58 protein-coding genes, 1 tRNA gene, 4 pseudogenes and 1 riboswitch (1 of these 64 cut by a window edge) are annotated in these 55,177 nt (G+C 69.9%); of the genes and pseudogenes, 36 read left to right on the forward strand and 27 right to left on the reverse strand.

Features of this window, described 5'->3' with window-relative positions; genetic code table 11:
* The first annotated feature begins 204 nt into the window (after positions 1–204).
* The gene (locus ABGB01_RS25995; RefSeq protein ID WP_347776355.1) at positions 205–462 is read left to right on the forward strand and encodes an integrase core domain-containing protein; all 258 of its coding nucleotides are present in this window, start codon (positions 205–207) and stop codon (positions 460–462) included.
* A gap of 52 nt (positions 463–514) precedes the next feature.
* Positions 515–802: a helix-turn-helix domain-containing protein gene (locus ABGB01_RS26000; protein WP_347776156.1), complete on the forward strand. Its 288-nt coding sequence runs from the start codon at positions 515–517 to the stop codon at positions 800–802.
* Positions 803–1,419: 617 nt separating this feature from the next.
* On the opposite strand, the gene ABGB01_RS26005 is transcribed toward ABGB01_RS26000, so the two are convergent.
* Positions 1,420–1,836, reverse strand: a complete 417-nt coding sequence (locus ABGB01_RS26005; protein WP_347776157.1) for a tautomerase family protein — start codon at positions 1,834–1,836, stop codon at positions 1,420–1,422.
* A gap of 118 nt (positions 1,837–1,954) precedes the next feature.
* Here ABGB01_RS26005 and ABGB01_RS26010 point away from each other — a divergent pair, with 118 nt between their 5' ends.
* Positions 1,955–2,638: a winged helix-turn-helix transcriptional regulator gene (locus tag ABGB01_RS26010; protein ID WP_347776158.1), complete on the forward strand. Its 684-nt coding sequence runs from the start codon at positions 1,955–1,957 to the stop codon at positions 2,636–2,638.
* A 439-nt stretch (positions 2,639–3,077) separates the two neighbouring features.
* Complete coding sequence (locus ABGB01_RS26015; RefSeq protein ID WP_347776159.1) at positions 3,078–3,320, forward strand: hypothetical protein; 243 nt, start codon at positions 3,078–3,080, stop codon at positions 3,318–3,320.
* 61 nt (positions 3,321–3,381) lie between these two features.
* Here ABGB01_RS26015 and ABGB01_RS26020 read toward each other — a convergent pair whose 3' ends face one another.
* Positions 3,382–4,125 (reverse strand): TetR/AcrR family transcriptional regulator, encoded by a 744-nt coding sequence (locus tag ABGB01_RS26020; protein WP_347776160.1) that lies wholly within the window; start codon positions 4,123–4,125, stop codon positions 3,382–3,384.
* A 125-nt stretch (positions 4,126–4,250) separates the two neighbouring features.
* On the opposite strand from ABGB01_RS26020, the gene ABGB01_RS26025 reads away from it, so the two are divergent.
* A complete protein-coding gene (locus ABGB01_RS26025; protein ID WP_347776162.1) occupies positions 4,251–5,645 on the forward strand; it encodes a serine hydrolase domain-containing protein in 1,395 nt (464 codons plus the stop codon).
* A 94-nt stretch (positions 5,646–5,739) separates the two neighbouring features.
* Here ABGB01_RS26025 and ABGB01_RS26030 read toward each other — a convergent pair whose 3' ends face one another.
* Positions 5,740–8,106 (reverse strand): arylsulfatase, encoded by a 2,367-nt coding sequence (locus ABGB01_RS26030; protein ID WP_347776163.1) that lies wholly within the window; start codon positions 8,104–8,106, stop codon positions 5,740–5,742.
* A 461-nt stretch (positions 8,107–8,567) separates the two neighbouring features.
* Between ABGB01_RS26030 and ABGB01_RS26035 the strand changes: the two genes are divergently transcribed.
* Both ABGB01_RS26035 and ABGB01_RS26040 read left to right on the forward strand, forming a co-directional pair.
* Positions 8,568–9,131 (forward strand): MFS transporter, encoded by a 564-nt coding sequence (locus tag ABGB01_RS26035; protein ID WP_347776164.1) that lies wholly within the window; start codon positions 8,568–8,570, stop codon positions 9,129–9,131.
* Between the two features lie 62 nt (positions 9,132–9,193).
* Positions 9,194–10,162 carry a carboxymuconolactone decarboxylase family protein gene (locus tag ABGB01_RS26040; protein WP_347776165.1) on the forward strand — a complete coding sequence of 323 codons (969 nt, stop codon included), beginning with the start codon at positions 9,194–9,196 and terminating at the stop codon, positions 10,160–10,162.
* Positions 10,163–11,201: 1,039 nt separating this feature from the next.
* Here the strand turns inward: ABGB01_RS26040 and ABGB01_RS26045 are convergent.
* The 7 genes and pseudogenes from ABGB01_RS26045 to ABGB01_RS26075 form a co-directional block, all read right to left on the reverse strand.
* Positions 11,202–12,197, reverse strand: a complete 996-nt coding sequence (locus tag ABGB01_RS26045; RefSeq protein ID WP_347776166.1) for an MFS transporter — start codon at positions 12,195–12,197, stop codon at positions 11,202–11,204.
* A gap of 376 nt (positions 12,198–12,573) precedes the next feature.
* A complete protein-coding gene (locus tag ABGB01_RS26050; protein ID WP_347776167.1) occupies positions 12,574–13,017 on the reverse strand; it encodes a cytochrome P450 in 444 nt (147 codons plus the stop codon).
* Positions 13,018–13,109: 92 nt separating this feature from the next.
* Positions 13,110–13,400 (reverse strand): annotated as a pseudogene (locus ABGB01_RS26055) (ester cyclase); the annotation flags it as partial.
* 225 nt (positions 13,401–13,625) lie between these two features.
* On the reverse strand, positions 13,626–14,267 hold the full coding sequence (locus tag ABGB01_RS26060; RefSeq protein ID WP_347776168.1) for a hemerythrin domain-containing protein: 642 nt from the start codon (positions 14,265–14,267) through the stop codon (positions 13,626–13,628).
* Between the two features lie 79 nt (positions 14,268–14,346).
* Positions 14,347–14,718: a DoxX family protein gene (locus tag ABGB01_RS26065; protein ID WP_347776169.1), complete on the reverse strand. Its 372-nt coding sequence runs from the start codon at positions 14,716–14,718 to the stop codon at positions 14,347–14,349.
* A gap of 143 nt (positions 14,719–14,861) precedes the next feature.
* A complete protein-coding gene (locus tag ABGB01_RS26070) occupies positions 14,862–16,019 on the reverse strand; it encodes a sigma-70 family RNA polymerase sigma factor (RefSeq protein WP_347776170.1) in 1,158 nt (385 codons plus the stop codon).
* 2 nt (positions 16,020–16,021) lie between these two features.
* Positions 16,022–16,360 (reverse strand): YciI family protein, encoded by a 339-nt coding sequence (locus ABGB01_RS26075; RefSeq protein ID WP_347776171.1) that lies wholly within the window; start codon positions 16,358–16,360, stop codon positions 16,022–16,024.
* 189 nt (positions 16,361–16,549) lie between these two features.
* Here ABGB01_RS26075 and ABGB01_RS26080 point away from each other — a divergent pair, with 189 nt between their 5' ends.
* A complete protein-coding gene (locus ABGB01_RS26080; protein ID WP_347776172.1) occupies positions 16,550–17,803 on the forward strand; it encodes an FAD-dependent monooxygenase in 1,254 nt (417 codons plus the stop codon).
* A gap of 291 nt (positions 17,804–18,094) precedes the next feature.
* Here the strand turns inward: ABGB01_RS26080 and ABGB01_RS26085 are convergent, their stop codons facing one another.
* The 3 genes from ABGB01_RS26085 to ABGB01_RS26095 form a co-directional block, all read right to left on the reverse strand.
* The gene (locus ABGB01_RS26085) at positions 18,095–18,460 is read right to left on the reverse strand and encodes a hypothetical protein (RefSeq protein ID WP_347776173.1); all 366 of its coding nucleotides are present in this window, start codon (positions 18,458–18,460) and stop codon (positions 18,095–18,097) included.
* Between the two features lie 147 nt (positions 18,461–18,607).
* Positions 18,608–19,009, reverse strand: coding sequence for a hypothetical protein (locus ABGB01_RS26090; protein ID WP_347776174.1), 402 nt, complete (start codon positions 19,007–19,009; stop codon positions 18,608–18,610).
* Positions 19,006–20,514 carry an NAD(P)/FAD-dependent oxidoreductase gene (locus tag ABGB01_RS26095; RefSeq protein ID WP_347776175.1) on the reverse strand — a complete coding sequence of 503 codons (1,509 nt, stop codon included), beginning with the start codon at positions 20,512–20,514 and terminating at the stop codon, positions 19,006–19,008. The genes ABGB01_RS26090 and ABGB01_RS26095 overlap by 4 nt, the downstream gene beginning before the upstream one ends.
* A gap of 139 nt (positions 20,515–20,653) precedes the next feature.
* Here ABGB01_RS26095 and ABGB01_RS26100 point away from each other — a divergent pair, with 139 nt between their 5' ends.
* On the forward strand, positions 20,654–21,316 hold the full coding sequence (locus ABGB01_RS26100; RefSeq protein WP_347776176.1) for a TetR/AcrR family transcriptional regulator: 663 nt from the start codon (positions 20,654–20,656) through the stop codon (positions 21,314–21,316).
* A gap of 77 nt (positions 21,317–21,393) precedes the next feature.
* A pseudogene (locus ABGB01_RS26105) lies at positions 21,394–21,615 on the forward strand (substrate-binding domain-containing protein); the annotation flags it as partial.
* A gap of 115 nt (positions 21,616–21,730) precedes the next feature.
* Here the strand turns inward: ABGB01_RS26105 and ABGB01_RS26110 are convergent.
* Positions 21,731–22,576, reverse strand: coding sequence for a hypothetical protein (locus ABGB01_RS26110; RefSeq protein WP_347776177.1), 846 nt, complete (start codon positions 22,574–22,576; stop codon positions 21,731–21,733).
* Between the two features lie 218 nt (positions 22,577–22,794).
* On the opposite strand from ABGB01_RS26110, the gene ABGB01_RS26115 reads away from it, so the two are divergent.
* Together ABGB01_RS26115 and ABGB01_RS26120 are read left to right on the forward strand one after the other, a co-directional pair.
* Positions 22,795–23,625, forward strand: a complete 831-nt coding sequence (locus ABGB01_RS26115) for a hypothetical protein (RefSeq protein WP_347776178.1) — start codon at positions 22,795–22,797, stop codon at positions 23,623–23,625.
* Entirely contained in the window at positions 23,585–24,262 is a 678-nt protein-coding gene (locus tag ABGB01_RS26120; protein WP_347776179.1) for a site-specific integrase, read from the forward strand. The genes ABGB01_RS26115 and ABGB01_RS26120 overlap by 41 nt, the downstream gene beginning before the upstream one ends.
* A gap of 427 nt (positions 24,263–24,689) precedes the next feature.
* Here ABGB01_RS26120 and ABGB01_RS26125 read toward each other — a convergent pair.
* A tRNA-Ile gene (locus ABGB01_RS26125) sits at positions 24,690–24,763 on the reverse strand.
* 260 nt (positions 24,764–25,023) lie between these two features.
* Between ABGB01_RS26125 and ABGB01_RS26130 the strand changes: the two genes are divergently transcribed.
* Positions 25,024–25,548, forward strand: coding sequence for a histidine phosphatase family protein (locus ABGB01_RS26130; protein ID WP_347776180.1), 525 nt, complete (start codon positions 25,024–25,026; stop codon positions 25,546–25,548).
* Positions 25,549–25,680: 132 nt separating this feature from the next.
* On the opposite strand, the gene ABGB01_RS26135 is transcribed toward ABGB01_RS26130, so the two are convergent.
* On the reverse strand, positions 25,681–27,120 hold the full coding sequence (locus ABGB01_RS26135; protein ID WP_347776181.1) for a S1 family peptidase: 1,440 nt from the start codon (positions 27,118–27,120) through the stop codon (positions 25,681–25,683).
* An 84-nt stretch (positions 27,121–27,204) separates the two neighbouring features.
* Positions 27,205–28,137, reverse strand: coding sequence for a LysR family transcriptional regulator (locus tag ABGB01_RS26140; RefSeq protein WP_347776182.1), 933 nt, complete (start codon positions 28,135–28,137; stop codon positions 27,205–27,207).
* 96 nt (positions 28,138–28,233) lie between these two features.
* Between ABGB01_RS26140 and ABGB01_RS26145 the strand changes: the two genes are divergently transcribed.
* From ABGB01_RS26145 to ABGB01_RS26155, 3 genes and pseudogenes are all read left to right on the forward strand, one after another.
* Positions 28,234–28,461, forward strand: a complete 228-nt coding sequence (locus ABGB01_RS26145; RefSeq protein ID WP_347776183.1) for a DUF6158 family protein — start codon at positions 28,234–28,236, stop codon at positions 28,459–28,461.
* A 32-nt stretch (positions 28,462–28,493) separates the two neighbouring features.
* Positions 28,494–28,694 carry a hypothetical protein gene (locus tag ABGB01_RS26150; protein WP_347776184.1) on the forward strand — a complete coding sequence of 67 codons (201 nt, stop codon included), beginning with the start codon at positions 28,494–28,496 and terminating at the stop codon, positions 28,692–28,694.
* Positions 28,695–28,876: 182 nt separating this feature from the next.
* Positions 28,877–29,658, forward strand: a pseudogene (locus ABGB01_RS26155) (putative hydro-lyase).
* Here the strand turns inward: ABGB01_RS26155 and ABGB01_RS26160 are convergent.
* Genes ABGB01_RS26160 through ABGB01_RS26170 form a run of 3 tightly spaced genes read right to left on the reverse strand, consistent with a single transcriptional unit; the run spans position 29,640 to position 31,629 of the window.
* The gene (locus ABGB01_RS26160) at positions 29,640–30,269 is read right to left on the reverse strand and encodes an AAA family ATPase (RefSeq protein WP_347776185.1); all 630 of its coding nucleotides are present in this window, start codon (positions 30,267–30,269) and stop codon (positions 29,640–29,642) included. The pseudogene ABGB01_RS26155 and the gene ABGB01_RS26160 sit on opposite strands and share 19 nt — an antisense overlap.
* Before the next feature lie 9 nt (positions 30,270–30,278).
* Positions 30,279–30,674 carry a PPOX class F420-dependent oxidoreductase gene (locus tag ABGB01_RS26165; protein WP_347776186.1) on the reverse strand — a complete coding sequence of 132 codons (396 nt, stop codon included), beginning with the start codon at positions 30,672–30,674 and terminating at the stop codon, positions 30,279–30,281.
* 34 nt (positions 30,675–30,708) lie between these two features.
* Positions 30,709–31,629: an aryldialkylphosphatase gene (locus ABGB01_RS26170; protein ID WP_347776187.1), complete on the reverse strand. Its 921-nt coding sequence runs from the start codon at positions 31,627–31,629 to the stop codon at positions 30,709–30,711.
* A gap of 147 nt (positions 31,630–31,776) precedes the next feature.
* Here ABGB01_RS26170 and ABGB01_RS26175 point away from each other — a divergent pair, with 147 nt between their 5' ends.
* A complete protein-coding gene (locus ABGB01_RS26175) occupies positions 31,777–32,238 on the forward strand; it encodes a TIGR02611 family protein (RefSeq protein WP_347776188.1) in 462 nt (153 codons plus the stop codon).
* 47 nt (positions 32,239–32,285) lie between these two features.
* On the forward strand, positions 32,286–33,260 hold the full coding sequence (locus ABGB01_RS26180) for a hypothetical protein (RefSeq protein WP_347776189.1): 975 nt from the start codon (positions 32,286–32,288) through the stop codon (positions 33,258–33,260).
* On the opposite strand, the gene ABGB01_RS26185 is transcribed toward ABGB01_RS26180, so the two are convergent.
* Positions 33,255–33,575, reverse strand: a complete 321-nt coding sequence (locus tag ABGB01_RS26185) for a co-chaperone GroES (protein ID WP_181958388.1) — start codon at positions 33,573–33,575, stop codon at positions 33,255–33,257. The genes ABGB01_RS26180 and ABGB01_RS26185 overlap by 6 nt on opposite strands.
* Before the next feature lie 101 nt (positions 33,576–33,676).
* Here ABGB01_RS26185 and ABGB01_RS26190 point away from each other — a divergent pair, with 101 nt between their 5' ends.
* Both ABGB01_RS26190 and ABGB01_RS26195 read left to right on the forward strand, forming a co-directional pair.
* Positions 33,677–34,240 (forward strand): DUF1349 domain-containing protein, encoded by a 564-nt coding sequence (locus ABGB01_RS26190; protein ID WP_347776190.1) that lies wholly within the window; start codon positions 33,677–33,679, stop codon positions 34,238–34,240.
* Between the two features lie 60 nt (positions 34,241–34,300).
* The gene (locus tag ABGB01_RS26195) at positions 34,301–35,554 is read left to right on the forward strand and encodes an ArgE/DapE family deacylase (protein ID WP_347776191.1); all 1,254 of its coding nucleotides are present in this window, start codon (positions 34,301–34,303) and stop codon (positions 35,552–35,554) included.
* 12 nt (positions 35,555–35,566) lie between these two features.
* Here the strand turns inward: ABGB01_RS26195 and ABGB01_RS26200 are convergent, their stop codons facing one another.
* Positions 35,567–36,574: an ABC transporter substrate-binding protein gene (locus tag ABGB01_RS26200; protein WP_347776192.1), complete on the reverse strand. Its 1,008-nt coding sequence runs from the start codon at positions 36,572–36,574 to the stop codon at positions 35,567–35,569.
* An 87-nt stretch (positions 36,575–36,661) separates the two neighbouring features.
* Between ABGB01_RS26200 and ABGB01_RS26205 the strand changes: the two genes are divergently transcribed.
* From ABGB01_RS26205 to ABGB01_RS26215, 3 genes are read left to right on the forward strand one after another with little or no spacing between them, the layout of a single operon-like run.
* Positions 36,662–37,735 carry an iron chelate uptake ABC transporter family permease subunit gene (locus ABGB01_RS26205; RefSeq protein WP_347776193.1) on the forward strand — a complete coding sequence of 358 codons (1,074 nt, stop codon included), beginning with the start codon at positions 36,662–36,664 and terminating at the stop codon, positions 37,733–37,735.
* Positions 37,732–38,739, forward strand: a complete 1,008-nt coding sequence (locus ABGB01_RS26210; protein WP_347776194.1) for an iron chelate uptake ABC transporter family permease subunit — start codon at positions 37,732–37,734, stop codon at positions 38,737–38,739. The genes ABGB01_RS26205 and ABGB01_RS26210 overlap by 4 nt, the downstream gene beginning before the upstream one ends.
* A 32-nt stretch (positions 38,740–38,771) precedes the next feature.
* Positions 38,772–39,572: an ABC transporter ATP-binding protein gene (locus ABGB01_RS26215; protein WP_347776195.1), complete on the forward strand. Its 801-nt coding sequence runs from the start codon at positions 38,772–38,774 to the stop codon at positions 39,570–39,572.
* Positions 39,573–39,581: 9 nt separating this feature from the next.
* Here ABGB01_RS26215 and ABGB01_RS26220 read toward each other — a convergent pair whose 3' ends face one another.
* Both ABGB01_RS26220 and ABGB01_RS26225 read right to left on the reverse strand, forming a co-directional pair.
* Positions 39,582–42,011 (reverse strand): helicase-associated domain-containing protein, encoded by a 2,430-nt coding sequence (locus ABGB01_RS26220; RefSeq protein ID WP_347776196.1) that lies wholly within the window; start codon positions 42,009–42,011, stop codon positions 39,582–39,584.
* Positions 42,012–42,091: 80 nt separating this feature from the next.
* Entirely contained in the window at positions 42,092–42,595 is a 504-nt protein-coding gene (locus ABGB01_RS26225) for an ATP-binding protein (protein ID WP_132605034.1), read from the reverse strand.
* A 222-nt stretch (positions 42,596–42,817) separates the two neighbouring features.
* On the opposite strand from ABGB01_RS26225, the gene ABGB01_RS26230 reads away from it, so the two are divergent.
* The 3 genes from ABGB01_RS26230 (at position 42,818) to ABGB01_RS26240 (ending at position 44,282) form a co-directional block, all read left to right on the forward strand.
* Positions 42,818–43,639: a helix-turn-helix transcriptional regulator gene (locus ABGB01_RS26230; RefSeq protein WP_347776356.1), complete on the forward strand. Its 822-nt coding sequence runs from the start codon at positions 42,818–42,820 to the stop codon at positions 43,637–43,639.
* A complete protein-coding gene (locus ABGB01_RS26235; protein ID WP_347776197.1) occupies positions 43,640–43,876 on the forward strand; it encodes a DUF397 domain-containing protein in 237 nt (78 codons plus the stop codon).
* 88 nt (positions 43,877–43,964) lie between these two features.
* A complete protein-coding gene (locus ABGB01_RS26240) occupies positions 43,965–44,282 on the forward strand; it encodes a hypothetical protein (protein ID WP_347776198.1) in 318 nt (105 codons plus the stop codon).
* On the opposite strand, the gene ABGB01_RS26245 is transcribed toward ABGB01_RS26240, so the two are convergent.
* Positions 44,239–44,838, reverse strand: coding sequence for a histidine phosphatase family protein (locus ABGB01_RS26245; protein ID WP_347776199.1), 600 nt, complete (start codon positions 44,836–44,838; stop codon positions 44,239–44,241). The genes ABGB01_RS26240 and ABGB01_RS26245 overlap by 44 nt on opposite strands.
* Positions 44,839–45,022: 184 nt before the next feature.
* Between ABGB01_RS26245 and ABGB01_RS26250 the strand changes: the two genes are divergently transcribed.
* From ABGB01_RS26250 to ABGB01_RS26280, 7 genes are all read left to right on the forward strand, one after another.
* Positions 45,023–45,880, forward strand: a complete 858-nt coding sequence (locus ABGB01_RS26250) for a Gfo/Idh/MocA family oxidoreductase (protein WP_347776200.1) — start codon at positions 45,023–45,025, stop codon at positions 45,878–45,880.
* 10 nt (positions 45,881–45,890) lie between these two features.
* A riboswitch (cobalamin riboswitch) is annotated at positions 45,891–46,008 on the forward strand.
* Between the two features lie 71 nt (positions 46,009–46,079).
* Positions 46,080–47,051: an ABC transporter substrate-binding protein gene (locus ABGB01_RS26255; protein ID WP_347776201.1), complete on the forward strand. Its 972-nt coding sequence runs from the start codon at positions 46,080–46,082 to the stop codon at positions 47,049–47,051.
* On the forward strand, positions 47,048–48,082 hold the full coding sequence (locus tag ABGB01_RS26260) for an iron ABC transporter permease (protein ID WP_347776202.1): 1,035 nt from the start codon (positions 47,048–47,050) through the stop codon (positions 48,080–48,082). The genes ABGB01_RS26255 and ABGB01_RS26260 overlap by 4 nt, the downstream gene beginning before the upstream one ends.
* On the forward strand, positions 48,079–48,852 hold the full coding sequence (locus ABGB01_RS26265; RefSeq protein WP_347776203.1) for an ABC transporter ATP-binding protein: 774 nt from the start codon (positions 48,079–48,081) through the stop codon (positions 48,850–48,852). Before ABGB01_RS26260 ends, ABGB01_RS26265 begins: the two co-directional genes overlap by 4 nt.
* Positions 48,849–49,523, forward strand: a complete 675-nt coding sequence (locus ABGB01_RS26270; RefSeq protein WP_347776204.1) for an adenosylcobinamide amidohydrolase — start codon at positions 48,849–48,851, stop codon at positions 49,521–49,523. The genes ABGB01_RS26265 and ABGB01_RS26270 overlap by 4 nt, the downstream gene beginning before the upstream one ends.
* Before the next feature lie 63 nt (positions 49,524–49,586).
* Entirely contained in the window at positions 49,587–50,198 is a 612-nt protein-coding gene (locus tag ABGB01_RS26275; RefSeq protein WP_347776357.1) for a Uma2 family endonuclease, read from the forward strand.
* Positions 50,199–50,384: 186 nt separating this feature from the next.
* Complete coding sequence (locus ABGB01_RS26280) at positions 50,385–50,990, forward strand: Uma2 family endonuclease (RefSeq protein ID WP_347776358.1); 606 nt, start codon at positions 50,385–50,387, stop codon at positions 50,988–50,990.
* Here the strand turns inward: ABGB01_RS26280 and ABGB01_RS26285 are convergent.
* A complete protein-coding gene (locus ABGB01_RS26285) occupies positions 50,984–51,325 on the reverse strand; it encodes a hydantoinase/oxoprolinase family protein (protein WP_347776361.1) in 342 nt (113 codons plus the stop codon). The two genes, ABGB01_RS26280 and ABGB01_RS26285, sit on opposite strands and share 7 nt — an antisense overlap.
* 161 nt (positions 51,326–51,486) lie before the next feature.
* A pseudogene (locus ABGB01_RS26290) lies at positions 51,487–51,714 on the reverse strand (hydantoinase/oxoprolinase N-terminal domain-containing protein); the annotation flags it as partial.
* A gap of 106 nt (positions 51,715–51,820) precedes the next feature.
* On the opposite strand from ABGB01_RS26290, the gene ABGB01_RS26295 reads away from it, so the two are divergent.
* The 3 genes from ABGB01_RS26295 to ABGB01_RS26305 form a co-directional block, all read left to right on the forward strand.
* The gene (locus tag ABGB01_RS26295) at positions 51,821–53,281 is read left to right on the forward strand and encodes a zinc ribbon domain-containing protein (RefSeq protein ID WP_347776205.1); all 1,461 of its coding nucleotides are present in this window, start codon (positions 51,821–51,823) and stop codon (positions 53,279–53,281) included.
* Positions 53,281–54,999: a protein kinase gene (locus ABGB01_RS26300; RefSeq protein ID WP_347776206.1), complete on the forward strand. Its 1,719-nt coding sequence runs from the start codon at positions 53,281–53,283 to the stop codon at positions 54,997–54,999. Before ABGB01_RS26295 ends, ABGB01_RS26300 begins: the two co-directional genes overlap by 1 nt.
* A 97-nt stretch (positions 55,000–55,096) precedes the next feature.
* Positions 55,097–55,177 carry the 5' portion of a DUF6421 family protein gene (locus ABGB01_RS26305; RefSeq protein WP_347776207.1) on the forward strand. It continues 2,088 nt past the right edge of the window, so 81 of the gene's 2,169 nt are visible here — the first part of the coding sequence; the start codon lies at positions 55,097–55,099; its stop codon lies beyond the right edge, outside the window.

Genomic DNA, 55,177 nt, shown 5'->3' on the forward strand with positions numbered 1-55,177 from the left:
TCAAACTCGAAGCCCGCTGCGCATACGGCTTCCGCAACCCGGCCAACCAACGCCTCCGGTCACGCTGCGCAACCACACGAGAGAGCCGAAACCGTGCCATTCCCGCTTAACTTCCGAGAGCCCCCATTCGCCGGGACGTGGAGCGAGCAATACACGTCTATTCGCTACGCCGAGCGTCTAGATCAGATCGGCGCGGACCGTTCGGTGGGCAGCAAAGGCGACCCCTACGATAATGCCGCCGCGGAATCGCTCAACAGTCTCTACAAGAAGGAACTCATCGATTTCCATGGCGGCTGGAAGAATGTCATGGATGTGACGATCGCCACCATGGAATGGGTGGCGTGGTACAACATGGAAAGGGTACATTTTTTCTGCGGGAACGTTCCCCCGCGCGAGTACGAGGAAGCGTTCTACCGGTCACACGGCAACGCGCCCGTATCGACCGAAAACCAAGCGAAGTAGCCTCCAACTTCGCCGGGGCGGTCCACCTTCGTTTTTCTGCCGAGGCGCCCCGGTGACCCTGGCCAACGTCGAACTCGACCCGATCCTTGTCTATCCCATAGATCCGCCGCAGCACTGGATGCAACCGAATGACCACAACAGCGGCACCGACCGGCACCTGACCGCGCTCATCGGTGGACCGCGAACCGCTCTGCTAAGGGCTTTCACCGTCCCGACCGGCGCCACCCAACTGGCCGCCCGCACCGGAATGTCCCTCTCCTCGACCAGCGAGCACACGGCAATCCTGCGCAACTGCGGCCTGGTGACCTCGACCCGGAACGGCAGATACGTGGCTCCATAGTCTGACTCCGCTCGGCCGGGACGTGCTCGCAGGCGGCCACGCGTGGATGTCAGAGATCCAGCCTTCGACGCCCGAGTCGACCACGTGTGCAGCCCTGCTGTGTGAGCCGGTTCAGCGACCTCCACATGGCACGACTCTCAGCCAAGCAAACCCCCCTTAGCGGAACTTGAGGCGTCGATGGGGTACCAGGGTCCGCACCTCCGCGTAGGAGCCCATTCGCGAGTTGTCTCTCACTCGCGTTCCGCGGCTCATCGGGGTTTCTGGGGCACGATGGAGGGTGAGAGTGCAGGTCGGCAGCATGAGGCCTAGCGAAATCGCAAGAACGCCTAGTAACACGACCTCATCCCCGTCGCTCGCCGCCCGGGATCGTGTTGCCGTCCTCGTCCGTGACGCCCTTGAAGCGCCGGCCGATGATCAGGTAACGCACCGTGCCGTCCGCGCGTCGTTGAATGGTGCAGCGCCGCGCTCCAGGTCCAGCCCGCGCGGCATCTCGGTCGCGGCGGCATGCACGAACGCCTGCTCACGAGGGAGTGTGACGGGCCCCCGCCCTTTGCATGGAGGAGCGCTCGCCGTCGGACGGGACGGCGGGACCAGTCGATCGGTCCCGCCGTCCGTTCTTAACGGTTCAACCGCTCCATCAGCCCGACGATCTGGGGGTCGTCGGCCTGGAGGCGGCCGTGGAATCCCACGTTCTCCAGCGGGTAGTGGTTGATCATGACGAGAAGCTCGTCCGTGTTGGCGATGCCCTGATAGGCCGCAGCCACTGCGTCCTGGATCCTCTTGACCAGCACTCTCCTCGCATCGAGATCACGGAGTTCCGGCACCTCCAGGAAACAGACCGGCCGGATGTCCTCGGCCTCCGAGAGACCATCCTGGGCGACGTTCGCGCCAGGGTGCTCACGCACGAAGATTCGCACGTCAGGAACGTGGTACGTGTCGGAGAGCGCCTCGGTGACTTCTCGCATCAGCTCACGCTTGGCGTCGGGCAGGATCCCTTGTGGGCCTTCGATAAAGATCAGGGGCACGGTGGCCACCTTTCCCGGTTGAGTACCTCCCGCGGTCGGAAGGTCCGTGGTTGAACAATAGAACTAGATGATTGGAAAAAACAACCTAGCGCGTGGACTGTTGAATCGGCGCGGTAGGATCGACGGCATGGTAGGGAGGCGCAAATACGATGACGGGTGCGCGGTGGCGCACGGGCTCGACCTGGTCGGCGAGCGCTGGAGCCTGCTGATCGTGCGCGAGTTGCTGCTCGGCCCCAAGCGATTCACCCACCTGCGAGCCGGGCTGCCCGGCGCCAGCCCGGACATGCTGTCCCAGCGGCTCCGCCAGCTCCAGGAAAGCGGTGTCGTCCGGCACCGCCAGCTGCCCCCGCCGGCGGGCGTTCCCGTCTACGAACTGACCGAGTGGGGGATGGGGCTCGAGCCGGTGGTGACCGGGCTCGGGCGTTGGGCAGGAGGTTCTTCCTCGCTGCCGCTCGACGCCCCGATCGGCGTCGACTCGCTCATTCTGTCGTTGAAAGCGTTGTTCGATCCCGGGCAGTCCGGCGATGTCGAGATCAGGGCAGCGGTACGGCTTGGCGGGGACGAGTTTCGCGTCGTGGTCACCGGCGGCGAGATCGCCATCGCCCGTGGCACGCTTGAGCACCCCGACGTCACCCTCGATACCGACACGGCCACCCTCGCCTCGCTGCTCAGAGGCGTGCGTTCTCCCGAAGAAGCGGTGGTCGGTGGTGACCTCCGTGTCGACGGCGGCATGGACACGGCGGGGAGGTTTCTTGCCCTCTTCCGCCGGATCGTCCCGCGCACTGGCTCCGAGGCGACGAGGGCGGAGTAGTTGATCCGTTCGCAGAAGATTGCGCCGCCGCACTGGCGGGAGGTCCCTCCCCGCGGGGAGCGGGATCCCCTGTAGGGGGGAGGCTCGCGGGCCGGGCGCAGCGGCAGGTTGGCAGTCAAGGTGTGTCGCCTGCCAGCTACCGGGTGGGCGGCATCGGCATGCTGGGCACCGGCCTGTTCACTGACCGGGGAGGAGCGATCTCCGGCGGCTACTGCGCCGTGTGGGCGATACTTCTGTTCCTGGCCACACGAGACCTGGACCGCTCAGTACACCGGACAGGAGTCCGAGCGTCGGCTTGACGTCTCGAGAACAGGCAGGGCCGTCTCGTAGCGGGGAGGGAGGGCCGACCTGACCGACGATGGCCACGCCGACCTGGTGCGCGACACCCTGGTCACGCTGCTGACGGTCATGCGGCCAAACTGGGGGAGACCAGCCTGACGTGCCCGGCTCAGCACCGGCACCGCCGCAGGCCGCCGGCGAGCCCGGCCCGCGCGACGCTGCCGACCAGATCGCCCGCCGACCGCGCGATCCGGCTCGGCAGGCTTCCCGGCTGATCCACCGGTTTCGATCATTGCTCCAGCTGCAGCAGCGGGGCCAGGATCGGATGCGCGCCATCACGATCTTGCACCGTGGTGACATGCTCGGGCTGTTGTGCGCGATCGTCGCTGCCGCGTCGGCGTGAGCGACGAGACCAGGCTGGCATGATGGCGATGGAGGCGCCGGTCAAGGTGTTGCCTCCCTCGTTAGGGGGCCGCGTGATGGGCGAGGCGAGCGACCACGCCGTTCAGGACGCATTCGAGCCCGATGTCGAAGTCGTCGTCGCGGGCGTCACTCAGGCTCTGGGCGCGTTGCACGGCGTACAGGCTTCGCAGTCGTGGATATGCCTCTACGGCCTGCAGCGCGGTGGGCCATAGCCGGTCGGCCCATTCCTGTTCGCTTCGGCCGCTGCGGGCGAGGGTGGTCAGCCAGGCGGCTTCGCTGGTCGAGATCCCGATGATGTAGGCCATGAGGGTGTTCGTGGCCTGGTTGGCCGCTTGCAGGGTGAAGCTGCCTTCTTCGAACACGGCGAGCATGGCCTCCTGCAGTCGCGACATGTTCGGCCCCAGATAGGCCAGGCCGGCTTCGCCGAGCACGGAGACGATCCACGGGTGGCGCAGGAGTGTCGCGCGCATGCTGTGGGCGCAGCCGGTGATGGCCGCTCGCCACCCCTCCGGATCGTTGGTGGCCGGTGCTTCGATCTCGCCGTAGACCTCGTCGACGACCAGTTCGATCAGTTCGTCCTTGTTGGCCACGTGCGTGTACATCGAGGTGGCTCCGGCGTTCAAGCGGGTGCCGAGTTTGCGCATGCTGAGCGCGTCGATGCCCTCGGCGTCCAGCAGTTCGAGTGCCGCGGCCACGATCTGCTCCCGGTTCAGCGCCGGCTGCTCGCGCCGCTGCGGATGCGGACGGGTCCAGACCGAGGGGAATGACTGCTCATCAGGTGGCATGCCGCCTCCTTGTCGCCTCATGACGATGACCAAGGCACAGTGTACGGCTTGCGAACACTGTGCGTGGGCCGTACGGTGTGCGGAGACCGCACGATGTACGGCCACTGGCCCTGAGAGGAATCTTCATGTCATCACCTGCATTCGACGCTGCCCGCTGGCAGGCCCGGCTCGACGAGTTGCGCGCCGTGCACCGCGTGCCGGGGGCGTCGCTGGCTGTCCTGGCCGGCGGCACTGTGCACGAGTTGGCCAGCGGCGCGCTGCACCGGGGCACCGGTGTGGAGGTGACCACCGACTCGGTGTTCCTGGCTGGCTCGCTGGCCAAGATCTACACCGCTACGCTCGTGATGCAGCTGATCGATTCCGGCGACCTAGATCTGGACGCGACGGTGGTGAGCGTGCTGCCGGAGTTCGCCACACCCGACCCGGAGGCCACCAAGACGATCACGGTCCGGCAGTTGTTGTCTCACACCGGTGGGATGACCACTGATTTCTACTACGACTCAGGCCGCGGGGATGACTGCCTGGCGAAGTACGTTGAAGCCGCCAGGAGCGTGGCACTGGACGTCCCGCCCGGAACGGGGTTCACCTACGGCGGCGTCGGCTACGTCGTCCTCGGCCGCATCATCGAAGTACTGACCGGGCAGACCTGGGACCAGGCACTCAAAGATCGGCTGTTCACCCCGCTCGGACTCGAGCACTCAATGACGCTGCCGGAGGAGGCACTGCGGTTCCGCGCGGCGATGGGCCACATGGGCGCGCCCGGCCAGGACCCCGAACCGGCACCGGCCTGGGACCTGATGCCACGCGGCGTCGCGCCGGGAGCCAGGGTCATTGTCTCGGCGGGCGACGTCGCGCGCTTTGCCAAGATGCACCTCGACGGTGGCATCGCCGCTGATGGCACCCGCGTCCTGTCCGCCGACGCGGTCGCGGCCATGCAGTGCCGCCAGGTCGACAGCCCGGACAAGTGGACCGTCTCCGCCGACGGCTGGGGCCTGGGTTGGACCCTGCACGATTGGAACGGCGTCTTCGGTTTCGGCCACGACGGCAGCGCCGTCACCCAGCACTCCTACCTGCGCGTCATCCCGGACGCGGGCTTCGCCGTCGTCCTGCTGGCCAACGGCGGCAGCTTCACCAGACTCTACGACGACCTGGTCCGCGAACTGGCAGCCGAAGTGGCCGAGGCCCGCATGCCGGACGCCTTCGCCCCGCCCGCGACCCTGCCCACGGTGGACATGACACACCTGGTGGGCACGTACAAGCGCGAGGGCGTCATCACCACCGTCTTCCAGACCGACGACGGTGGTCCGCGCATCCGTTACGAGTTCGTCGACGACATGAAGGACCTCTCCCCGCCCATAGAGTCGAGCCTGGTGCCGGTGTCCCAAACCATCGACCGTACGGTGTTCGCCGCCTCCGGCGGCCCTCACGGAGAGGATCACATCCCCATCGTCTTCACCACCCTGTCCAACGGCACTCCCTGCGTGTACATCAGCATGCGCGCCACCCCCAAGACCGCCTGATGCACGTCTTGATCCGGACGCCCTGCCGCTCCACCTGCAGTTCACTCACCTCTTGACCAAAGGATCGCACATCACCGATCGTGCTGATGGCCGGTCAGTCCATCCGGGTGGCCAGTTCCAGCCGTTCGTGCCCGGTCGGTGGGGTGACGTTCGGGAAGTCGAAGGTGACCTCGTGGATCTTGCCGGTGAAGGGGAACAGGCCCTTGTCGGCGTAGTCGTCGCAGACGGGTGAGACGCAGTCCATGCCGACATCCATGCATTCGGCGCCGCACCTCTGCGGGATCTGCTCGGGCAGATGCTTCACTCCTGCGGGGGTGCCGTCGATGGACATCGTGACGTCCGCGGGGCCGCCCGGCCGTGCGGTCTGCGGTGTGATCGTCACCTCGATGGTGTGGCCGCCGGGTGTGAGTGCGTCGGGAGAGAGCAGGTCGTAGCGGCGCAGGCCGAAGAAGTTGTAGTGGAAGCGGGCGTGGCCCTGCCAGCCGAACAGGGACCACCCGCCGGCGTCGCCGCCGACGGCGAAGATCACGCCCTCGGCGCCGGGATCCGGGATGTCGACCTTGGCCGTGACGGTGAGCGGGACGCTGACGAGCTTGGGTCCGCTGCCTTCCGGTAGGCGGACCATGCCCTCGTGAAAGGTGACGCGGTTGCGGCCGGCGAAGTGGCTGGGCCGCAGGGTCACGTCGAGCCGTTCGGCGAAGCGGTCGTCGAGGGGGAAGACGTTGTAGCGGGCGGCTTCGGCCATGAACATGTCCTGCAGCGCCCGCAGGCGCTCCGGCTCCTGCCGGGCCAGGTCGACGGCCTGGCTGAAGTCGTCAGCGAGGTTGTACAGCTCCCACACGTCCTCTTCCCAGCCGTGGGAGGAGGGTGCAGTCTCCCAGGGCAGGCGGCCGTGGCGGCAGGAGGCGATCCAGCCGTCGGCGTACATCGCCCGGTTGCCCAGCATCTCGAAGTACTGCCGCGTGTGGCGGCTCGGTGCGTCGGCATGGGCGGTGTCGAAGGTGTAGGCGAAGCTGGTTCCCTCGATCGGCTTCTGGACGTAGCCGTTCACTTCCTTGGGGTGGGTCATGCCGACGATTTCGAGCAGCGTCGGGGTGACGTCGATGACGTGGTGGAACTGGGAGCGCACCTTGCCGGTGTCGGGGATGCGCGCCGGCCACGACACGATCATGCTGTTGCGGGTACCGCCGAAGTGCGAGGCCACTTGTTTGGTCCATTGGAAGGGAGTGTCGCCGGCATGGGCCCAGCCGACGGCGTAGTGCGGCGAGGTGCCGGGCAGCCCCCAGGAGTCCATGAAACCGATGGCCTCGTCGATCGTGGGCTGGCGGCCGTTGAGGCTCATAATCTCGTTAGGGGTGCCGACGAGTGATCCTTCGGCGCTGGAGCCGTTGTCGCCGATGATGTAGATCACGAGAGTGTTGGCCAGCTCGCCGAGCTCTTCGATCGCGTCGACGACGCGGCCTACCTCGTGGTCGGTGTGTTCGAGGAAATCGGCGAAGTTCTCCGCCTGACGGGCGAACAGCCGGCGATGCTCGGCGTGCTGGCTGTCCCAGGACGGGATCTGCTCAGGCCGCTCGGTGAGCCGGGTGCCCGGCGGAATGATGCCGCGCTCCAGCTGGCTCCGGTGCACGATCCGGCGGTAGTCGTCCCAACCCATGTCGAAGCGGCCCTGGTTGCGTCCGCGCCAGTCCAGCGGCGGCTGGTGCGGAGCATGCGCCGCGCCTGGGGAGAAGTAGGCCAGAAAGGGGCGGCCGGGAGCGATCGTCTTCTGCTTGCCGATCCAGCCGATGCACTCGTCCGCCAGATCGTGCGTGAGCTGGTAACCGTCTTGCGGCCGTGCCGGCGGCTCCACCGGCTGGGTGTTCCGGTACAGCGACGGGAAGAACTGGTCGGTCTCACCGCCGATGAACCCGTAGAAGTAGTCGAAGCCCTGATGCGTCGGCCAGTTGTCGAACGGGCCCGCCGGACTGGTCTGGTTGTCGGGCACGTTGTGGTTCTTGCCGAACCAGGCCGAGGTGTAGCCGGCGTGCTTGAGCAGCTCGGCGAGGGTCGCGGTGCCTTTCGGGATGATACCGCTGTAGCCCGGGTATCCGGTGGCCATCTCCTGGATGACTCCGGTGGCCACGGTGTGGTGATTGCGCCCTGTCAGCAGCGCCGCGCGTGAAGGGGAGCACAGCGCTGTGGTGTGGAACTGGTTGTAGAACAGTCCGTCGCCTGCCAGCCGTTCGGCCGTCGGCATCTGGACCAAGCCGCCGTTCACGCTCGGCCAGCCGAAACCCACGTCGTCGAGCAGGATCAGCAGGATGTTCGGCGCTCCTTCCGGAGCCTTGGGCGGCATCGGGAAATCGGGGGTCGACTCGGTCGCGTACATGCCGATCTTCGCGCCGGGGTAGTCCCACTCCGGCTCGGGCAGATGATTCCTGTCCAGGTGGACGGGGAAATGCGGTGAACTGTCACGCATCGACCAAGCTCCGATCGGATAGGCCACGCCGGTGGCACATCGCCCCGTTTCAGGTCTTTCCGTCGGCGCAGCCTCTGCAACACCGGCAGCTGTGCATTTGACCAGTTCAGAAGGCTGGCTTGGTGTCAACACGGGTGCTCAGCGCGTCGCCGCACTGCCGCACGAGCTCGGTCGTCTGCCGCCTCCCATGCGGGAGGCCCTCGAGGTCGCGCACCGCTCACCTTCGCCCAGCTCAGCCGCTTGCGCCAGGAACGCGGCGTATTGGCCGCCGGCGCGCCGACTTGCGTCCCGTTCGGATGAATGTGGAGGGGGGTCGATGTCTGACGCAACGTCCGCCAGCGGGAGAAGCGCTGAACCTTCAGCAGGTCCGCCGCGTACCTGGGACCATACGGGCCGGAGAGAAGGAAGCTCGATGGAGGGTGAACTTCTCACCGGGACGTCCGGCTGGAAGGATGAGTGCCGTGTTCGCCGTGGAACGGGTCTCGCGCCTTGCACGCGCCGCCGTCTTCGCCGCGGTGTGCGTCGTCATGTCCGCGGGCGGCCATGTCCTGGCCGGAGGCGCTCCGGTCGCGGTGCCGACGTTGCTCTTCGGCGTGCTGGGGACCTTCGTCCTCGCCTTCGTGCTCAGCGGACGCGAGCGTGGCCCCGAGGCCGTCGTCGCAGCGACGGCGGTGGCCCAGATCCTGTTGCACGAGCTGTTCACCAGGAGCGCCACCGGCACCGTGGCGTATGCCGAGCACGTGCACGCGGGCACACCCGGCGCCGGCATGACCGTGGCTCACCTTGTGATCGCGGTGCTGAGCGGATGGTGGCTGTATCGCGGGGAGAGCGCGTTCTGGCTGATGGTCCGGCTGTGGGGGATGGCTCCGCTGCCGAAGCTGCGGCGGCTGCTCGTCGGCGCGGTCGAGCCGTTCGCGAAACCGGTCCGGGTCCTGCTCATGGCCGAGGCGAGGATACCTCGCGGGCCCGAGCTCGTGCGGGCGGTCCGTCGGCGCGGGCCGCCCGTGGCGTCGCCCGCTCACTGACGCGCCTCGACGCGTCCTGTGGTGCCATGTCACGTGCCCATCTGCCCGCCCGGCTGCGAACGGTGGTGCGACGCTGGATCGATGCCCTGGGCGGGGAGGCCAGAAGCCTGATGGAGACGGTCGCCGTGCTGGGCGGGCCGCTGCCGATCGAGCAGGCCGCGTCGTTGCTCGGCACCACACCGGCCGCGTTGCTCTCTGCCATCGAGGAAGCCACGGCGGCGGGCATTCTCGACGTCACCGGGCGTGGGCTCGCCTTCCGCTACGGGCTGGTCGGGGCCGTCACCGCCACGTGGATACCTCCGCCAGTACGGGATGCCTTGCTGAGCCAGTCCGCCGCTCTCACACACCTAGAACCGGCGGACGCCCGCTTCACCGCTTCGGCCGCTGCCGTCCACGTGGCGGTTACCGGTGGGCGGCTGGAGGAGGCCGAGAGCATTCGGCCAGCCTCTTTCAGGGACAAGTGGCTAATAGGTGTGGATCTCGGGCGCTGGTGTCCCCTCGGGGTGGGCTCGTTCGTCACTGGGGTGACAGCGAACACGGCAGAGGGGATCATCATGGAAGCGCGACTCAACACCTCCGAGAACCCCGTCATGAGCAAGCTGGCGAAGTACGTCGTCTCCGCGAGCAAGGTCGTGCACGACTCCGCTTTGCCTGCGGTGACGCAGGAGTTGGTGGCGTTGCGTGTGAGCCAGATCAACGGGTGTGCCGCCTGCATCGAGTGGCACACCAAGGACGCGGCGCACGCGGGGGAAACGTCGGTGCGGCTCAACCTGGTCGCGGGGTGGCGGGAGGCGACGGTCTTCACCGAGGCCGAGCGGGCCGCGCTGGAGCTGGCTGAGCAGGGCACTCGCATCGCGGACGCGGCCGGGGGTGTCCCCGACGAGGTCTGGGTGAACGCCGCCAAGTACTACGACGAGGCGCAGCTCGGCGCCCTGGTGTCCCACATCGCCCTCATGAACACCTGGAACCGTCTGAACGTCATCACCCAGCAGCCCGCCACTGGTGACTACCAGCCGGGACAGTGGGGATAGCGGAGTGACGAACTAACGAACTGGCGGCCTTGCTATCGGAATAGCGGGATGGCGGCGGCGTTTCGCGCTCAAGTCGGGCAGGGGACGCGCGCTCTGCAGGCGGTCTCATCCTGCTTTCCGCGACCGCTCCCTTGCTTCCGGTGGCCGGTAGCTTCGGTCGCCTTGGCAGGGGCCGGGTGGGTGGCCGGGGCTTCCTACATACACCTCCGACGAGGGAAGATCATGGACGCAACGGACAGCACCGGCCGCCGGGCTCTGGTGGTCCGATTGGGCGTCAGTGGGATCGCTACGGCGTTGCGCGGCTGCGGCAGATCGGGTGGACGCCGGTCATCGTCGAGCGAAGTGCCGCGCGGCGGTCCGGTGGATAGTTCATCGCGTTGTTCGGCGCCGAGCGCCTGGGCATCCTGGACAGGCTGACAGACCGGGATCCGGACGGCGACAGCTACGACATCGACCGGACCGGGAGGCGGCGGCCCGGGCTGAGCACCCGCCACGCCCATGTGTCGGTTCCCGGAGCCAGGACCGTGGTGGCCGATGTGCTGGACCGCGACGGTTTGCTGCGGGCAGTGGACGGCCTGAGCGCCGATACCGCACCCACGACGAGCAGAACGCGGCGATCGGTGCCTAAGTCCGCTGGCACAACGCCCGCGCGCAACCCAAGACCAGCTTCGCCGCCAGTTCACCCATCCGAAGCTGGACCAGTAACCCGTGGATGGGGCGGAGCCGAGGCCACGGCCTTGGCCCCGAGTCCCGACGCCCGCGCGATCGCACGGTCTGACGTGTGCGGATACGAGATCATGATCCGGGCGGCGGCACGCCAGAATAGAAACGATTGCCGGTTCGGAACGCGAGCAAACGCTGGAAACGTGACGGCTCGCGTCAGAGTCAGAACCCGTTGGGTTCCATGTGACGGCAGACCACCCACCCCTTTACTTGCTTCTGACGCCTGTGGCCTGTGAATCAGCGATGCCTCAACGAGGCTGCTGTCTGACGGCCCCGAGCGGCGCGAGCATCGTGATCACGTGGACGGGGGGACGCTCTAGCTAGCGGCCCTGTTCCAGGCCAGCAGTACCGGCACTCCCGCGGCCAGCCCGGCGGCGCCGGCGATCGCCAGGCCGTACTCCGGCCCGGCCACTTCGACGAGGAGGCCACCGGCCAGGATGCCCAGCCCCTGGGCGGCGACCATGCCAGAGGAGGCCAGGCCGACCGTCTGTCCCCTGCTCTCCGGCGGCGCGATCCTCACGTACTCCGCGTTGGCCGCCACGTGGTGGCCGGTGAGCACCCCGCACATCGTCCACAGGAGCAGCAAGGGCACGTAGCCAGGATCGGCCGCGGTCACCACTAGCGGCACGCTGGCCGCCACCGCCATCGGGGCCATCAGCGCCATCAGCCGCGATTCGGGCAGGAATCTGGACAGCACGAACACGCCGATGACGTTCCCCACGGGCAAGGCGGCCATGAGGAGCCCGGCCTCCGCGGTGCCCAGGCCTAACGAGGCGGCGTACGGCACCGCGATCGCCTCGGGGATGACGTGGAACCCCGACAACATGGCCAGGCCGAGCAGGCTGCGCAACGCGCGATGCCCGGCCACCAGCCGCAGCCCGCCGAGGAGGGAGACCGGCTCCCTTCCCGCGGACGCCGGGCGCCGGCGCACCGTGGCCAGGGTGAGAGGCGCGGCGGCGGCGAACGTGACCGCGTCGATGAGCATGGCCGTCTCCGCGCCGGCCAGCGCCACCACGATGCCGCCACCGGCGAAGCCGAGCAGCGTCACGACCTGGTCGCTGAGCTGGTGGACCGCCACTCCGGTCCGGTACAGCTCGCGGGGCAGCACGTCGGGCGTCAGCGAGATGCGCGCCGCCCTGCTCGGCGAGTCGAGCAGCTGCGAGGCGAAGACCAAGGCGCACAACGCGGGCAGCGGGAGACCGGGTAGCGCGACGCATCCGATGAGCACGGTCCTGGTCACATCGCAGGCGATCGTGACCTCGCGCCGCGGGTAGCGGTCGGCCAGCCAGCGCGACGCGCGCGAGCTGGTCACCCCGCTCGCGACAGCAGCCCGCCCAGCCAAAAACCGCGAAACTCGCCGATCGCGAGCACCCTGGCGTACATCGATTGCGTTCCGTCCGACTCGACTGTCCTCGCCACCCTCGACGAACCCCCACTGCGGCAGGTACTGCCACGCTCCGGGAACCCGCGCGGGCGGGCGCTGGTTCCCCGCGGTGGGTGGTGACCCGCCTGCCGTGTCGCAGACACCACCACTCCACCGCGGGATCACCTCATCAGCTCCAGATGGGGTCGCGTCGCATCAGCCACACCTCCCTTCCGGACAGAACGCCGTCCGCCGGTTGCGGAGGGCACGAATCCCGGCTCGTACGTCCGGGCGCCTTGGCCTGGCCGCACCATGACCCGTGAGCTCACCAGGTCACCCGTAGCGAGTTCAGGCCGAACACGACGCTGAAGACCCGGAAGTCCACCTGCTCGTACGGGTCTGCCAGGGCGAGGCCGGGGAACCGCGCGGGCTCGATGCGCGCCGGGTCCTCGCGGATCATCGCGAGCTGGTCCGGGTGCCGCAGCAGGGCCAGGGTGCCCAGGCCGAGCATGTTCGAGGTGGTCTCGTGTCCGGCCAGCAGCAACTGCCCGGCGACACCGATGAGCTCGTCGGTGCTGAGATCGTCGCCGTGCTCACGCACCAGCATGCCCAGCATGTCCTCGCCCGGGTCGGCCTGCGCGCGGGCGACCAGGCCGGCCAGGTAGGCGCGCTCCTTTCGCCGCACCGCGGTAAGCTCCTCCGCCGACAAGGAGGTGTCCAGCAGTCGCGCGGAACGATCCTGGAACTCGGCGCGGTCGGGATGCGGCACGCCCAGCAGCTCGCAGTTGGCTCACTCACCTCGGCCCGATCGACGGACTCGCCGATCGAGCCGGAGCATGGAGCATCGGTGTGAACGTTTCGCTAGGCGTTCGGTCCCGCGAACACGCCGAGCTGCCGCATCTGCGACATGACATCGACGACCGCCCAGGTCTCGGCGACCCGTCCGTCGGCGAAACGGGCGATGAGGATCTCCTTGTACGTGGTGGACTTGCCGGTCGGTGGCACGCCCATGTACTCACCCCGGTGCGTCCCGGTGACCGTGTTCCTGGTGACGACCTTGTCCCCTTCCGCGATCACGTCCTCGATCTCGACGTGGAGGTCGGAGAAGGCCCGGCGCAGCACCGCGAGCACCTCCTTCATTCGCCGACGTCCCCGTCGTCTCGATCGGCAGCGACGTGCGAATCTGCACGTCCGGTTGGACGACCTCGTCGATCGTCCTGGAGATGATCTCTTCGTCGCCGGTGCTGACGGCGTCGTGGAAGCGGCGGAGCGTCTCCTTGTTGCGTTCCGCCGTGGTGATGATCGACATGTGGTCTCTCCTCGGGCTCATAGGGTGTTCGGGTGGGTGTCCGCCTGGGGCGGGCAAGAGGCCGTCTGTCAGCCGCTCGTTCCGGCGGCCCAGAGGTCCAGGGCAGCGTAGGCGGGCTGCCATTCGTTCAGGTAGGCCCTGCGCGCCGGTTCTGGTAGTGGGGCCAGCATCGTGGCGATGGCCTGCTCGCTCGCGCCGTCCAGCATCCAGGGCAGGATCCGTGAGGCGTCCGGGCCGACCAGGCGGGCGTTGACCTGGCCGAAGTGCAGCCACTGCGGCTCGGTGACGATCGCCTGGACCAGCGGCAGCACCTCATCCTCCTCGTGCCTGAGGTGCGTGGTCAGGCCGGCGACGAGCGCGTCGGTGAGGTCACCCAGGTGCTGCGGCCCGAAATCCCGGTCGGCAAGCGCGGCGTCGATCGCGTCGATGAGCGGGTCGATCGCCTCGTGCTCGGCCTCCATGGCTGCCAGCAGGGCCAGGTCGTCGGGGCGTCCGGCCGCGGCCTCGCGCATCGCCGGCCAGAGCGCGTCGTCCTCGGCGGTGTGGTGCACGTGCAGGACCTTCTTGAACAGCTCCCAGCCGACGGCGGTGCCCAGGATGCGCCGGGGGTCGTCGTCGGCCTTTGCCGCGGTCCGGGCGAGGAGCTCCAGCTCCCGCCGCAGCGCGTCGTGCGCGACGTACATCGCGGTCATGTCGAGCTTGCCGCTCATGGTCTCTCTTTCCCTTCGTGATGGTGTCGTGCCGGGCGAGGTGCTCCAAGCACCGGACGCCCACGCCGGCCGAGGGCGGTCACCCGGCGTAGGGGCCGAACCGGCCCCAGGCGACGAGCGCGGCGAGCGCGAAGAGGATGACGGTGACCAGCAGCCCGGATGGCTCCTTGCGGCGGACATGCACGGCAGCCGCCACGATCATCATCACCGCCAGCCCGGCCGCGGCAATCGGCGTCAGGACGGGCGCGATCCCGGTGGCAGCGGGCACGATCAGCCCGGCCGCCCCGAGCAGTTCCATCACGCCGATGAGCCGCACCGCCCCCTGGGAGAACGTCTCCATCCACGGATACGTGCCGACCAGCTTGTCCTTCGGCCGGGTGAGCTTCGCCAGGCCGGACATAGCAAACGAGGCGGCCAGAAGCGCCTGCACGATCCACAGGAACACGTTCATCGAGGTGTCTCACCCTCGGCTGTCGATCTGGAGGCCGGCGTCGACGCGGCTGTGCCGCCCGCGCGGAAGGCCGGAAAAGTTGTCGCTCATATCCAGGCGACGAACGGGCGGCCTCCCGGGGGACACCCCTGGACCCGGGGAATTCAGAGCTGTTCGAGCCGGTGGGTCAGGAACCGCCGCTCGGGCGTCGAGGTGGCCAGGTCGAGGGCGCGGCGGTAGGCCGCCCTGGCCTCGGCGTCGCGGCCGAGGCGGCGCAGCAGCTCGCCGCGGGTGGAGTGGAAGTAGAGGTAACCGTCCAGGTCGAGGCGGTCCACGGCGCGCAGCGCCGCGCCGGGGTCGCCGGCCTGGGCGACCGCCACCGCGCGGTTGAGCTCGACCACCGGCGAGCCGGTGAGGCCGGCCAGCCGCTGGTACAGCTCGGCGACCTGCGGCCAGTCGATCCGCTCGCGGGCCTGCAACGACGCGATCGCGGCCTGGACGACATACGCGCCGCGCCCGCCCAACGCCATCGCCCGATCCAGCACCGCCCGGCCGGCCGCGATCTGGCTCACGTCCCACAGTGAACGGTCCTGGTCGTCGAGCAGCACGAGGTCCTCGCCGGAGAACCGGGCCCGCCGCCGGGCGTGGTGGATCATCATCAGCGCCAGCACCCCGTGCACCTCCGCCTCCTCCGGCATCAGCGCGGCCAGCACCCTCCCCAGGCGGATGGCTTCGGCTTCCAGGTCGACCCGGCCGCGGTAGCCCTCGTTGTAGATCAGGTAAATGACGGCGAGCACCGCGTCGATGCGTTCGGGCAGCAGGCGCGCTTCCGGGACCGCGAACGGGATTCCGGTCGCCTTGATCTTCGCCTTGGCGCGGGTCAGGCGCCGCTTCATGGTCTCCTCGGGGACCAGGAACGCGCGGGCGATCTCGCCGGTCGCCAGTCCTCCGAGAGTCCGCAGCGTGAGCGCCACCTGCCCCTCCAGCGGCAGCGCCGGGTGGCAGCAGGTGAAGATCAGCTCGAGCCGTTCGTCCTTGATCAGTGTGTCGTCGAACTCATCCACGATGGCCTCCGGCACCGGCAGCAGATGGAGCTTGTCGGCCAGGGCGCGCTCCCTGCGGAACCGGTCGATCGCCCGGTTGCGAGCCGTCGTCACCAGCCACGCGACCGGCTTGTCCGGCACGCCGGTCGTCGGCCAGCGCTGCGCCGCGATGGCGAACGCCTCCTGCGTGGCCTCCTCGGCCCGATCGAAGTCACCGAGGAACCCGACCAGCGAGGCCAGTACCCGGCCCCACTCGTCGCGGAACACCTCCTCCAGCACGCTCAGAGCCGCATCACCGGCCTGACCTCCACCGTTCCGCCGAGCCTGGCGGCCGGGATGCGCGCCGCCATCTCGAGCGCCTCGTCCAGGTTGTCCGCCTCAACCAGACAGAATCCGCCCAGCACCTCTTTGGTGTCGGCGAACGGACCGTCGGTCATCAGCATCCGGCCACCGCTCACCCGCACACACGTGGCTGTCTCCGCGGGCTGCAACTGCATGGCGCCGACATAGCGCGCCTCATCGGCCAGCGCGAAATACTCCGCGTACGTCGTCTCTCGCTCGGCCTCGGGCAGGGCCTCCAGGTAACCGGGCTCGGCGTAGATCATCAGGGCGTACTGCATCGCAACCTCCAGCCAGTGGCTCTCACCTTCCCGACGAACGAGCAACCCCGCAAGGGACATTCTCCGCCATTTTCCAGTCCCGCCTGCGCGGCGCGGAGGCGGGGGAGACTCAGATCACACTCGCCGCCGTCCCGGCGTGCCGGGCCGCTTCGTCGTGGGAGTGACAGCGAACCGGCAAGGGAGTTCACCATGGACGCAACGGACAGCAGCCGCCGGGCTCTGGTGGTCGGGCTGGGCATCAGCGGGATCGCGACCGCCCTGCGATTGCGGCAGATCGGCTGGACACCGGTCATCGTCGAGCGGGCCACCGCCCGGCGCTCCGGCGGATACTTCATCGCACTGTTCGGCGCAGGACGGGCCGCCGCCGGACGCCTGGGCATCCTGGACAGGCTGACAGACCGCGATCCGGACGGCGACAGCTACGACATCGACCGAGCGGGCAGGCGCAGGCCCGGGCTGAGCTTCAAAGACTTCCCCGGCCAGCCGTGGATGATGACCCGCGGGGACGTGGAGGAGGCAGCCTTCGCGGCACTGCCGTCCGACGTCGAGATCCGTTACGCCACCATGCCGACCCGGATCGAGCAGGACACCGACGGTGTGAACGTCACGCTGGCCACCACCGCCGGGACCGAGGTCACCGAGCGCTTCGACCTGGTCGTCGGCGCGGACGGCCTGCGCTCGACGGTGCGACGGCTGGTGTTCGGGCCCGACGAGCACCACCTGCGCCCGATGAACTGCATGGCGGTGGCCTACCAGCTGCCAGGCGCACTGCCCGGCCACCATCAGGGCGACTGCGTCATCCTGATGGAGCACCGGCGGTCGATGTGGATCTTCCCGTTCAAGGACCGTCCGCCGACCGTGCTGCTGAGCTACTACACCGACGACGTGGCCGCCGAGTTCACCAGGCCAATGGCCGAGCGAGTGCGCGAGGTGTTCGGCCCCGAACCGACCGGCCGGTCCCTGGGCGCGGCGCTGGACGCGCTGGAGTCGGCCGAGCATGTGCTGTTCGACTCCGTCGAGCAGGTGCACATGCCCCGCTGGCATCGCGGCCGGGTGGTGCTCGTCGGCGACGCGGCCTGGTGCGTGACGCTGTATGCGGGAATGGGCGCCTCGACCGGGCTGGCCGGAGCCGACCTGCTGGGCACCATGCTGGCCCGCCACCCCCACAGCGTGACCAAGGCCCTGGCGCGATGGGAGCGGCACCTGCGCTCCCCCATCGACGACCTCCAAGGCAACGGGCTACAGATGCGCAGCCTGTTCGTCCCCGTCACCCTCGCGGAACTGACGCGGCGCAAAGTGATGGTGCGCGCGGGCAGGCTGCCGGTGATCTCCCGGCTCTTCATCCGGTGGCAGGAGAAGGCGGGCCGGATGAAGGAGACGGACTTCGCCCACCCCGACTTCGCCGGGTTCGGCCCCGCTCGCCCCGCACACGCGCACGCGTGAGATGGGGCCTCCACTTCGGCGTCCTCGCGCGAAGACTCAACCAACGGTGTAGGTGAACGTCTGCGCAGCTGCCGTGGTGACGGTGGTAGACGTCTCTAGACCTAGGGCTTGGCCTGGGCGCCGAGCTGGGCAGTAGCGATTCGGGCGGCGTAGTCGATGGCCGCGTACAACGACATTGCCTGATGATGGCGTTGCGCCTGCCGAAAATTGCATCCGCCGTCATGCCCTTGTGAGGGCTTCGCGTGGCGTGCGCGAGCTCCGACCATCAGGACAGGGATGCGGGGGCCTGCTTCAGAAGTCGGGTGAGGAGTCTCGGGTTAGGGCTGCGTGTGCTCGAGATGCCTGAGCGGTCCAGATGGTGACATCCCTAGCGATACGGCTCGGGTCGGTCGCGGTGTCAAGGCGGTGATACCGGCGAAGGGGGTCGCGGTATTCGACCTCGTAGGTGCCATCGTCGAGGCGGGCGACTGAGGCGAACCAGGTGGGGTCGTCTTCGTCTGGTTCGACGATGACGAAGGTGTTGTCGGGCAGCGTGAGCTTAATGATCACGTCGTAGAGGGCGTCCTCGGACGGCTCCACGATGAGTTCGCCGCCCTCGTTTTCCGCCTTCAGCCGGATGTACTTGGCTACTGCAATTTTGGTGACCGGTCCCACCACCTGGCGTGATTCGCCGTTCCGTCTCACCTAGTTGGCGTGACTGCCCGATCACGCGTACTCCCTGTCTCATCTGGTGGCGTGCGTGGAGCGGATGTCTCACCCAGTTGGCGTGGATTGGCGGAAGTCTGTCGGTCTACCTTGACGGCGTTATCGGTGACGCGTGTCGAGCGGGCCGGGTGCGCCGTCGGGCAGCACGACGAACATCAGACGTGCCGGGTGCTCGACGATGCGGGTGATGTGGCCTCCCTTGATGTCCGCGGCGAAGGCGACGTCTCCTGGCCCGAGCCGCCGGGTTTCCCCGGTGGTGTCCTCGGCCTCGATGCTCCCGCGGAGCACGACAACGAATTGGCGGGCCGGCGCCGGGTGCGCGGGGATGGTGATGCCGGCGAAAAGGTCGATGAACTGTATCGACACCACCTCGGATGGGGTCGTGGACAACATGGGAGCCACGCCGGGTCCCAGGTCGGTTTCTTGTTGTTCGAGCGCTACGGTGGTCAGCCTGCTGCCACCGTCGCCGTCGTTCACGACCGCGGGAATCTGCAAGGTCATTTCTTGTTCTCCTGTTCTGTCGCGGCGTCACGGTGTGCTTGCGCAGGGCTCTCCGGAGTGGCGAGCGCCGACCGGGCGAATCGCATGGTCCCGTCTTCCAAGCGGCCGTGGCGCATCAGCAGGGCGTCTCGCAGGTAGTTCTGATGCAGCCGCCATGGTGCCGACGCCCCCTGTTGGGGAAACGCCTCGATACTGCGCATGACATATCCGGACTTGAGGTCGATGAGCGGGTCGGCCGACGGCGCGGGTCCGGTCGGCACGCAGAACCGGTAGCCCCGTCGTTCCATGTGATTGATCAGCCGGCAGACATAAGCGGAAACCAGGTCCGCCTTCAGCGTCCAGGACGCGTTCGTGTAGCCGATGGTGAACGCGAAGTTCGGCACACCGGAGAGCATCATGCCCTTGTAGGCCGTCGTCCTTCCGATCGCGATAGTTGCGCCGTCGACGCTCAATGCCATCCCGCCGACGGCCATCAGATTCAGACCGGTGGCGGTGACGATGACGTCGGCCGCCAGTTCCCTTCCGGACGCGAGCCGGATCCCGTCCTCGGTGAACGTGTCGATCCCATCGGTCACGATCGACGCTCTTCCGTCGCGTAAGGCATGGAACAGATCAGAGTCCGGCACGATGCACGGCCGCTGGTCCCAGGGGTCGTAGCGCGGCTTGAAATGGACGTCGACGTCGTGGTCCAGCGGTAATCGACGGTGCACGCCGTTGCGCAGGAAGCGCTTCACCCATGCTGGCCGGCGCCGGCTCAACTGGTAGAACAGCAGGCCCAGCAGGATGTTCTTCCACCGTAGGATCGGATAGGCAATTCTCGCAGGCAGCACGTCAGCGACGGGGTCGGTGGATGGCAGTGACAGGACATAGCTCGGTGAGCGCTGCACCATCGTGACGTGCTCGGCCGCCTGCGCCATCGCCGGAACGAGAGTCACCGCCGTGGCGCCGCTGCCGATGACCACGACGCGCTTGCCGGCGTAGTCGAGATCCCGCGGCCAGTGCTGGGGATGCACGATGGGCCCCCTGAAGCGGCCGGCGCCCGGGAACTCGGGGGTGAAGCCCTGGTCGTAGCGGTAGTAGCCGGTGTTGACGAAAAGGAAACCGCAGGTGAGCTGCATGGTCTCGCCGGTGTCGAGGCGCTTTGCCCGAACGGTCCAGCGTGCATCGGCGGTGGACCATTCCGTACTGATGACGCGGTGGTAGAACCGGATCCGGTCGGCGACGCCATGCTCTCGCGCGGTGCGCCGCACGTACTCGCGGATCGACCTGCCCTCGGCGATCGACCTGGCCTCTGGCCAGGGGTTGAACCGGTAGCCCAGGGTGAACATATCGGAGTCGGAGCGGACACCGGGGTAACGGAACAGGTCCCACGTGCCGCCGATCGCTCCGCGGGCTTCCAGGACGGCGTACGTCTTGCCCGCGCATTTCCGGCGCAGATGACAGGCAGCGCCAATACCGGACAGACCCGCCCCCACGATCAGGATGTCGAGGTGTTCGAGTGTCATGGCTGTCCCTTCGTCCTCCAGCCGCCATGGCCCAGGTGCAACCTCGACTATATCGACACAATGTCGACATAATCAACAATGTGTTGAGTAAGTCGACACTGCGTTGATTCGGTGCGGCCGGCCCTATAGGCTGGATTGCATGACCCACGACGGCACTGCGACACCACGTTCGAGCCGTGGCCGCCGTGCTTCCCGGCCCACAGGCGACGATCGGGAGCTGGACATCCTCGCCACCGCGGCGAAGCTGCTTCAGGAGCGGGCGCTGAGCGAAATCTCGATCGACGACCTGGCGCGCGGCGCTGGGATCTCGCGCCCCACCTTCTACTTCTATTTCCGATCCAAGGACGCGGTGCTGCTCACTCTGCTCGACCGTGTGACCGAAGAGATCAGCGAGGCCGTGACAGGAGAGTTCGAACGGCTCCGCGAAGACCCGGTGCGCTACTGGCGTGAGTGCCTCGTCGCCACCCACACGACCTACGGCGCGCACCGCTCGGTGCTGGCCGCCGCCGTCGAGGCCGGGCGCACCAGCGCGGAGGTCCGTCGCTGGCGGTCCGACATGAAGGAGATATGGATCACCAGGACCACGTTGGCCATTGAGGCCGAGCGTGCCCGCGGCACCGCGCCGCCCGGACCGCGCGCCCGCGATCTCGCCATCGCGCTGAACGCCATGAACGACTCGGTGTTCTATGCGACCTTGACCGGCGACGAGCCCGCGGTGCCGGCATCCGACGTCGTGGAGACACTGCTCCATACCTGGCTCACCACCATCTACCAGGCCGCGCGCCCCGCCTCGACCGCCTGATCACGGCTGGGGTGAGCAGATCACCGCGGTCCTGACCCGGCCGATGGCGCCTTCGCCGCGCCGGCTGGACGCGCTCCCGCGGGATGCGGGCGCCGGAGGAGGTCGCGGTGGTGGGCTTCGACGATGTCGCGAGGGCACGCTTCGCGACGCCCTCGCTGACCTCGGTCTCCGCTGACGTGGAGGCGCCGGCTTCCGATGCCGTCGCGATGCTCCACGAGCAGATCGCTGGCAAGCCCGGTGGACGCGGGCCGCGCATCACGGTGGATTTCGAGCTGAACGTGCGCGAGCCGAGTCAGTGAGGCTGGACATCGAAGAGAGCCCGACGTCTCTGATCACCACGGGTCAGCCCGGAGCGCTGCGTGCTCACGTCCAGCCGTCCATGTGCCGACCGGGCGCGCGTCCCGGCGTATCCCGTCACGTGTCGAGCAGTTCCGCGTCGTCCGGGTTCAGGGCGGCGCCCAGTTCGAACTCGGCTTCGAAGCCCGCTTCTCCGAGTGCCGCGCGTAGCGCCGCGGCGATCCGGTCCACGTCACCGCGTTCGGCAGCGGGCAGCGGCGCGTCCACCGAGGCGCGGGCCGCGGAGGCCACACCGAGCAGGCGGGTGGCCCGCAGGGGGTGACCGGCGAGTGCCCACGCCCCGGCGAGCCCTTCAAAGGCCAGGGCGATCGCCCTCGGATCGCCGGTGTCCCGGGCCGCGGCCAGCCCTTCCCGATGCAGCTCCAGTGCCGTCTTCGCCTCCCCGCGCAGCTCCGCGACGAAGCCGAGCTCGGCCAGGATCAGCGCCGCCCCGTACTCCGCGTCGAACTGCCGGTTCCACTCCAGCCACCGGCGCAGATACGACTCCGCGCGGTCGAGCCTGCCCTGCCGGCGCGCCCCCAGGGCGAGCCCGAGCTCGGCGTACTCCTCGGCCGGTTGGTCTGCCTGCTCAATGGCGAGGAGCCTGGCCCGCTCGTGGAATTCCTCGGCCCCGGCGTGGTCGCCGGTCAGCAGAGTGATCCTGCCGAGCTCGGACCAGCGCATCGAGGCGTCGGTCCACAGCCCGAGCTCCTCCGCCATCCGCGCCCCCTCCCGGTGTAGTCGGGCGGCCCGCGGGTAGTCGCCCTCGATTTCCGCCAGCCGTCCCAGCACGGCCGTGGCCTGCAGTTGCCCCCATCGGTCACCGGCCTCGTGGAAGAGCTCGAGACTCTCCTCGCCGTCGCGCCGGGAAGCCCGCAGATCGCCTCTGTATCCCGCCGCGGGTTCGCTGGTGGGCAGCGTCACTCCGCTCCTCACGGTGCGGGCGACCAAGCTAGGTGGGGGAACGTCAAAGGATCTGCGATTCAACTTCAACATATGTGAAAAGCCGGAAGAGACCGAGAGGATCCCTGGCCCGGACAACCCGTCCCCGACCCGCCACCGTGCTGGAGTTCCGGGGGAAGGCTGGGGCAGACTACCTGGCGCGTGCCTGCGGGCACGATGGAGTGGGGCAAGCAGTACGAGTGGGGGGTACGTATCGTCGATCCCGCGACAGGCGATGCCGTTCGCAGCGACAAACAGTTGATCGCCACAGGCGCCCGGCAACCCTTCAACAGCGCCCACTTGGGGCCGAACTGGAGCACGCCCGCGCGCTGCTGGCGCTGGATGAAGACCCGCACATCCAGCGGAAGATCACCGAGCTGATGCTGTCCATGCTCAAGGACACAAAGACCCTTCCCGCAGTGGAGGAGGTGCGGCGCAAGGTCCGCACCCGCCAGGACCTCAACCCCACCGTCACGGTCGCCGAATGGATGCAGGAGTTTCTGCGGCGGAAGCGGAAGATCGATGCCACTACCCGCCGCTCGTATGAGGCGCACATCCGGCTGTACTTCACCCCGTATCTGGGCGACGTCCGGTTGGACCGGCTGCGGGTGTCGGATGTGGCGGGCATGTTTGATGCGATCGAGGAGTTCAATGACGTCATCGCCGCCGAACGCGGTAGCGGAGACCCGGCCCGGGTGGCGTCGGTCCGGTATCGGCGGCCGGTCGGCCCGGCCACCATGCACCGCATCCGCGCCACGCTGCGGCACGCGCTGAACATCGCGATCAAGCAGGACCGGCTGATCGACTTCAACCCCGCCGCGGTGGTCGAACTCCCCGACGCCGACCGCCCGAAGGCGCTGGTGTGGACCGATGAGCGGGTCGCAGACTGGAACCGCGAACTACACGACCGGCTCGATGTCGAGCAACAGCGGCGCGGGGCCCGGCTCAGCCGCGCCAGCATGATCAACGTGTACGCGGCCGTCGCCGGTGATGGTGTGGACGCCCTCGCACACCTACACGTTTCTTGCTAAGGCGGCCACTCACCGGCTGTTCGCGCTCTATCGGCTGATCGCCCTGCGCGGGCTGCGCCGGGGTGAGGCGGTCGGGCTGCGCTGGAAGGACGTCGACCTGAACGCCGGGACCGCAGGGGTGCACTGGCAGATCACCCAGCTGGGCTGGGAACCGGTACAGGGTAGACCGAAGACCGAGGCCAGCGACCGCACCATCGCCCTGGATGAGGACACTGTCACCGCGCTGCGCACGCACTGCAAGCGCCAAGCCGCCGAACGGCTGGCCGCGGGCGAGGCCTGGACGAACAGCGGATTCGTCTTCATCGACGAGATCGGCCGGCCGCTGCATCCGCAGCAGGTCAGTGACCACTTCTACCAACTGGCCTTCCAGGTGGGACTGCCACCAGTGCGGCTGCACGACCTCCGCCACGGGGCCGCCTCGCTCATGCTGGCCGCCGGGGTCGACCTGAAGGTGGTGCAGGAGACCCTCGGCCACGTCTCCTCCACCTTCACCCGCGACACCTACACCAGCGTCTACCCCGAGATGGCCCGCGCCGCCGCCGAATCCACCGCCGCCCTCGTCAACACCGCAGCCGCAGGCGCCCAGACCGCCCGGCTGATCACCCTGCCGAACCACACCGGCACGACCACTACCTGAGCCACCCAACCCAGGCAGGCCCGCCGATACTCCGGCGGGCCTTCGCCTTTGTCCTGAGCGGCCGTCGTACGGGGAGCCCAGGCGATCGACCTCTAATCAGCACTGGAAACGGCCGCGAGGATTGCTACGAGCAGCAGCGGATCTTTTATCTGCTGGTCACCAGCGGCCTGACCAGCGAGACAAGCCGACTTGGACAAGGCTTGACCGGGCATGAGACACCGTTGACCAGCGGTGCTGGGCAGACCTTCCGGCTTGATCTTCGGATGGTGATCTTTGGGGTCTGAACTGGCGGTGGCGGCCTAAATGATCTACCGGCGTACACGGTCCGTACACAAGAGCAACCACCGAGCAACCAACCATGATCAACAGCGAGCATCGGAGGTCGACGAGAACCGAGAAACCCCAGGTCGAACGCGGTTTTGGAGAGTAGGGCGGGTGGGACTTGAACCCACGACCCACGGATTATGAGTCCGATGCTCTGACCGGCTGAGCTACCGCCCCTGGATTCAGTTGTGTGACGTGCGGTGGGCGTCGAGAGGATCATGCCGCCGCCTCGCGCAAGCTAAGGCTAGAGCATGGGAACCGCTTGTGGCGCCCGGCCGGACGGGAGACATCCCCGCACACATCATTTCACGCCCGGACGTGTTGGTGGAGCCTGCGGCGATCATATTCGGGTCTCGGCCGGGCCCTCCAGCACCGCGACCGAGGGGCCGGGCGGGCGTTCCCAGCGGGTACGCAGGTAAGCCCGCTACCGTCTGGGCGTGGTTGTCAGACTGATCTACGAGACCCACTCCACCACCGTGGACAACGAGACGGGCATCGCCACCGGATGGTTGCCGGGTGAGCTGTCGGCGCTTGGGCGTGCTCAGGCGGTGGAGCTGGGGGCGCGGCGGCGGAGGGTCGATGTCGTCTACTCGTCTGACCTGCGGCGGTCCGTGCAGACGGCGGAGATCGCTTTCGGGGACGGCAAGGAGATCAGGCTCGACCGGCGGCTCAGGGAATGCGACTACGGGATCTACAACGGGCGGCCGGTGAGCGAGGTCGCGGCGTTGCGGAGCAGGCACGTCGACACCCCGTGGCCCGGCGGGCAGAGTTACCGGCAGGTGGTCGCCGAGACGGCGGCGTTCCTGCGGGACATGATGGGGGAGTGGCAGGGGCGGACGGTGCTGGTGGTGGCGCACACCGCGAATCTTTGGGCGTTGCAGAACCTGCTGCACGGCACGTCGCTGGAGGATCTGGTCGGTCGGTTCGCGTGGCAGCCGGGGTGGGAGTTCGAGCTGGTCTAGAACGTTCGCGCCCAGGCGCCGGGGGAGGGGGAGGGCCGGCGAATGTCGGGTGCTGCTCGGCACTCGCCGGCCCTCGGGTCTCGGGTGTCGGTGCTCGGCACTCGCCGGCCCGTGGGCCTCAGGGGGTGGTGCTCATGGCCGGTTCAGGCCCAGCGTGTACGCGCCGGACCCGCTGTAGGCGTGCACGCGGTACCGGTAGTAGCCCGCGGTCCCGTTGTAGGTGATGGTCTCGTCGGCGTTCGGGCTGTCGCCTCTGGCCACCACGGTCCAGGAGAAGCCGTTCCACTTCTGCAGGTACACGTCGAAGTCCGTGCCGTCGGGCGCGTCCAGGCAGGCGGCGTGGGTGCCGGAGGTCGTGGCCTGGTAGTAGGAGCCGTTCGGCTGGTACGCGCTCTGGTTCCCGCTCAGCGATCCCGTGTAGGTGTCCTCGTAGCTCTGGCAGCCCTCCGGCGGGTCCGGGTCGCCGCCGGACGTGATCAGGGTGAGGTCGCCCACGGAGAGGAGTTCGCCGAGGGGCTGGAAGTATGTGGTGCCGCCGACGCTGCAGTTGCCGGAGCCGCCGGAGGTCATGCCCTGGGCCTGGTCGCCGGAGATGAACGAGCCGCCCGAGTCGCCGCCTTCGGCGCACACGTTCGTCCGGGTCAGGCCGGACACGGTGCCCTCCGGGTAGTTGACGGTGGCGTTCAGCGCGGTGACGGTGCCGCAGTGCCACTGGGTGGTGGAGCCGGAGCGGCACACGGAGCCTTGGGGCTGGGTGACGGTCGAGCCGCGTACGGGGAGGGTGCCGGCGCTGTAGCCGTTGACCACGCCGGGCGCGGTCCAGTTGGAGTTCGTCGCCACCCAGGCGTAGTCGTTGCCCGGGAACGACGAGATCTGGAAGGTTCCCTGCGCGACCCGGTTGTATCCGGTGGTGGTGACGCCGGTGCCGCCGCAGTGGCCGGCCGTGGTGAAGCCGAGCTGGCTGCCGCGCCTGGCCGCGAAGCCGATCGAGCACCGGTAGCCTTCCGAGGTGTAGTAGGCGTCGCCGCCCCGGATGTCGTAGAACGGGCGCGGGCGTTCGGCGGACCGTTCGAACTTCACGGCTTCCGCGTCCACGCCGCTGGAGGCGATCCATGATCGCGCCGCCGCTTCGTCGCTGGTCTGGACGGCGACCGCGTTGTCCTGGGGCGAGACGGCCCAGCTGTGCACGGTGGCGGGCGGTGCGGCCTGGTCGAGGCTCTCCTTGGCCTTGGTGAGCTGGGCGAACGTACGGGTCACGATGCGCGCTCGCGCGCCCGCGCGGGTTATTTCTGCGGTGTCGGAGGGGTCGACGCTGGCGACGACGAGGGCGCTTTCGGCCCCTTCGTACCAGATGCCGGCGTAGTCGTCGCCGAGCCTCTTGCGCAGGGTGGGCGCTGCGGCGTTGCCGCGGGACTCGTTGGCGAGGCGGTTGATCGCCTGTTCCTTGGTGATGCCGAGGTCACGCTGGATGGCGTCGACCACGCCGGAGGGGGGTTTCGCCGCTGACGCTGGGGTCGCGGTCACGACCAAGGCGCCGATCGCGACGGCGATCAGCGCGGGGGCTCGGAGCATGGGGGTCTCCTTGCTGCTGGGGGTGCCGTAAAGGTAACGGCGAACGCAGAAGCGGAGGAGTACTAATTTGCCCCTATCGCGGGGTTATGGAGCTGTTCCATATCCCGGGTTACGTACAAGCCAGTCGTTGTAGACCGGGCTCTTGCGTACGGCGTCCATGTGGGCCTGTTTCGCCTGCGCCACCACCCAGGCGGCGTCGGGGGCGGTGGGATGGCGGCCGAGGAGCTGCCGCCAGCGCAGCGGCGCGCCGGCCAGCGGCACCATGACCAGGCCCTGGGCGGGCTGGTGGGTGGCCTGGCACAACACCGCGGCGCGGCCGACCTGCGCGAGGTGCGTGCACGTCGGCACGTCCGTCTCATAGATCGTGCCAGGTGTGAATCCGGCCCTGGCGCAGGCCATCGCGAAGCAGTCGGCGAAGCAGCCGTCTCCCGGCGTGACCGCCCACTGCTCCTCGGCGAGGTCGTACAGCTCGACCTCTTTCTCCTTGGCGGCGGGATGGTTCTCGGCCACCAGGCAGAAGACGGGGTCGACGCTGATCGTCTCCCACAGCAGCGAGCCGGTGGGGGTGCCGGAGTCGCCGCAGGCGCCGGTCAGCACGTAGTCGAGGCGGCCGAGCTCGGCCATGCTGGTCAGCTCGTGCGTCGACCAGGAGGTGAACGTGCTGATCGTGCGCTCCGCGGCGAGGCGGTCGACCAGGCCGCCGAGGATGGGGCCGTTGGTGGAGCCGATGCGGAAGCCGGGGGAGGGAGCCTGGGCGAAACGCAGCGCTTCGTCCTGGAGTTCCTTGGCTGCGGGTAGCAGCACGCGCGCCCTGGCGAGCACCAGCTCGCCGAGCCGGGTGGGCCGGGCGCCACGGCGGTCGCGCTCGAACAGGGCGCCGCCGAGCACCCTCTCGATGCGCTTGAGCTGGGCGGTGAGGGCCGGTTGTGCCAGCCCGAGCAGGGACGCGGCCTTGCTCACACTTCCCGCGTCCGCGACCGCGCGGACGATCCTGAGGTGCCTGAGCTCGAGGTCCATAACGGGAAGGTAAGGCGGCGATGTCTTACAAACAATGCCTAAATGTCAGGAAATGTGACAGATATTGTTGCTTGTCTTCTGGGGTAGAGGGAGCCCATGACGACGATGGGAATAGACGCGGGCGAGCTCAGCGACGACGATCTGGTGCGTGAGCTGCGGCAACTGCACGCCACCCGGAGTGAGACGTTCTTCCACGGGTCGGACGACGCTCTCGCGACGCACACGTCGCGGACCGACGAGCTGGAGACCGAGTACCTCCGCCGTTACCCCGAGCGCGAGATCGATCCGATGCGGCTGAGGGAGGGAGCGAGGCAGCGATCATGACAGAAGGACATGATGTCCAGTCCCTGTCGGACATGGACATTCACGTGTACGAGGCCGTGGCCGCCGAGGCGGTGGAGCACGGAGGCGCGGGGCTCGCCTGGCTGGTACGGGCGGCGGGCGTGGACGAGGGCGACGTGCGGGAGAGCCTGACCAGGCTCATCGAGCACGGTTACGTGGTGCCCAGGGGCGACGGGTACGCGCTGGGCCCGCACACCTTCGAGGTCGAATACTGACGAGTCCTGCCCGCACCGGTGGCCCCCCGTCGCCGCCCGCGATGCGGCGACGGAGGGCCGGGAACCGCGTGGTCGAGGAGGTTCACATCTGGCCGTACCGCCACCCGGTACCCCGGAAATCACAACATCACGTGGCGGACGCGGTGATGGACCGGGGTGCGCGGGGGTCATAACGTCAAGAGGTGGACGTCGCCGACCTGAGTCCCGAGCAGGCGCGTGAGCGCTTCCGCTCCGGCGAGCGGGTGCCGACCGCGGGCTGGTGCCGGGGCTGGACGCAGGCCAACCTCATCGCCGTGCCCGAGCGGCTGGGCTACGACCTGCTGCTGTTCGCCCACCTCAACCCGCAGGCGTGCCCGGTCCTCGACGTGGGCGAGCCGGGGGCCTGGTCCACCCGCCTGTTCCCCGGGGACCTGCGTACCGACCTGCCCGGCTACCGGATCTACCGCGACGGCGCGGCGGTCGCCGACCTCGACGACGTGGTGGCCGAGTGGCGCGACGACCTGGTGCCGTTCCTCATCGGCTGCAGCTTCACCTTCGAACGGGCGCTGCTGGCCGCCGGGGTGCCGGTGCGGCACCTGGAGCTGGGGACGAACGTGCCGATGTACGTCACCGGCGTCGCCTGCGAGGCGGTCGGCAGCCTGTCGGGGCCGCTGGTCGTCTCGATGCGTCCGGTGCCGGAGGAGCGGGTGAGGACCGCCGTCGAGGTGAGCGGCCGCTATCCGATGGTGCACGGCGCGCCCGTGCACGTGGGCGACCCCGCGGCGATCGGGATCGGCGACCTGGCCAGCCCTGACTTCGGCGACCCCGTGGAGGTGCGGGCGGGGGAGACGCCGGGTTCTGGGCGTGCGGCGTGACGCCCCAGGCGGCGGTGATGGCCAGCGGGGTCGAGTACGCGATCGGCCACCTGCCGGGGCACATGGCGATCATGGACGCGCGGGACGACGACTATCGGGTCGCCTCGTGATTTCCCTCCGTCCGCCATCGGGTGACCCCGTGGTCTCCGGAACGCGACCCCGCCGGTATCCCCGCCGCCGCGAGCTGCTCCGCGATCGGCGGCGCGCCCCGGCGGTTGTCGATCTCCAGGTGGGGCACGACGGGCGGCTCGTCCACCCGGATGTCGCGCAGGTAGCCGTCGAACGCCGCCAGCTTGCCCGCGTCGCGTACGAACCCCCGGGCCGTGAGGCGCTCGTGCAGCGTCGCGCCGTCGGACCGGACCCACAGCAGCCGCACCGGCGGCCCGCCCAGCTCCGCCACCCACTCCGCCCACCGCGCCGCGTCGTGCACCTGCGTGGTGAACGGGCCGTCGAGCAGCACCGGGCAGCCGTGACCGCGGATCTGCCTGGCGGTCCTGGTGAGGCCGGCGTATTCGAAACGCTTGATGTTCTGGTCGTACCAGGGGCCCTCGCGCTCGCCGTCGGGTCTGCCGTGGCTGCGCAGGACCCGCGCCACGAAGTCGCCGTAGACGGTGTCCTTGTCGAGCAGGGCGGGCACCGGGTCGAGCCGGGCGAGCAGCGCGGCGGCCACCGAGGACTTACCCGCGCCCGGCGGCCCGCTGACCACCCACACCGAAGCCATACGATCAGCCTAGGGGCGCACCGTCCGGCTCTTCCGTGCCCCGTCCACACCCCACGAGATGATCTTGGTGGGGGTGATCCGGATGATCTCTCTCGAGAAGAACGCCACGGGGGGCTCGTGGTCCGTCAGGGCCTCGGCGGTGCCGCGGATCTCGATGCCCCGCGGCACCCAGGGGTCCACCGTGGCCAGGTCGTCCACGACGAACGCGACCGTGCTGCCCGCCTGGATGTTCCTGAACTTTTTCGATGCCCCGAGGGCGTGCCCGCCGATGGTGATGGTGCCGGTGGCGGCGTCGACGAAGAACCCGGTCGGGTTGTTCTGCACCTGCCCGCCGGGCGCGACCGTGGCCAGGCGGCCGATGTGCTGGGTGGATAGGTAGTCGAGTTCCGCTTGCGTGAAGACCATGCACAGCAGTCTGCAACCTTGACATCGGTTGAGGTCAAGTCAGCCCGGAGGTCAGCCAGCGCAGCGGGTTGTCGTGGGTGATCAGGCGGAGGGTGTCCTCGCCGGTGCCCGCGTCGCGCAGGCGCGGCAGCAGGTCGTGGAAGAGGTGGGCGTAGCCGGGACCGCCGTACTTGCGCGTCTGCGCCACCCGGCTCAGCCCGGTGCTGAGGAGGAGGCGGTCCGCGAGTCCGTCCTCGATCAGGCCGAGCGCGACCCTGGCCGCCTGGTCGGGGCCGTGCCGCCGGGCGAGCCCGAGAGTGCTGAGGCTCACGTACGCGCCCGCTTCGGCGATCTTCCTGGCGGCGGCCGGCTCGGCGCCCGCGTACCCGACGGCGACCCGGGAACCCGGCAGGTTCTGGCCGAGCAGGATCTCCAGCACCGACAGGGCGTTCCTGCCGTGCGTGGCGACCGGCAGGCGTGAGCGGAGCGAGGCGCGGGCCGCGGCGACCAGGAATCGTTCCTCTCGGGGGGAGGGTTCGGCGCCCCAGCAGCCGACCTCGCCGATCACGCCGGGGAAGACGCCGGTGCCGTCCACGCCGCTGGAGATCTCCTCCATGAGCAGGCCGGTGAGCGCGTCCACGTCGGCGTCGCCGACGGTCGTGTACGGCTCGGCGAACAGGCCGGTCGAGGCGATCACGGCCACCCGGCTGCCCGCCGCGACCCGGGCCAGGGTGCCGGCGTCGCGGCCCATGCCCAGGCACGTCAGGTCGACCACCAGGGAGAGCCCGCCGGACTGCCGCAGCTCGCGCAGCTCCGCGGTGACGGTGGCCTCCTCGTCGAGCCACCGGTGCGGGTCGGAGTCGATGCCGACCGCCCAGCGCATGTCGGTGCGCAGGTGTTCATGGGGAAGCACGGCGCCCTCGATGGAGGCCGCGCGTACAGGGCCGGTGACAGTACGGAGCAATACGTCGGGCATAGCAGACATTAACCGATATTTGCCGGTAAGAGCCTGCTCTAGCAGGAGATTTTACCCATCTGCGGGTTTGGCGTTTTGTTAGCTGTCTGCAAGTGTGGCTGAGGGCAGCACCGTATCCTGGGGGCACACCGACTGCCGGGGGGAAATGTGACGATTCAGAGCTCCGACACCGGCGACGCCGACGTGATCAAGCGGCGGGCCGCCGGTCGGTCCAGCATGCCCGGTCGGCGCAGGGGCATCCACGGCTGGCTGGACGGCATCCGCTCGACCCGTACGGGCGCGCTGACGCTGAAGATCGTGATCGGCGTGATCGGGACGGTCATGGTGGTCGGCGGGCTGATCATGGTGCCGTTCCCCGGCCCGGGGTGGCTGGTCGTGTTCGCCGGGCTGGCGGTGCTGGCCACGGAGTTCCACTGGGCGCACAAGCTGCTGGAGTTCGGCAAGCGCGTGTTGCACGCCTGGACGGAGTGGTACAAACGGCAGGGCTGGACGGTGCGCATCGTGGTGCTCGCCGTGACCCTGGCCGCAGCCGGGCTGATCGTCTATCTGGGCCTGCGCACGGTCGGCTTCGACGTCATCGGGTTCGCGCTGAGCTACGTACATACCTAGTCGGCATCACGCCGGAAAACCCGCGGATTCGTGCCTATTCTGCGGGCGTGATCGCCACCATCGCCATCGCGTTGTCCCTGACGTTCCCCACCCCCATCGCGGCGTCGCCCACGCCGGCCGCGTCCCCGCCCGCACGGGCCGCCGTAAGGGCAGATCTGGAGCTCCCCGGCACTGGCGGCATGAAATATCGCGAAAAAGCGGGCGATCCCGTACGGCTCAGCGCCTACGGCCTCGGCACCCGGGACACCTATCTGAGATCCGCCACCGGCAACGCCTTCGCCCGGCGGAAGGCCCTCTCCGAGGTGTCGCTCTCGCCCGGCGGACGGCTGGCGGTCGGGGTGCCCAGGGCGTACCGATCGGGCCACGACGCGCTCCTCGTCACCGACCGCACCACCGGCGAGACCACCACGATCCGCACGGTCAAGAGGCCCATGACCGCCTCCTACGCCTCCTGGACCCGCGACGGCAAGAAGGTCGCGCTCACGGTCGAGCAGAAGGTGAGCGGCACGTGGCGGGTGCTCGGCTTCGCGGTCGTGGACGTGGCCGCCAAGACCGCCCGCACGGTCAGGATCGCGGGCCTGAGCGCGAACGCCGGCTTCTGGTGGAGCCCCGACGGCCGGCTCGTGTCCAGGCACGGCACCGGCCTGCGCGTCCATCGGGCGTCCGACGGCGCGGTCATGCGCACGTACGCGGACGCGGGCCCGCCGACCGGCCCCGAGGACGCCTTCTCCCCGTCCGGCGAGCGGCTGGCCACGTGGTGCCCCGAACGTTTCAGGGAGCAGCTCTGCCTGGTCGACCCCGCCACAGGAAAGATCGCCGCACGGGTCGGCGCGGCGCCGCGCGCGGTGTGGGGCTGGTGGGACGACGAGCACGTCATCGCCGTCCTCGCGCACGAGGACGCCTACCGCCTGGCGGTGCTCGACCTCAAGGGCAAGGTCACCCGCGTGCTGGCCAACGTGCCCGCCAGGACGTGGGACGCCGACCTCTGGCTCTCCTTCGTCAGGACGTCGCCGGCGTCATAGATAGAGGCCGGTGCCGTGGTCGGTCTCCTGGGTGGCCACCGCGTGCAGGTCGCGCTCGCGCATCACCAGATAGACCCGCGCGTGCACCTCGACCTCGGACTGGTCCTCCGGATTGAACAGCACCTTGTCGCCGACCTTGACCGAGCGCACGTTCGTGCCGACGCCGCAGACCTCGCCCCAGGCCAGGCGGTTGGCCATCTTGACCGTCGCGGGGATGACGATCCCGGAGCCGCTGCGCCGCTCCCCGGCCTCCTGCTCCATGCTGATCATGACCCGGTCGTGCAGCATCTGAATCTCGAACTTGGGCTCTTCCACAGGCCCAAGTTTACGAGCCACCGGACGCCCGAATTCCAGGTCGGCCGCCGCCCGCCTCGGGGGCGCTTACCGGGACGCCCGGATCGTGGCAGGATCACGTCATGATCACGGCCTTTGGCGAGACCGGCTGGCAATGGCTCAACCCTCCCCGCGAATGGACCGCCGACGACGGCTTGAGCCTCTTCTGCGAACCCGCCACCGACATGTGGCGCCGGACCCACTACGGCTATACCTACGACAGCGCCCACATGTTCGGCCGCACCCTGCCCGGCGACCTGCTGCTCTCCGTCACGTTCACCGGTGACTACGCCGAGCAGTACGACCAGGCGGGCGCCGTGCTGCGGATCGACGAGCAGCACTGGATCAAGGCCGGCGTGGAATACGTCGACGGCGGCTTCCACCTCAGCACGGTCGTGACCAGGGAGTTCTCCGACTGGTCGGTGCTCCCGCTCGGACGCGCGGCGCAGTGGGTGACGTTCACGCTCGAGCGCGCCGGCGACGCGGTCACCGTGCGCTACGGCCTCGACGGCGACCCGCCGGAGACCATGCTCCGCCTGGCCCACTTCCCGCCCGGCCGGCCCGCGATGGCCGGCGCCATGGCAGCCGCCCCCGCCGGCAAGGGCTTCGCGGTGCGCTTCAGCGACGTGCGGGCCGAGGGCTGCTGAACGCCGCCCACGAAAGAACACCCCGAACGAGACAACGCGGGCGGCATGCGACAATGCAGCGTGCACGACGTAGAAGCCCGCGTACTCGACGCCATCGACACGGCGGAGACGGTCAACCTGCTGGCGGAAGCCGTCAGGGTCCCCAGCGTCACCGGCACCGACGCCGAGTCCGACCTGCAGCACCACTACGCCCGCCTGCTCGCCGACCTGGGCATGGACGTGGACGTGTGGAAGCTGGACCTCGCCGAGCTCGGCGACCGCCCCGGTTTCCCCGGCACCGAGGCCCCGCGAACCGAGGGGTACGGCGTCGTGGCCGTGACCGAGGGGGAGGGCGCCCCCGCGCTGGCGCTCCAAGGCCACGTCGACGTGGTCCCCACCGGCGATCTGGCCAAGTGGGAGGGCAGCGACCCGTTCGCCGCCAGGATCAGCGGCGACGTGCTGCACGGCAGGGGCGCGTGCGACATGAAGGCCGGGCTCGTCGCCAACCTGGCCGTGGCCAGGGCGATCCGCCGGGCCGGGATCCGGCTCGTCAGGCCGCTGGCCGTGCACTGCGTGATCAGCGAGGAGGACGGCGGGCTGGGCGCGTTCGCCACCCTGGCCAGGGGGCACACGGCCGAGGCCGCGGTCATCAGCGAGCCCACCAGCGGCGCGGTCATCACCGCCAACGCGGGCGCGCTGACGTTCCGGCTGGAGATCGCCGGGCTGGCCGCCCACGGCGCCACCCGTCAGGAGGGCGTCAACGCGGTCGAGGTGTTCTGGCCGGTGTTCGAGGCGATCAGGCGGCTGGAGGCGGCGCGCAACAGCGACGTGCCCGAGGTGTTCCGCGGCACCGCACTGCCGTATCCGATCGAGATCGGCACCGTGCGCGCAGGAGACTGGGCCAGCACCGTGCCCGACCTGCTGGTCGCGGAGGGGCGGCTCGGGGTGCGGCTGGACGAGGACCCGGCCGCGGCGCGGGCGGCGTTCGAGGAGGCGGTCGCACAGGTCGCGCACCCCTGGTTGCGGGCCAACCCGCCGGTGGTGACGTGGCCGGGCGGGCAGTTCGCCAGCGGCCGGCTGCCCGCGGGGCACGAGCTGCTCGGCGAGGTGAGCCGGGCGGTCGCCGACACGACGGGCGCCCTGCCGGTGGAGTCGGCGGCGCCGTACGGCAGTGACCTGCGTCTGTACACGGCGGGCGGCATCCCGACCCTGCACTACGGCCCCGGAGACGTGCGGTTCGCGCACGCCCCCAGGGAGCAGGTCGCGCTGAGCGAGCTGCTGGACGTCACGCGCGCGCTGGCCCTGCTCGTGGTGCGCCGTTGCGGAGCGCGCTGACCCCCGGCTGGGCTAGCCGAGCGGCCGGGCCTTCTTCAGGTTGGCCACCAGCTCCTCGAGGAACGCCGCATAGCCCTGGTAGCTGAAGGGCACCTCCGCGCGCCACGGGTAGAACTGGCCGGCCTCGACCGCGGGCAGCTTGGCGAAGGTGGGCTTCTTCAGCATCTCCTCCGGCTTGAGCGACTGGGTGCGCGTGTCGTAGAGGATCACGTCGGCGTCGTAGGTGTCGGCGTTCTCCCAGCTCAACGTCTGGAAGAAGCCGCCCTCGTCCACCTTCGACGGCGTGACGACGTCGAGCCCGGCCGCGGTGAGGTGCACGATGTCCGGATATTCGGGCGGGTTGACCACCCACATCTGGTCGGGGCCGCCGGACATCATGAGGATCTTGAGGTCCTTGAACCGCGCGAGCTCCTCGGTGGCGGCCTCCATGCGGGCCTTGGCCTCGGGCACGCCCGACATGTCGGCGCCCAGCGACGTGGCCAGCTCCTCGTATGTGCCGATCACCTCGGTGGCGCTCCTGCCGGTGAGCATGATGCCCGCGGTCGGGGCGACCTGCTCGATGGTGTCCTTGGACTTCTCGGGCACGTACCAGAGGGTGTCCTTGACGTACATGCTGCTGACCAGGAGTTCTGGCTGGAGGGAGATGTACTTCTCGACGTTGAACTCGTCCCACACGTTGCCCAGGCCCTCGACCTTGGTGATGTCGACGTTGCCGACCTGCGGGTCCTTGGCGCCGTCCTTGAGCTTGTGCGGGCCGAAGACGGCGATGGGGCGCACGCCGAAGTCCCACAGGGCCGCGGCCGAGCCCACCTGGGCGACGATCCTGGCAGGCGGCCGGGCCAGCTCCAGCTTCTTGCCGCGGTCGTCGGTGAACGACCAGCCCTGGCCGGCCGGCGCGGAGGAGCCCGCCGCGGTGGGCGCCGTCTCGGTGCCGCCTCCGCACGCCGCGAGTGTCAGGGCCGCCGCGAGTCCTGCCGTGGCCGACAGGAAACCCCTGCGCGGCAGTACGGGTCCCGACATCTGCATCTCCTCAGTGGTTAGGCTTGCCTTGTTTACAGGCCATTAGATTAGCCTTGCCTAAGTTTGACCGCTACGAGAGGGGGCCGGGTGCGTCCGGCTGAGGACACGGCCGTACCGGTCGCAGGGGCCGGCGGGGACGCGAGCGCCGCCCGCGACCGCAAGGGGCGGCCCGCGATCCTGGCCGCCGGGCTGGTCGTCGCGGTGGGGGTGCTCGCACTGACGGCGATGGCCGGCGTGGCGCTGGGCGCGCGCGGCGTGTCGTTCGGCACGGTGATCGACGCCTTCCTGGCCCCTGACGGCTCCAACGACCACACGGTCATCCGCGAGCTGCGCGTCCCGCGCACGCTGCTCGGCATCGGCGTGGGCGCCACCCTGGGGCTGGCGGGCGCGCTCATGCAGAGCCTGACCCGCAACCCGCTCGCCGACCCCGGGCTGCTGGGCATCAACGAGGGCGCCGCGCTCGGCGTCACGCTGGCGCTCGGCCTGTTCGGGCTCTCCGACCCCGCCGTCTACGTGTGGTTCGCGTTCGGCGGGGCGGCGCTGGCCTCCGCCGCCGTCTACGCCCTCGCCTCCTCCGGCCGCTCGGGCTCCAGCCCGGTACGCCTGACGCTCGCGGGCGTCGCGTTCGGCATGGTCTGCACGGCGATCGCCTCGGCCATCCTGCGCATGGACTCCCAGACCTTCGACCGCATGCGGTTCTGGCTGACCGGCTCGCTGGCCGGGCAGACGGCCGACACGCTCGCGCGGCTGGCGCCGTTCATGGCCGCCGGCCTGGTGCTCGGCCTGATGCTGGCCCGGCCGCTCAACACGCTCGCCCTCGGCGACGACGCGGGCAGGGCGCTCGGCGTCGCCGTCAACCGCACCAGGATCCTCACCGGGGTCGCCGTCACGCTGCTGTGCGGCGCGGCCACCGCCGCCGCGGGGCCGCTGTGGTTCGTCGGGCTGATCGTGCCGCACGCCGTGCGCGCGGTGGTGGGGCCCGACCAGCGGTGGGTGCTGCCGTACTCGGCGCTGGCCGCGCCGGTGCTGCTGCTGGCGGCCGACGTGGCGGGCCGGCTCATCGCGCGGCCAGGAGAGGTGCAGGTGGGCATCGTGTGGGCGGTGATCGGCGCGCCGATCTTCATCATGCTGGCCAGGCGGAGGCGGGTGGCGGCGCTGTGACCATCCGCGTCGGATCCTGGTCCGTACGGCTCGCGCCCCGCGCCCTGCTCGTCGGCGCCGCGCTGGTCGTGCTCGCCTGCGCCGTGAGCGTGGCGGCCCTGGCGACGGGCGAGTACACGGTGCCCGTGCCGGACATCGTCACCGCGGTCTTAGGCCAGGGCACGCCGGTCGCCGAGCTGATCGTCGGCAAGCTCCGCGCCCCGCGGGTGGTGACGGGGCTGCTGGTAGGGGCGGCGTTCGGGCTGAGCGGCGCGATCTTCCAGAGCCTCACCAGGAACCCGCTGGGCAGCCCCGACTTCATCGGCTTCACGGCCGGGGCGTCGACCGGCGGCATCATCGCGGTGGTCGCCGGCGGCTCGGCCATGACGATCGCCGGCGGCGCCCTGGCGGGGTGCGTGGTCACCGCCGTGCTGGTGTACGCGCTGGCCTACCGGGGCGGCGTGCAGGGCTACCGGCTGGTGCTGGTCGGCATCGGGGCGAACGCGTTGCTGCTCGCGGTCAACTCCTACCTGCTGACCCGGGCGAACATCAACGACGCCGCCACCGCGGGCGCCTGGCTGACGGGCAGCCTGAGCGGGCGCGGCTGGGACCACGCGGGGCCCGTGGCGCTGGCGCTGGCCGTGCTGCTGCCCGTGAGCGCGTACGTGTCGCGGCCCATGCGGATGATCGAGATGGGTGACGACGCGGCCAGGGCCATGGGCATCAGGGTCGAGGCCGTGCGCGCGGTGGCCATCGCGGTCGGGGTGCTGCTGTCCGGGGTGGCCACGGCCGCCGCCGGGCCCGTCATCTTCGTCGCGCTGGCCGCGCCGCAGCTCGCCCGGCGGCTCACCCGCTCGCCGGGCGTGACGATGGGCGCCTCGGCGCTGACCGGCGCCGTCCTGCTCACCGCCGCCGACCTGGCCGCGCAGCGGCTGCTGGCCCCCACGCAGCTGCCCGTCGGCGTGCTGACCGCCGCCATCGGCGGCACCTACCTCGTCCTGCTCCTGCGAAAGGACCGCCACTGATGGCCACCGCCCCGGCGAAAGGATCTCCGCTGATGGCCTCCCGCCTGTCCGGCACCAGCCTCACCCTCGCCTACGACCAGCGCGTCGTGGCCGCGGACCTGAACGTGTCGATCCCCGACGAGTCCTTCACCGTGATCATCGGTCCGAACGCCTGCGGCAAGTCCACCCTGCTGCGGGCGCTGGCCAGGATGCTCAGGCCCAGGACGGGCGCCGTTCACCTCGACGGGAGCGTCATCACCTCCCTGCCGTCGAAGGAGGTGGCCAGGCGGCTCGGCCTGCTCCCGCAGACCTCGATCGTGCCCGACGGCATCACCGTGGCCGACCTGGTGGCCCGCGGCCGCTACCCGCACCAGCGGCTCATGCGGCAGTGGTCGAAGGCCGACGAGAGGGCGGTGAGCGAGGCCATGCGCGCCACCGACGTGACCGAGCTCGGCGACCGGATCGTGGACGAGCTGTCGGGAGGCCAGCGGCAGCGGGTGTGGCTGGCCATGGCGCTGGCGCAGGAGACGCCGATCCTGCTGCTGGACGAGCCGACCACGTTCCTGGACATCTCCCACCAGATCGAGGTGCTCGACCTCTGCGCCGACCTGCACGAGGCCGGGCGGACCATGGTGGCCGTGCTGCACGACCTGAACCAGGCCTGCCGGTACGCGACCCACCTGATCGTGATGCGCGGCGGCGAGATCGTCGCCGAGGGGGAGCCGGCCGACGTCGTCACGCCGGAGCTGGTGCGGCAGGTGTTCGACCTGCGCTGCGAGATCATCCAGGACCCGCAGACGGCCACGCCGCTGATCGTTCCGGAGGCCCGCCGCCGCGTCGCCGCCTCCGCCTGACACGCACCGTCAGTGTGCGCCTCTGACCTCGACGATCTCGGCCAGGGGGAACTCCAGGTAGTCGCCCGCCTCCTCGCACCACGCGTCGAGCGCACCGCCCTTGAGCTCGCCGTGGCTGATCGTGGCGGTCAGCCCGTCGGTGAGCGTGATGCCGGCGCGCACGCCGCGGTCGACCACGAAACCGAGCAGCGACTGCTGGGCCGTCGGCAGCCTGGTGGCCATCCGGCCGATGACCGCCCAGGTGCGGCCGCTCGAGCCGGCGTCGGCCCGGCTGGCGACGATCAGGCGGCGGGCGTGCTCGAAGGGGTCGGGCGGCGGCTCGGCCAGCATGTAGGGGGGCGCCTCGAGTTCGGTGATGCCGGTGAAGTCGGACAGCTCGGCCACCTGGCCGCCGGGCAGCAGGATCAGCTTGCCGTTGTGCGGCTCGTCCTGGTGGGTGGACCTGGCCCGGTGGATGGTGATCTCGCCGGTGTCGGCCACGGGCACGGGGGAGTAACCGACCTCCCGCAGCGCGGCGAGGGTGCGCTCGGCGGGCGCGGCGCTGACCAGCACCGTGGGGGCGAGCAGCCGCAGGCCCAGCTTGCCCAGCCGCCGGTGGGCGGCGATCTCGGCCAGCAGCGTCGGGTCGGCGGCCTGGACGACGCAGCCGACCGTGGTGACCGTCACCTCGCCGTGCCGGCGCGCGGTGTCGCGCACGAGGTATTCAAGCGGCTGCGGGATGGTGCCGACCCCGGCCAGCTCGTCGAGCAGCTCGTCGGGTTCGTAGCCGCGGTCGAGCGCCCGGCGCACGCTTTCCGTGGTGAACCGCCACACCGAGGCGGCGCCCCGCGACTCGCGCTCGGCGGTCCGGTCGAGCAGCTCCGCCAGCTCGGCCGACGGCGGTCCGGTCACGACAGCGGTGAGGTCGGGGCCGAACAGGGCGCTCCTGCGGACGCTCGCCAGCGCCCTCGTGGCCGCCTCGGACAGCACCGGGTCGTGCTCGACCATGGGCACGGCGGCGTCGTTCTCGTCGCCCGCCCTGGCGGTCAGGCCCGCCAGGGCCCGGCCCAGGTCGGTGAGCGCGTTGTTGGCCAGCAGCCCCAGCAGCCTGGCCTCGTCGAGCACGGCGGGGGCGCACTCCCGCAGCAGCTCCAGGTCGATCAGCGGCGCGTGCCAGTGCACGCTGCCCATGAGGCTGTCGCGGCCGGCGAACGCCGTGCCGGCGGGCAGATGGGCCAGCACCGACAGCACGGCCCGGCGGACCCTGGCCACCGCGCTCCCGGTGGGGTCGTCGCCGAGCACGGTGCCGTACTTGCCGTCGACCCTGCGCAGCGACGAGCGCTCCATACGCCACCACGCCGACAGCAGCACCCTGAGCCTGGCCGAGCCCTCGTCGAGCCGCCACCGGTCGTAGCGCTCGGTGGGGATCATGCCGCCGGACTGCTCGTCCCAGGCCAGCAGCCTGGCGACCGCGCAGATCTCCAGCAGCAGCCGCGTCTCGTCCTCGTCGCAGCCGGTCTCCTTGGCGATCCTGCGCACCTCGCGCACGCCCACGCCGCCGGTCTTGAGCAGCGGCAGCGGCGTTTTCGCGGTGTTGTCCAGCAGGGCCGCGCACCGCTCCACCACGTGCGGCGCGGCCAGCGTCATCAGGTGGTCGACCTCTTCGGGGTCGACCGGGATGGTGGCCACCTCCGGCGACTCGGGCATGTAGGGCGGGTGGTAGCCGGGGCCGCGCAGGCAGATCGCCACCTCGCGGGGGATCTCGGCGACGTGCCAGCTCGGCCTGAACAACAAGCCGTGGTCGGCGCACCACTTCTCCGGCGTGCCGGGGATGACGAAGCGGCCTCCGTCGACGTTGAGCGTGGGGCCCTCCCAGGCGAACCGGTCGAGCAGCGGGACGGTGCCCTCGGGGGCCTTGGACACCATCGCCCGCACCCGCTCGCCGTCGCCGAGCGCCTCGGTGACGCGGGCGATCGCGCGGCGCTTGTTGCCCTGCGCGGGCAGGCCGAGGTTGCGGGCCAGCGCGTGCAGCGCGTCGTTGCTGATCGTCCAGGAATTGAGGTAGTGGTCGAGCGGCTCGCCCAGGCTCAGCGGCGCCGACCACCAGCGCGTCACGCCCTCGGCCAGATGGATCACGCCGTCGTCGCCTGGCCAGGCCAGCGCGTGGTCGTAGAGGTGTTCGAGCCAGGGGGTCACGTCATCGAGCCGGGCGTCGACGAATGCCGCCAGCCGGTCGGCCGTGGGACGGCTCATGGCCAGGGCCGCCTCGGCCAGTTGCAGGCAGGGGAGCGGGAGCCTCCGCAGGGTCTCCATGACGGCGAAGCCGTTGCCCAGTCGCTGGGCCAGGGTGTCGAGCCGCCGTGGCCAGGGCGCGGCGATGGCGTCAGGCCTGTTGGCCAGGACGCGGCCGAGCCGGTCTTCCTCTAGTGTTCGCAGCCAGCCGAGCAGGTGATCTTCCATCTGTCAGCACTCTCATGGGGTCGCGCGCAAGGGACTCACCGTGAGCCATGACCATCCACGGTAATGCAGATCACCCCCGGTCAGGAGAGGACTGCCCAGACGATCTTTCCGTGAGGTGCGAGTGCGGACCAGCCCCAGCGGAGGCTGAGTGATTCGACGATGTGGAGTCCGAGGCCACCGGTGTCAAGGGGGCCAGGGTATCGCAGCACCGGCACCGATGACCCTGGATCGGTGAACGCGCTGGTCACGAGCGGCCCGCGGCGCACCAGGGACATGTGGACGGCGCGTTCGCGGCGTGGGTCGTCGAGGCAGAGGCCGTGGCGGAGGGCGTTGGTGGCCAGCTCGGAGACCACCAGTTCCATGTTCTCGATGAGTTCGGTCAGCCCCCACCCGGTCAGGACGCCGGCGCCGAAGCTGCGGGCCGAGTGGACCGAGGAGGCGGTGGGCGGCAGCACGAACGTGGCGCTCGTCGACGGGCCAGGGGCCAGCAGATCGCGGGCCGCCTCCGGCCACCAGCCGACCGGAGGCCACCAATCGAACGTCGTCCACTGGCCGGGCGCCGTGGTGGATTGCACGTAGATCATTCTGCGCCAAACTCTCGTGCAACTGCAAGAGCGAATGCACGTGCAGACAACACGTGCACGCGCTACGGTTTCCCTCAAAAGGTCAATATGGGGGAAAGGGGATCTTGTCCGCGGCCCATGATCTTTGGGCTGTGAAGTGACAGACTGAGTCGCAAGGAAACGACCAAGGAGCAGCACGTGTCCATTGATCCGCCCGGTTCCGGCTCGACCGTTCGGCGCATCATGCTGGGGGCGAGTCTCAGGCGCCTGCGTGAAACCAGCGGCCTGGACCGTGCTCAGGCCGGATTTCACATCCGGGCGTCCGAGTCCAAGATCAGCCGCATGGAACTCGGGCGCGTCGGCTTCAAGACACGTGACGTGGAAGACCTGCTCACCCTGTACGGCGTCGTCGACGATGCCGAGCGCCGTGCCCTACTGGAAATGGTTCGCGAGGCCAACACCCCCGGGTGGTGGCACAAGTACTCGGCGGAGTTGCCGGCGTGGTTCACCACGTACGTGGGCCTGGAGGAGGCCGCCAGCGTGATCCGCACCTATGAGGTGCAGTTCGTGCCGGGCCTGCTGCAGACGGCCGCGTACGCGCGTTCGGTCTTCCAGCTTGGCAACCCCGATGCGAGTCCGGAGAGAATCGAGCGCCGCGTGCACATGCGCATGCAGCGCCAGGAGCGCTTCACGCAGAAGGACGGGCCCCGGCTGTGGGCCGTCGTCGACGAAGCGGCGCTCAAGAGGACCATCGGCGGGCGGGAGGTCATGGCCGAGCAGCTCCAGCATCTGCTGGAAGTCGCTGCCCTTCCCAACATCACCCTTCAGGTGATGCCCTTCAGGTTCGGCAAACATGCCGCTGAGGGGGGCGCGTTCAGCATCTTGCGGTTTCCCGAGTCCGACTTGTCGGACGTTGTCTACGTCGAGCAGCTCTGGGGTGCCCTGTACCTGGACAAGCGTGAGGACATCGATCCGTATCTCACGGCAATGGAGCAACTGTGCGTGGAGAGCACCACGCCAGGGGGCACCGTCGAGCTCATCGGCGGTCTTCTCAGAAAGATGTAGATGAACCAGACCTACAACGGCATGCCCGCGGCGGACCTGACCCAGGTCGCCTGGCGCAAGAGCCACTACAGCAACTCGCAGGGCAACTGTGTGGAGCTCGCGGAGCTTCCCGATGGAGGGATCGCGGTGCGCAACTCGCGTTTCCCCGACGGCCCTGCCCTCATCTATACCCGCGACGAGATCCGGGCCCTGGTGCTCGGGGTGAAGGACGGAGAGTTCGACGGACTGCTGGTGTAACACCGTGTTCACCTGCGGCTCGCCCGCTTAACGGGGGCGAGCCGCAGGTGTAACCGCCCTGCCTCCGGCCGGGGTGAGGATCGGGGTCATGCTCGACCAGATGACGTGGTACCCGATCGCCGACGACGTGCTGTTCGCGCCGGGCGGCAAGGTCGTGATCCGCACCTACGGCGTGGCTCCCGCCACCGCGGGCGCCTCCGTCTCCTACCGGACCTGGGTGACCGGCATCCGCGACCAGCCGCGGTACTGGCACTGGGGCCATTTCGAGGACGCCGCCGCCGGGCACCGCAGGGTCCTGGAGTGGCTCACCGGGCGCGGCCCGCGACCTTCCCCGGTGCCGGCCGACGCCGAGCCGGGCGCGGTCAGGACGCCTGGAGGCAGCCGGCCGGGGCGTTCCACGTCATGAGCACCGGCTCGGCGTGCTCGAAGCCGAGCCGCGAGTACGTGCCCGTGTCGAGCCTGAACAGCCGCCCCTCCGCGGGGCCGAGCCCCAGCCAGCGGGCGGCCAGGACGCGCAGGAAGTGGCCGTGCGCCACCAGCGCCACCCGTCCCCGCGCGGCGCGCGCCCGTTCGATCACCCGGTCGGCACGGGCGGCGACCTCCGCGGCGCTCTCCCCTGGGTGCTCGGCGTCGCCGGGGATCACGCCGTCGCGCCACAGGTACCACCCGGGGCGGCTCTCGCGGATCTCGGGCGTGGTGATGCCCTCGTAGCCGCCGTAGTCCCATTCCCACAGGTCGGCGTCCACCCGGTAGCCGTTGAGCCCGGCCAGGTCCGCCGTGCGCCGCGCGCGCTGGGCTGGCGAGACCAGCACGAGGCCGAACTCGCGCCCCTTGACCAGCGGCGCCAGCGCCCTGGCCTGCTCCTCGCCGTCGCCGGTCAGCGGCAGGTCGGTGCGGCCGGTGTGCTTGCCTGCCTGGCTCCACTCTGTCGCGCCGTGCCGGAGCAGCAACATCTCGTCCATGGTGTCCATCATCCGGTACGGCCCGTCGCGGCCAGGCGTCAGGTGGCGAGCGCGCGCAGGAGCGGTCGTGACGTCCGGATATAGCAGGAAAGCGTCAGTTTCGGGGTGAGAAGGGAGCGTAGGAACGCTACTGGAGGGTTAGATGTCAAATATTGCGGGTTTTGTATAGGTCGAGGAGGGGCGCATGGAGCCGGTGGCGGTCGGGCTGGTCGGAGCGGGGCCGTGGGCGGAGATGGCGCACGCGCCGATGCTGGCCAGAGGGCCGCACACGCGGCTGGCCGGGGTGTGGGCCCGCAGGCCGGAGGCGGCGGGCAGGTTCGGCGCGCCGGTGTTCGAGCGGGTCGAGGAGCTCTTCGACGCCTGCGAGGCCGTCGCGTTCTGCGTGCCGCCGGCCGTTCAGGCCGAGATCGGCGTCCGCGCCGCCCGCGCGGGCAAGGCGCTGCTGCTGGAGAAGCCGCTGGCCGACTCGCTCGAAGCCGCCGAGCGCCTGGCCGGCGCCGTGGCGGAGGCGGGCGTCGCCTCCCAGATGGTGCTCACCATGCGGTACGCCACCCAGACCCGCATCTTCCTCGCCCGGTGCGCCGAGATCGAGGCGTTCGGCGGCCACGCCGCCAACATCTCCGGCGCCCTCCTCGGCGACCACCACTTCGCCACCCCGTGGCGGCTCGAACGAGGCGCGCTCCTGGACGTCGGTCCGCACGTCATCGACATGCTGGACGCCGCGCTCGGCCGGGTGACCGGCGTGCGCGCGCACGGCCACCCCCTCGGCTGGACCGGGCTGCTGCTGGAGCACGAGAACGGCGCCGTCAGCGAGGTGTCCCTGTGCATGACCGCCGTCGGCGACCTGCCCCCGTCGTCGTTCGCCGTGTACGGCCGCACCGGCAACGCCGTGCTGCTGCCGTTCGACGACGACCCCCTCGAGAACGTGGCCGCGGAGTTCGCGGAGACCGTGCGCAACGGCGGCGGGCACCCGCTCGACGCCGCCCACGGGCTCCGGCTCCAGCGGATCATCGCCGAGGCGGAGGCCCAACTGGCCCCTTGACGCCCGGCGCCATCGGGGGATTGATAGCGTTTGTCCGACGCGCAGCGTTGCAGCGAAGTCCGGTGCGAATCCGGCGCTGTCCCGCAACTGTCATAGCCAGGTCGCCTGCCGCTGCGCCGACGTCATCAGCCCTCGTGGAAAAGGGTGATCCGTCGCTCTATGCGGGTCTCTCGGTTCCGACAGTGTGAAAGGACTACTCGTGAGGCCCGTACGAACGGCCTTCGCGGGCGCGCTGCTGGGAACGCTCGTCCTGGCCGGCTGTGGCCAGGCCGGCACGACAGCCACCCCCTCCTCCGCCCCCGCGTCCTCGGCCCCCGCCGCCCCCCCGGGAGAGTTCCCCGTCACGATCGAGGCCGGCAACGGCCAGGTCACCATCGCCAGGAGGCCGGAGCGCGTCGTCTCGCTGTCGGCCACCCACACCGAGACGCTCTTCGCCATCGGCGCGGGCCCCCAGGTCGTCGCCGTGGACAACCAGTCGAACTACCCGCCGGAGGCTCCCAAGACCGACCTGTCGGGCTTCGAGCCCAACGTCGAGGCCATCGTGGCCGAGAAGCCCGACCTGGTCGTCGTCTCCGACGACCTCAACAAGATCGTCGCCGAGCTGGGCAAGGTGAACGTGCCCGTCCTGGTGCAGCCCGCCGCCACCAAGCTCGACGACACGTACGAGGAGATCCTCGAGCTCGGCGCCGCCACCGGCAACAAGGCCAAGGCCGAGGAGGTCGTCTCCGGCATGAAGACGGCCATGGACAAGCTGGCCGCCGAGGCGCCGAAGGACAAGAAGCTCACCTACTACCACGAGCTGGACCAGACGCCGTACGCCGCGACGTCGAAGACGTTCATCGGCCAGATCTACGGCATCTTCGGCCTCACCAACATCGCCGACAAGGCGCCCGCGTCCGCGGGCGGCTACCCCAAGCTCTCCGCCGAGTTCGTCGCCCAGGCCGACCCCGACCTGATCTTCCTGGCGGATGTCAAGTGTTGCGGGCAGAGCAAGGAGACCCTGGCCAAGCGGCCCGGATGGAAGAACCTGGCGGCGCTCAAGAACGACCAGGTGATCCAGCTCGACGACGACATCGCCTCCCGCTGGGGGCCGCGCGTCGTCGAGCTGGCCGAGGCGATCGGCGCCGCCGTGACCGAAGCGGGCGCAGGGGACGGCACGAGCCGACCGTGACCACGCAGGCCCGCCCGTCCAGGGCCAGACCCGCCTGGGTGGCGAGCGCCCTGGGCGTGCTGGCCGCCACCATGGTCGCCGGGCTGCTCGACGGGGCCGCCGACATCTCGCCGTGGCAGGTCGTGCTGCAGGTCGCGGACTGGCTGCCGCTCGTCCACGTCGACTCGGGGCTCGCCCCCGTCGAGCAGGGGCTGCTGTTCGAGCTGCGGCTGCCCCGGGTCCTGGTCGCCGCCGTGGTCGGCGGGCTGCTGGCCATGGCCGGGGCGGGGTACCAGGGGGTGTTCCGCAACCCGCTCGCGGACCCCTACCTGCTGGGCGCGGCCGCCGGCGCGGGGCTCGCGGCGACCGCGGCCATCGTGCTGCTGCCCGCCGCGGAGGGCAGTGTGCCGATCGCGGCCTTCGCCGGGGCCGTGGGCGGCGTCTTCCTGGCGTACACGCTGGGCAACGCCGCCGGGCGCGCGGGCGGCACCGCCACGCTGGTGCTGGCCGGGGTGGCGGTCACGTCGTTCCTGACCGCGATCCAGACGTTCGTCCAGCAGCTCAAGGTCGAGGAGCTGCAGCGCATCTACTCGTGGATCCTCGGCGACGTCGGCGGCGGATGGGACCAGCTCTGGCTGGTCCTGCCGTACGGCGCCGTCTCCGCCGTCCTGCTCCTGCTGCACGGGAGGATGCTCGACGTGTTGTCCGTGGGCGACGAGGAGGCCACCAGCCTCGGGGTGCGCGCAGCGAGGGTGCGTTTCACGGTGTTGCTGGCGGCGTCGCTGGCCACCGCCTCGGCCGTGGCGGTGAGCGGGCTGATCGGGTTCGTGGGCATCGTCGTCCCGCACGTCGTGAGACGGCTGGCGGGCGGCTCGTACCGGAGCGTGCTGCCGCTCTCGCTGATCGGCGGCGCGGCCTTCCTGGTGCTGGCCGATCTCGTCGCGCGCACCGTGCTGGCGCCCGCCGAGCTGCCGATCGGCGTGGTGACCATGTTCGTGGGAGCGCCGTTCTTCGTCGGCATCCTGCGCGTGACCAGGCGGGCGGCCACATGATCGGGATCAGCGCCGTCTCCGTGCGGCTCGGCGGGCGCGACGTCGTCGCGGACGTCGGCCTCGACGTGCGGCGCGGCGAATGGCTGGCCATCATCGGGCCCAACGGCGCCGGCAAGTCCACGCTGCTCAAAGCGGTCATGGGCCTGGTCGCGCACCGGGGCGAGGTCACCATCGACTCCCGGCCGGCCGCCGCGCTCAAGCCCCGCGCGCGGGCCAGGCTGGTGGCGTACGCGCCGCAGTCGCCGGCCCTGCCGCCCGACATGTCGGTCTTCGACTACGCGCTGCTCGGGCGCACCCCGTACATCCCCTACCTCGGAAGGGAGAGCGGGCACGACCGTCGGGTCACCGCCTCCGTGCTCGACCGGCTCGACCTGACGGGACTGGCCACCCGTCGCGTCGGCGAGCTGTCCGGCGGGGAGCGGCAGCGCGTGGTGCTGGCCAGGGCGCTCGCCCAGGAGGCCCCCGTGCTGCTGCTCGACGAGCCGACGACGGCGCTCGACCTCGGGCACCAGCAGCAGGTGCTGGAGCTGGTCGACCGCCTGCGCAGGGCCGACGGGCTGACCGTCGTCACCACCCTGCACGACCTGACCGTGGCGGGGCTCTACGCCGACTCCCTGCTCCTCATGGCCGAGGGACGGGCGGTGGCCGCGGGCAAGCCCGCCCAGGTGCTGACCGAGGCGCTGGTGGGACGGCACTTCGACGCCCAGGTCAAGATCGAGCCCGGGCCCGACGGGCGGCCCGTCGTGCACCTGGTCAGGGGAGGACCGTGAAGCTGACGTTCCGCGTGGAGGAGGGCGCCCGGCTCGGGTCGCTGCTGTGGGAGTTCGGGCCCGGATGGCGGATGATCTCCTCCGCGATGCTGGGCGGCGGGATCGGGGCCCGCGCGTGGGTGCTGAACGCGCAGGTCGTGGCCGGCTACGCGCGAATGGACCCGGCCGAGCACCTGCGGTCGTTAGGCCCCGCGGGTGACGGGGTCGGGATGATGACCGCCGCGTCCGTCGACCGCTACGCGCGCGCCGCGGACGGTGGCGTGGAGGCGGTGGCCACCGTCGGGCTGCGGGTGCCCACGTGGGCCGCCGCCCCGGAAGGCGCCGAGGACCTCGAGCTCGCGCCCATGCGGGTGGGCACGGTCAACATCGTCACCGTGCTGCCGGTGGCGATGACGGACGCCGCGCTGGTGAACACGGTCATGACGGTCACCGAGGCGAAGACGCAGGCGCTCATCGAGGCAGGGTTCCCCTGCACGGGCACGGCCTCCGACGCGGTCTGCGTGGTGGTGCCCGCCGATGTGCCCGCCGATGTGCCCGCCGATGTGCCCGCCGGCGGGTCGCGGGAGGTGTTCGGCGGGCCGCGCTCGGAGTGGGGGGCGCGGGTGGCGCGGGCGGTGCACCAGGCGGTCCGGCGCGGCGCCGAGGCGTGGCGTGTCCATCACTCAAAGTGAGGACTTTCTGGGAAGTAGCATGTGGGCGAGGGCGTGACTCCCGATACTGAGTGGGTGACCGCAATGGCGACGATCGAACCGAAGAGCGGAACGGCCGCGGATGAGCCGACCACGAGGCGCACGGTTCTCCCGGGTGCGCCGCCGTTCACCGTCGACGACCTGCTCAGGTTCCCCGACGACGGGAACCGATACGAGCTCTTCAACGGGAGCCTACTCGTGAGCCCTGCCCCCACCCCTCTGCACCAGCGTGTGATCACCCGGCTGATGATCATCCTACAGAGCGCGGCGCCGCCCGAACTGGAGTGCCTGACCACGGTCAACGTTGGCTACAGCAACGAGAACTTCTACATCCCCGACCTCGTCGTCGTTCCCGAGGCAGTGTCCGACGGGGTGGACCTGATGTACTCACCCGGCGACCTGCTCCTCGCCATCGAGGTGGTCAGCCCGAGCAGCAAGTCCGTCGACAGAGCGGTCAAGGTGGAGGCGTACGCGGAAGCGGGCATTCCCCTCTACTGGCGTGTCGAGCCCATGGAAGGGCCGAGAATCTACGTCTACGAACTCGACGGCCACTCCTACGCGGGACCCGCCGTTCACAAGGCCGGAAACATGATCACCCTGCCGGCGCCCTTCTCCGTGACCTTCGATCCCGCCCAGTTGATGCGTCTCAGAGGCTGACCCCGTAGTCCTCGGCCTCTTCGGGGAGTGACGCGCCCCGCCTCGAGGTCGGCCGTGATCGCGGCGGTGCACCAGGCGGTCCGGCGCGGCGCCGAATCGTGGCGTCTCCGTCACCCAGGGTGATGATTTTCGGGGAAGTAGCATGTGGGCGAGGGCGTGACTCCCGATACTGAGTGGGTGACCGCAATGGCGACGATCGAACCGAAGAGCGGAACGGCCGCGGATGAGCCGACCACGAGGCGCACGGTTCTCCCGGGTGCGCCGCCGTTCACCGTCGACGACCTGCTCAGGTTCCCCGACGACGGGAACCGATACGAGCTCTTCAACGGGAGCCTACTCGTGAGCCCTGCCCCCACCCCCCTGCACCAGGACGCGATCTTCCTTCTGCAGACGATTCTCCATCAAGCGGCGCCGCCGCACCTGAAGGTGTTCTCCACCGTCAACGTGCGGGCATCGGACAAGGACTTCTACATCCCTGACATCGTGGTGGTGCCGAAGGAGAGAGCCCGGTCGGTGAAACTGATGTTCGCGCCCGAGGACGTGCTCCTGGCCGTCGAGGTGGTCAGCCCGACCACCAAGATCCGCGACAGGGCGACCAAGGCCGCCGCATACGCGGCGGCGGGCATCCCCACCTACTGGCGCGTCGAGCTCGACGAAGGGCCGGCGCTCTACGTTCACGAGCTCGACGAGGGCTCCTACCGGGGGCCCAGCACTCACCAGGCCGGAGACAAGGTCAGCCTCTCCGCTCCCTACCCCGTGAGCTTCGATCCCGCCGACCTGACCGACTACTGAGCGCCGACGCCGTAGTCCTCGGCCGCTCCCCGGGGGGTGACGCGCCCCGCCTTGACCTTCGACGCCAGGCGCTCCACGGTCCCGTCCAGATGACGCTTGAAGAACCCGCCCAGCCGCCCCGGCGGCCCGCCGTCGCGGCCCGGCGGCGGCAGCCGGAGCCGGTCGCCGCGCGGTCGGCGCTCCACGGGACGCTCAGGTCGTGCGACTGGCCCTGGAAACGCACGTCCACCGACCGTGACACCCACGCGCAGCGCGCCCGCGGGGTCGAGCCACGCCACGCTGCCGCCGCCCGCGCCGACCTCGGCCAGGTCGATGGCCGGGGTCCTGATGGGCACGCCGGTGCCCGCCCGGCGCCCGCCGCGGCCGGCACTCCCGCGGCGGGGCCCGACTCGATCGTGGCCACCGCCCGCCGGGCGGCCAGCTGGCGGAGATGACACCGCCGGATGGTGGCGCGAAAGCCCTGGGTGGTGACATGAGCCACCCGTACGCCGGTGCGTTCGAGCACCGCGTTGGTCGCCAGCGTGGTGGCGTGCACCACCCGTTCGACCTGGGTGGGGTCGCGGTCGCCGAGCGCGCGCGTAACGCCGGCGAGGATTCCCGCGATGGGGTCGTAGTGGGTGCTCAATACTTTGGCCACGGCCAACGTGCCGCGCCGGGTCTCCTTGGCGCGAAGGACCACGTCGGTGAAGGTGCCACCGACATCGACGCCGATCACGAACCCCATCCGCGTACGTCATGTCCACGAGCAAGCGCTTGTCTACGTAGTCGTCTATTGACTTACGGCACCCGATTGGGACCCTGGTCTTAATCCAGCCTTTGGGAGCGGAGAGATGGCGCGCCTCAGAGCTCTTGCCAGTGGCGTCGCGGCGGCGCTCGTGCTGGTCGCGATGCCGGTCGCCGCACACGAGCATCCCAGCGGGATCACCGACCTGGTGAGCCCCGCCGTGGTACGGCTGGAGGCCGTGTCCCACGTGGAGATCACCCTGCTCGACCACGTCGGCCGGCTCAAACATGTGGAGCGGTCCTACGACTTCCCGTTCGCCGCGGGAACGGGGACCGTCATCAGCCCCGACGGGAGCGTCGTCGCGCTCCGCCGCCTGGCGGTGAACGACGACGACGTCGCCGTACGCGCAGCGAACAAGATCTTCGCCGAGCACCACGACGTCGAGATCCCGGCCGACGACAAGAAGCACGAGCTCTCGAACGAGCTGCTCGACCGGCACCTGCAGGACTGCTACCCGCCCAAGAGTGACACGGCCACCTGCATCATCAACGTGACCACGGAGATCACCGCCTTCCCCAACGTGTCGCCGGCCAGCGCCGACGGCTACAAGCTCAAGCTCGCCAGGGCGGGCGGGAAAGCCGACAGCCCCGCCGTTCTGGTACCGCTCGACCCCGTGACGGGGAGCGTCGGCATGCCCACCGCGCCGCTCGCGGACAAGGTGCCCGACCAGCAGGGCGCGCCCACCAGCGTGGCCGGCTTCCTGGGCCGTCCCGGCCCGAAGACCACCCACACGGTCGAGATCGCCCACCTGGGCAAGGGAGGCACGTCGGGCGACGCCGGCAGGCCCTTCACCGACCCCGACAAGAAGGTGAACGAGCCGGTCAAGCTCGGCGGCCTGGCCGACAGGGGCATGATCGGCGCGCCGGTCATCGGCGACAAGGACGGCCACGTCATCGGCCTGCTCGTCGGCGGCGGCGACGACGCCAGGATGATCGGCGTCAGGGAGATCACCAAGGCCCTCACGGAGGCCGGGGTGGAGCCGCGCAGGGGCGCGATCGACACGGCGTTCGAGGCGGCGCTGACCCGCTACCACACGAAATACTTCACCGAGGCGGCGCCGGGCTTCCAGCGCGTGCTCGAGCTCTACCCGGGCAACGTGGTGGCCGCGGAGCTGCTCAAGACCTCGCTCGCCAAGCGGGGCGGCCCCGAGGACCAGGGCACGCGGGAGGCGGCGGCCGAACCGGCCGGCTCCACCCCGCTGTGGCCGTTCCTCCTGGCGGCGGGGATCCTCTTCCTGGCCGCGGGCGGCGGGGCTTATCTGCTGTGGCGCCGCCGCGATCCCGAAGAAGTGACCACGCCGGCGCAGCCGCTCGCGGCCGGTCCACCGCCCGACGACGGCGCCCACCAGACCGTGGTCGTACGGCGCTCCCAGCCGTTCCACATGGCCCCGCAGCAGCAGGTGATGACCGCGCCGGACCCGGCGATCAAATACTGCACCTCGTGCGGTATGAAGCTCGGCCCCGCGCATCGTTTCTGCGGCTACTGCGGCCACCCCACCGAGACGTGATGCACGTGAACGAAAGATCGCTCATCGGCCAGGAGGTGGCCGGATACTACATCGAGGACATCGTCGGCAAGGGCGGCATGGCCGTCGTCTACCTGGCGCTCGACCCCCGGTTGAGCCGCCGCGTGGCGCTGAAGATCCTCAACCCGGTGCTCAGCGTCGACGACCGGTTCAGGCAGCGGTTCATCCTGGAGTCCAGGACGGTCGCCAGCATCGAGCACCCCAACATCATCCCGATCTACGAGGCGAACGCCGACGCCGACGGCGTGCTCTACATCGCCATGCGCTACGTCGACGGCCTCGACCTGCGCCGCCTCATCTACGACCGCGGGCCGCTGCCGCTCGGCCCGGCCAACCAGATCTTCGCCCAGGTCGCCGCCGCGCTCGACGCCGCCCACGCGCACGACCTGATCCACCGCGACGTCAAGCCGGCCAACATCCTGCTGGCCGGCGACCACGTCTACCTCACCGACTTCGGCATCACCAAGCACCGCTCGTCGATCTCCGGGCTGACCCAGACCGACCAGTTCATCGGCACGCCCCGCTACATGTCGCCCGAGCAGATCAACAAGGAGACCATCGACGGCCGCTGCGACCAGTACGCGCTGGCCTGCGTCGTCTACGAGGCGCTGTCGGCGCGGCTGCCGTTCCAGCGTGAGAACGACATCGCGCTGCTCTGGGCCCACCTGGCCGAGCAGCCGACGCCGCTGTCGCAGCTCAGGCCCGAGCTGCCGCCGCGGGTCGACGCCGTGATGATGCGCGCGCTGGCCAAGGCGCCCGAGCAGCGCTACGCGACCTGCGCGGCGTTCGTGACCGCGCTGCGCGAGGCGATGAGCGGGCACCAGGGGGAGCCTTCGCCGGGAGGGTCCTCGGGGCCGCATCTCGTGCCCCGCCCCACGCCGGGCTCGGGCCCGCACCCCGTACTCCGGCCCGGGCGGCACGCCGCCCAGCCGGGCCCACACCCGGCCGCGCAGTCCGGTTCGCATGCCGGGTCCCCTGCCGGTTCACATGCCGGTGAACATGCCGGGTCCCACACAGGGCCGAACGCTGGGCCGGCGTTCGCGCGGTCTCCGGGCGGTGCCCAAGGGGCGCCCACGCAGCCGTCCGCGGCGAGGCGTCCCGGACGCGTCCCGATCGTGGCGGCCACGCTGGTCGCCGCCGCCGCGGCGCTCGCCCTGGTCGTGATGATCGTCATGAACCACCAGGGGGACACCTGGTCCCGTTACAAGACCAGCTCCGCCGCGCCGCTCACGTTCGAGTACCCCGGCGACTGGGCCGTACGCACCCATCAGGACCTGTTCGCGGTGGCCTCGCCGCATGCCACCGAATTCGAGAAGTTGTTCGTCGCCGGCCCCGCCGCCGACTGGTCGACGGTCTCGGAGATCGTCGCCGACGAGCCCGACAGCGCCTCCGGTCTGTACGTCCAGGTCTCCGACACGCTCGACGCCGGCGGCACCTCCGAGCAGATGAAGGCCAAGATGGACGCCCTGCTGCCCGGCCAGGTCGACGTCGGCAGACCCGTGCCCGACCAGGCCGGCAACAGCCCCGCGACCCGCTTCGACGGCGCGCTGCGCGACCCGGTCACCGGCACCAGGCTCGGTTTCGTCAGCTACGTGATCGACCGCGAGCCGAAGACCATGCTCGTCATGTACTTCTGCGCCAAGGCCACCTGTGACGACGCCACCCAGGCGCGCATCAGGCAGAGCGTGCACGTCTCCTGACGGCCGGCCTGTCTCATCATTCGGGAGGCTTTGGCGAAGCATGCCAGACCTGTGTGTATATTTTGCGCCTGAAAGCAGCAGAAGCAGGAGATCTTTCATGCATGCGTTCCCCCGGGTGTTGTTCGACGAGGCCCACAACGAGTCGTGGACCGTCCGGCGCGAGGTGGCCGAGGCCATC

Origin of the sequence: Nonomuraea sp. B5E05 (genome assembly GCF_039880665.1) — a bacterium.
Lineage (GTDB): Bacteria > Actinomycetota > Actinomycetes > Streptosporangiales > Streptosporangiaceae > Nonomuraea.

Coding starts and splice junctions, on each gene's coding strand:
- ABGB01_RS26010 (WP_347776158.1), top strand. CDS start 1,955: ATGGTAGGGAGGCGCAAATACGATGACGGGTGCGCGGTGGCGCACGGG.
- ABGB01_RS26020 (WP_347776160.1), bottom strand. CDS start 4,125: ATGCCACCTGATGAGCAGTCATTCCCCTCGGTCTGGACCCGTCCGCAT.
- ABGB01_RS26025 (WP_347776162.1), top strand. CDS start 4,251: ATGTCATCACCTGCATTCGACGCTGCCCGCTGGCAGGCCCGGCTCGAC.
- ABGB01_RS26030 (WP_347776163.1), bottom strand. CDS start 8,106: ATGCGTGACAGTTCACCGCATTTCCCCGTCCACCTGGACAGGAATCAT.
- ABGB01_RS26060 (WP_347776168.1), bottom strand. CDS start 14,267: ATGAGCGGCAAGCTCGACATGACCGCGATGTACGTCGCGCACGACGCG.
- ABGB01_RS26065 (WP_347776169.1), bottom strand. CDS start 14,718: ATGAACGTGTTCCTGTGGATCGTGCAGGCGCTTCTGGCCGCCTCGTTT.
- ABGB01_RS26075 (WP_347776171.1), bottom strand. CDS start 16,360: ATGCAGTACGCCCTGATGATCTACGCCGAGCCCGGTTACCTGGAGGCC.
- ABGB01_RS26080 (WP_347776172.1), top strand. CDS start 16,550: ATGGACGCAACGGACAGCAGCCGCCGGGCTCTGGTGGTCGGGCTGGGC.
- ABGB01_RS26090 (WP_347776174.1), bottom strand. CDS start 19,009: ATGACCTTGCAGATTCCCGCGGTCGTGAACGACGGCGACGGTGGCAGC.
- ABGB01_RS26095 (WP_347776175.1), bottom strand. CDS start 20,514: ATGACACTCGAACACCTCGACATCCTGATCGTGGGGGCGGGTCTGTCC.
- ABGB01_RS26100 (WP_347776176.1), top strand. CDS start 20,654: ATGACCCACGACGGCACTGCGACACCACGTTCGAGCCGTGGCCGCCGT.
- ABGB01_RS26120 (WP_347776179.1), top strand. CDS start 23,585: ATGGTGTGGACGCCCTCGCACACCTACACGTTTCTTGCTAAGGCGGCC.
- ABGB01_RS26135 (WP_347776181.1), bottom strand. CDS start 27,120: ATGCTCCGAGCCCCCGCGCTGATCGCCGTCGCGATCGGCGCCTTGGTC.
- ABGB01_RS26140 (WP_347776182.1), bottom strand. CDS start 28,137: ATGGACCTCGAGCTCAGGCACCTCAGGATCGTCCGCGCGGTCGCGGAC.
- ABGB01_RS26145 (WP_347776183.1), top strand. CDS start 28,234: ATGACGACGATGGGAATAGACGCGGGCGAGCTCAGCGACGACGATCTG.
- ABGB01_RS26150 (WP_347776184.1), top strand. CDS start 28,494: ATGGACATTCACGTGTACGAGGCCGTGGCCGCCGAGGCGGTGGAGCAC.
- ABGB01_RS26160 (WP_347776185.1), bottom strand. CDS start 30,269: ATGGCTTCGGTGTGGGTGGTCAGCGGGCCGCCGGGCGCGGGTAAGTCC.
- ABGB01_RS26165 (WP_347776186.1), bottom strand. CDS start 30,674: ATGGTCTTCACGCAAGCGGAACTCGACTACCTATCCACCCAGCACATC.
- ABGB01_RS26170 (WP_347776187.1), bottom strand. CDS start 31,629: ATGCCCGACGTATTGCTCCGTACTGTCACCGGCCCTGTACGCGCGGCC.
- ABGB01_RS26190 (WP_347776190.1), top strand. CDS start 33,677: ATGATCACGGCCTTTGGCGAGACCGGCTGGCAATGGCTCAACCCTCCC.
- ABGB01_RS26200 (WP_347776192.1), bottom strand. CDS start 36,574: ATGTCGGGACCCGTACTGCCGCGCAGGGGTTTCCTGTCGGCCACGGCA.
- ABGB01_RS26215 (WP_347776195.1), top strand. CDS start 38,772: ATGGCCTCCCGCCTGTCCGGCACCAGCCTCACCCTCGCCTACGACCAG.
- ABGB01_RS26220 (WP_347776196.1), bottom strand. CDS start 42,011: ATGGAAGATCACCTGCTCGGCTGGCTGCGAACACTAGAGGAAGACCGG.
- ABGB01_RS26225 (WP_132605034.1), bottom strand. CDS start 42,595: ATGATCTACGTGCAATCCACCACGGCGCCCGGCCAGTGGACGACGTTC.
- ABGB01_RS26230 (WP_347776356.1), top strand. CDS start 42,818: ATGCTGGGGGCGAGTCTCAGGCGCCTGCGTGAAACCAGCGGCCTGGAC.
- ABGB01_RS26235 (WP_347776197.1), top strand. CDS start 43,640: ATGAACCAGACCTACAACGGCATGCCCGCGGCGGACCTGACCCAGGTC.
- ABGB01_RS26240 (WP_347776198.1), top strand. CDS start 43,965: ATGCTCGACCAGATGACGTGGTACCCGATCGCCGACGACGTGCTGTTC.
- ABGB01_RS26245 (WP_347776199.1), bottom strand. CDS start 44,838: ATGGACGAGATGTTGCTGCTCCGGCACGGCGCGACAGAGTGGAGCCAG.
- ABGB01_RS26250 (WP_347776200.1), top strand. CDS start 45,023: ATGGAGCCGGTGGCGGTCGGGCTGGTCGGAGCGGGGCCGTGGGCGGAG.
- ABGB01_RS26265 (WP_347776203.1), top strand. CDS start 48,079: ATGATCGGGATCAGCGCCGTCTCCGTGCGGCTCGGCGGGCGCGACGTC.
- ABGB01_RS26275 (WP_347776357.1), top strand. CDS start 49,587: ATGGCGACGATCGAACCGAAGAGCGGAACGGCCGCGGATGAGCCGACC.
- ABGB01_RS26280 (WP_347776358.1), top strand. CDS start 50,385: ATGGCGACGATCGAACCGAAGAGCGGAACGGCCGCGGATGAGCCGACC.
- ABGB01_RS26295 (WP_347776205.1), top strand. CDS start 51,821: ATGGCGCGCCTCAGAGCTCTTGCCAGTGGCGTCGCGGCGGCGCTCGTG.
- ABGB01_RS26300 (WP_347776206.1), top strand. CDS start 53,281: ATGCACGTGAACGAAAGATCGCTCATCGGCCAGGAGGTGGCCGGATAC.